We start from the raw sequence: 57,671 nt of genomic DNA on the forward strand, positions 1-57,671 counted from the left end.
CCGGGGGTGCCAGAGCTCTCAGTAAACCCCCCCCCCCCCCCCCCCCCCCCCCGGCAGCGGGGGAACGACCCCCCCCCCCCTTCGCCTCGACCCGTAACCTGTGGCAGTATCTTCCTCCCCCATTTATGGGGGAGGACCGAGGAGGGGGACAGCCAGAACCTACTTAACCGCGTTTCGCCAGCAACCGGGGGATCTCGCGCAAACACCAGGCTTTGGCTTCGCCCATGCTGTCACGGCGCCACGCCATAATTATGTCTACTTCACGCGTATACTCCGCGCTCACCACACGTAAACGGCCTTCCGCAATATCCTGCTCCACCATCGGATACGGCATGGTCGCGACGCCCAAACCGGCTAACAGCGCACGACGCTTATCGTCCATGCTGCTTACCGTCAGGCGCTGCTGCTTATCCAGCAGCTGCACCGTGAGCACCGGACGTTCACGTGCGGTATCTGCCACCGCGATGCCGCGGTATTTCACGCGCGTCACTTCGGAGAGCGGTTCCGCTTCCTGATGAATCGGGTGATCCGGGCTGGCAACATACACGCTCATAATGCTGTAGAGCTTGCGGGTATTGATCTCGGTCGAGGCGCGAAAATGCATATCCGGCGCAATCACGATATCCGCGCGCCCTTGCTCCAGCCGCTCCCAGGCACCCGCTAACACCTCGGTGACCAGCGAAATCTGCGTGTTGGCTTTTTCTGACAGCTTCTCAACTAAGGGAAACAGACGATCGGTGGGAACCAGCGCCTCGGCAACGATGGTGAGATGTGTCTCCCAACCGCGTGCCAACGCTTCGGCATCGGTGGTGAGTTTATCGGCGGCTTCCAGCAGGACGCGACCACGCTCCAGCAGCATGCGCCCGACGTTAGTGAACTTGGTGCGGTGACCTGAGCGGTCAAACAGCACCACATCCAGCTCTTCCTCCAGCTTCTGCATGGTGTAGCTCAAAGCGGAAGGGACGCGGCCCAGTTCATCGGCCGCAGCGGCAAAACTGCCACGACGGTCAATCGCATCCATCACACGTAAAGCTTCGAGTGTTAACGCGCGGTCTTTTGCCATGCCGATTCTCTGTCAGTAAATTTGAACATGCCAGGCAGATTAACTGGCTTACAATCCGGCGTCCAGACTTTTACCATGATCTCATCAAGCCTGCGGTCGACTCTCACCGCAGCGCGTCGGAGGATTATCATGATGACAACCCGCTGCGCGTCCGCATGTGGCCAGGCCGATTTCGGTTGGTTGCAGGCGCGCTACAGCTTCTCATTTGGCCACTATTTTGATCCAAAACTAATGGGCTACGCGTCTTTGCGCGTGCTTAACCAGGAAATTCTGGCACCGGGCGCCGCGTTTCAGCCGCGCAGCTATCCGCAGGTCGATGTGCTGAATTTGGTATTGCAGGGTGAAGCCGAGTATCGCGATAGCGAAGGCAATCATCTTATCGCGCGTGAAGGCGAGGCGATGCTGCTTTCTGCCCGTCAGAACGTGAACTATAGCGAAATCAATATCAGTAAAGATCGCCCGTTAACCCGCATGCAGCTGTGGTTAGCGGCTTGCCCGGAGCGTGAAAATCCGCTGTTGCAAAAACTCGACTTATCGCAGCAAACCAGCGTGCTGATCGCCTCACCCGATGGCGCGCATGGCAGCCTGCAACTGCGCCAGCAAGTGTGGGTGCATCAGGTGACGTTAGCGCCTGGCGAGCAGTTCACCGTGAAACTACATGGGCCGCGTGCTTATCTGCAATCGATTCACGGTTCGCTGGACGTACAGGCAAGCAGCGCCAATCAGCAGCCGCTGAGCTGCGGTGACGGGGCGTTTCTCAGTGATGAGCATCAGATCAGTTTGCAGGCCAAAACGCCGCTGCGCGCGCTGGTGATTGATCTTCCGGCATAAAAAAGGGCGACCGAAGTCGCCCTGATGTTCTGCTTCAACGCTTACTTAAGAATAGTGAAAGCGGTGGTGACATGCTTCACGCCGCTCACTCGGCTGGCGACATCCGCCGCTGCCTGCGCTTCCTGTGCTGTTACCAGACCCAGCAGGAACACTTCACCGTTTTCGGTGGTCACTTTCACGTTGGATGATTTCACCTGATCGCTACCCAGCAGCTGTGAGCGGATTTTGGTGGTGATCCAGGTATCTGACGACGAAGTGCCGAAGCTGACTTTCTGGCCGCTACGGATTTCGTTGTACACCTCGGTGGCGCCATCAACGCCCATGGCGATCTGCTTAGCGCGGCTCGCCAGGTCTGGGGTCGGTGATTGACCGGTCAGCAGCACTTTGCCCTGATAGGCCGTCACCACCACGCGCGCCTGATTTTTGATTTGTTCATCTTTTGCCAGCGCGTTGGTGACGCGCAGCTCCAGCGTACCGTCATCCACCTGCGTGCCCACGGTGCGCGGGTCGGTGGCGGTTTTCGTGGCCACGGCAGCACTGCCTGCGACCACGGCGACACAGCCTTGCAGCAGCAGGGCGGTTAAGAGAATGGCGACAGCGTTCAATGCTTTCATTTGAGCTCCTTCAGTCATTCCTGGTGTGGGAATAAAGTGTTATCAATCAAATCGCACAGGCAGTTCAGCGTCAGCATATGCATCTCCTGAATGCGGGCACTGCGATGTGATGGAATGCGAATTTCCACATCATGCGGACCGAGCAGGCCCGCCAGCTCACCGCCATCATGGCCGGTTAACGCAACGATGGTCATATCGCGGGTAACCGCAGCTTCAACCGCTTTAACGATATCGCGGGTGTTGCCACGGGTAGAAATGGCCAGCAGTACATCACCAGCCTGACCAAGCGCTCGAACCTGCTTGGCGTAAATTTCATCGTGCAGACGATCGTTACCAATCGCCGTCAGCATCACATTATCAGCGCTCAGCGCCAGCGCAGGCAGGCTGGGACGTTCCGTCTCAAAACGGTTGATCATGCTGGCCGCAAAATGCTGGGCGTTGGCCGACGACGCACCGTTACCGCAGCTAAGGATTTTGTTACCGTTCAGTAGCGACTGCACCAGCGTCATCGCGGCGCGGGAAATCGCATCGGGCAGCGCTTCGGCTGCGGCGATTTGGGTCTGAATACTCTCGGTAAAACACGCTTTAATTCTGTCCTGCACAAGACCACCTGGTTCTATCCATCGGCATTAAAGGCATCGGGCAGCCACTCCAGCTCACGCCCGGTAATGGCAATGATGTCAAAACGGCAATTCACCGTATCAAAACTACCGCCGCGCGCCAGCAACCAGAGCGCGGCGGCACGCAGCAGCTTTTGTTGTTTCTGACGCGTGACGCTAGCGGCGGCACCGCCGTAGCGGGCATCGCGCCGATAGCGCACTTCAACAAAAACCCAACAATCGGCGTCGCGCATAATCAGGTCAATTTCCCCGCTGCGACAGTGCACATTGCTGGCGAACCACTGCAGCCCGGCGCGCTCCAGATAGCGGCGCGCCAGTTGTTCCTGCTCAGCGCCAATACGCTGGCGGTTTACTGCACCGGAACGATCTGTCCCTGACGATATTGGTTCCATGCCAACTTCCTGTTGATCACGCAATCCGTGTCGGCGTTCAGCTTGCCGGTGTTGCCATCAATGGCAAAGCCTGGCACCTGACGCATCTGGTTAAAGTGATTCGCCAGCGTCCAGGCATCAATGCCCATCGCGTAGAGACGAACCAGCGAATAATCGTTGTTAAACGACTTCGCCGCCTGCTGCATCAGACCCGGATTACTGCCGGACAGCAGCGGAATATCGCTGAATTGCAAACCATCCATCTCCAGACGGAAATCGGGTCCAGCCCCGGCCTGCGCGCTGCGTGAACTGGCATACAGCGCGGTATTGTTACGGCTGCTGGTGCGCATCGCAATCATCGGCTTGATCAGCTGCAGTTCATCCTGGCTGGCAACAATGTACACCGCATCTACGCTGCCGCCGCTGGTATCGGCGGTGGGCGCCGGTGCGCTAGCTTGTGGGGCCGGAATCGTCAGGCCGGCAATCGCTACACCCTGTGATTGCTCTGGCTCAACGGTCAACGGCGTACCGCTTAGCGCGATACCTGCACCGCTATTGATACCTTGTTTCAGTTCTGCCACGCCACCAAAACGCTGCTGCAGCACGGTTGAACCACCCAGCTTTTGCCACTCCTGCGCAAACGCTTTGCTGATGCGATCGCCATAACTGCTACGTGGAACCAGCAGCAGCGGCTGACGTTTGCCCTGATCGTAGATATGGTGCGCGGCATCGCGCGCTTCGTCTTCAGGAGAAAGCGCAAAATAACAAATATTCGGATGGTTCTGGATCTGTTCTGGCTCATTCAACGCCAATACGTTCAGTGCCGTTTGGCTATTAACCACCTGTTCCACGTCGTTTTTCAACAGCGGGCCAACCACCAGTGTGGCGCCATCCTGCTGGGCCTGCTGCATGACCTGGGCTATCGGCTGGCTACTGGTGTCATACACTTTCACCTGCGCATTGCTGTCGGCCTGGGCTGCTGCGGGCTGAGCGGCAGGCTGCGGCTGTTCAGTTTGCTGCGGTGTGTTACCCGCCATGGCTGGGCTCACCACGCTGTTCGCCTCAGTATTACTGTCAGCGGAAGGTTGAGCATTGGCATCGGCTGCGGCAGGTGCTGGGGCCGCTTGTGGCGCAGGCGCATTGAGCACGCCATTACGGGCATCGGTGAAGCCTTTCTGGATCGCGTTAGCAAACACTTGCGCCTGGCCGTTGAGTGGCAGCAGCAGGGCAATGGTGTTGGTGGAGGCTTTAGTGAAATTCTGTACCTGGCTAAGCTGGGTTGGCAGGGTTTTCGCACCCGGATTCTGCGGATAACGCGTTTGCCAGTCCTGTATCGCCGCTTTCAACATCTGTGGATCCTGGCTGTTTGCGCGCCAGGTGTTCAGCAGATCCAGCCAGCCTTGCAGCGTGTTTTCATCCGCATTGATGACCAGACTGTTGATTTGATCCTGAGTCATCTGCGTCAGCGCTTGCCAGGTCGCATCAATATTGCTGAGGTGATCGGCCCCTTTCAGCAGCGGTTCCTGAGCAATATAGGCGCGCAGCAGCGCGAGCGACGGACGATTTTGTGCGGCTGCGATTTGCAGCGCGTAGTAGCGCACCTGCTGATCTGACGATAAGTCGCCGCTTTTCACCTGGCCAAGCAGCTGCTGCGCACCGCTATAATCCTGCTGGCCAATCTGCATCTGTGCGCGCAGCAGTAGCAGTTCTTGCTGTTGCACATCACTCAGTTGCTGCGGCAGTTGATTGAGCTGATTCGCCGCCTGCGGATACTTTCCTTCCTTCAACAGGGCACGGATGGCAAGTAATTGCCAGTCGGTCTTGCTATCATCGCTGCTTTGCTGCACCTGCTGCAGATAATAGTCAGATCGGCCTGTCGCAGGACCCTGAATATTGACGTTAGAGGTTTGTTGCGGTCCCTGACCACTACATGCGGCTAAAATCAGCCCAGCGAGAAGAACAGGTACTAAGCGTCCTGCTTTATGACGTACGACTTTTGAAGGAAGCATACTGTATCCAGTGATGTTTTTTTCAAGATGCTCAATATTAAATCGGCAATTCGGATGAAACAATGAAACAACTCGATCGGGCAGAGATTTCTGCCAGCACGCTCTATATCGTTCCTACCCCGATCGGTAACCTGGGTGATATCACTCAACGAGCGTTGACGGTGCTCTCAAGCGTCGATCTAGTCGCAGCGGAAGATACACGTCATACCGGGCTGTTGCTACAACATTTCGCCATCAATGCGCGACTCTTCGCACTTCACGACCACAACGAACAGCAGAAAGCCGAGGTGCTTTTAGCCAGGCTGCAAGAGGGCCAAAGCATCGCGCTGGTCTCCGATGCGGGCACGCCGTTAATCAACGATCCTGGCTATCATTTGGTGCGTCGCTGCCGTGAAGCGGGCGTGCGCGTGGTGCCGTTACCTGGCGCCTGCGCCGCGATCACAGCATTAAGCGCGGCGGGGTTACCGTCCGATCGTTTCTGTTACGAAGGATTTCTGCCGGCCAAAAGTAAAGGGCGCTGTGATGTGCTGCGTGCGCTGGGTGAAGAGCCACGAACGCTGATTTTCTACGAATCAACACATCGGCTTATCGATAGCCTGCAGGATATGGTCAGCGTTTGGGGCGGCGAGCGCTATGTGGTGCTGGCGCGTGAGTTGACCAAAACCTGGGAGTCGCTGCATGGGGCGCCGGTGGGCGAGTTGCTGGCGTGGGTGCTGGAAGATGAGAACCGCCGTAAAGGCGAGATAGTGCTGATTGTCGAAGGCCATAAAGCCGATGAAGAGGCGCTGCCTGCCGAAGCGCTGCGTACCCTGGCGCTGTTGCAAAAAGAACTGCCATTGAAGAAAGCGGCCGCGCTGACGGCGGAAATTCATGGCGTTAAGAAGAACGCACTCTATAAGTACGCGCTGGAGCAGCAAGAGGCGTGACAAACGGCGGCGGATCGCCTATTATCCCGCGCCGAAGCTGACTAGACAGTCGCCGCTTTGTCGTCGTCCTCTTTCGGGGGGAGACGGGCAAAGGGGAGGAAAGTCCGGGCTCCATAGGGCAGGGTGCCAGGTAACGCCTGGGGGGCGCAAGCCTACGACCAGTGCAACAGAGAGCAAACCGCCGATGGCCCAGTAATGGGATCAGGTAAGGGTGAAAGGGTGCGGTAAGAGCGCACCGCGCGGCTGGCAACAGTTCGTGGCACGGTAAACTCCACCCGGAGCAAGGCCAAATAGGGGTTCACAAGGTACGGCCCGTACTGAACCCGGGTAGGCTGCTTGAGCCAGTGAGCGATTGCTGGCCTAGATGAATGACTGTCCACGACAGAACCCGGCTTATCGGTCAGTTTCGACTTTTTTAAACACAAAACCCGCTTCGGCGGGTTTTGTGTTTTATGGGAGTTGGGTGCGTGCTGCCCCTCATCCTAACCTTCTCCCACAGGCGGGAGAACCGGGAGAAGGTACCTATCGCGCGAGCTGTCAGACTGCAACCATCGGTTTCCTCTCCCTTGGGTGAGGGCACAAACTCGCATAGGATTAATTAAGTCCTCTCACGTAAAGAAATGAAAATCCCGGAAAATATACTTGAGGCTATGCCAGAATAGGCGCGTGTATAACTACTGAGGACAAATTTAATCCACACTGACGAGAAGCAACAACGTGGATAAGTTGTAATTTTATGGACAAAATGTTTGCGCCAAATAAAGCCTGTATCTCTTCTTCTCTCTTTGATTCCAATTGCCCAATCTGCGATCAGCACTGGCGCTTCGCGCTTTAGATCCACTCTCTCCTTTTCTACATTTTTAATTTAACGTTGCTAACACGCATATTTTCGCGTGGATGGCGTTTATTTCTCGTTCAGGAGAGAAATCATGCTGTATTGGATTTTATTAGCGCTAGCGATCGCGGCGGAGATTATTGGCACGGTTTCCATGAAATGGGCCAGTGTTAACGGTGGCAACGCCGGTTATATTTTTATGCTGGTGATGATTGCACTATCTTATATTTGTTTATCTTTTGCGATTAAGCGTATTGCGCTTGGCGTGGCTTATGCCATGTGGGAAGGCGTTGGTATTCTATTTATTACGCTGTTTAGCGTGTTGCTATTCGATGAGGTTTTATCTGCTGTTAAAGTCGCCGGTCTGATGACATTAATTGCTGGCATCGTGCTGATCAAAACGGGCACGCTGAGCCGTAAGGAGCTGCGTCATGGCAACCTTTAACTGGATACATATTGCGTGGCTGGTGCTGGCCATTGGCCTGGAGATCGTCGCCAATATATTTCTGAAATACTCGAATGGTTTCCGTCGTCCGCTATTTGGCGTGTTATCGCTGGTTGCGGTGTTGGCAGCATTCAGCGCGTTGGCTCAGGCAGTGAAAGGCATCGATTTGACGGTCGCCTACGCGTTATGGGGCGGGTTGGGTTTAGTGGCCACGGTAGCGGCGGGCTGGATACTGTTTGGGCAAAGGTTATCTCGCATTGGTTGGTTAGGTGTCGGGCTACTGTTAGTGGGGATGATCCTAATAAAATTTGCCTGAGATCTTTGAAACCAAGTGATAATCCCACTTTCAAGACCGCTCTTGAAGTCATGACCAGAGAAGTTTGGTTGCATTAAGCCCCCATTTTGGCTTAAGGCTCAGCAAACATCATGAAGATCATCACCAGCGGAGAAGGATATCCGGAGAAACGGAATATCCTGGTGAACGCGGATTATCACTATATTAATGGTAAAAAAAGAAACCTCTATTTTTACCTCAACGCGATCAGACAAAGATTATTAAAGAAAAATAAAATATTCCGTTTCCAGGGCATACCGGGTTGTATGCCATCCGACGTTGAGGTAATCCATCTTTTTAATGAAGTGGCAATTAGCCCAACTAAATGGGTCGCCACCTTTAAACGGAGATTCCACGCGTACTGCCGGTTGCTGGCATAAGCAAAGTCGATAATCCTGAACTGCATGCCCAAATGAAATGGGTGGCCGCACCAGCATGCATCGGCCTCATTGCTATTTCAGAGGCGACACGCAATATTCAGCTTAAGTTGCTGAGCAGTTTTCCTGCTTATCAGGACACCATTGCCAGTAAAATTCGCGTGTTGCACCCGCCTCAGCCTTTATTAGCATCACAGCCTCGCGCGGTCTCAGCAGATAAACTGCAGTTCACCTTTGTAGGTAATGAGTTTTACCGCAAAGGAGGGGCCGAAGTGGTGCTGGCATTTACGGAATTATTCGAGGCTGGAGCGATCGATCAAGATAGCGTGCAGGTTACGCTGATCGGTGATGTATCTCGTCGACACAATATTGCGCATCGTCAGTTTCAGGATTCAGCCGTCTTCTACAGCCAAATTGAAAATTCACTGCAGAAGCTGCCCATTTTCCAGCACAAAACCTGTCTGACACCTGCTGAAGTGATAGCGCAGTTGCAGCAGACCGATGTGGGGCTGCTGCCCACCTGGCAAGATACCTACGGGTTCTCTGTTCTGGAAATGCAGGCGTGCGGTTGCCCGGTGATCAGTACCAATATTCGCGCGCTACCTGAGATCAATCCCGCCACTGCGGGTTGGTTAATCGAGTATCCGACTAACGAGATGTATGAATATTCGGTTGATTCACTGCAGGCGAAGGACGCGATCAGGAAGGCACTGGTGGAACAGCTAAAAGTGCACATTATGGATGCAGTTGAGAATCGACAAGCGATCAGTCTGCGCTCAGCCCAGGCGATGGAGCGCATTCGCATTCAGCACGATCCGCTTATTTTCCAGCAGCGCCTGAGTGAGATTTATGCGTCTGTGCCACTCGAAACCAGCCATCTTCTTCCGATGGCTGGCTAAGTACATCAGCCCCGGCCGTGTGGCTCATCCCAGTCAAAGGCTGGGCCGAGTGAAATAACGCCGCTTGGGTTGATGGTTTTGTGGCTGCAATAGTAGTGATGGCGGATATGCGGCAGGTTAACCGTATCGGCGATACCGGGCATTTGGTAGATGTCGCGCAGGAAGCCGCTGAGATTGCGGTAATCGCTGATACGGTGACGGTCGCACTTAAAGTGGGTGACGTAGACCGGATCAAAGCGCACCAGAGTCGTCCAAAGTCGCAGATCGGCCTCAGTAAGCTTATCGCCAGTGAGATAGCGATGCTGACCCAGTATCTGTTCCAGACGCGCCAGTGAATGGAACAACGCCGTCACCGATTCATCGTAAGCCGCCTGCGAAGTGGCAAAACCGCTCTTATAGACGCCGTTGTTCACCGTGTCGTAAATCCAGCCATTCACGTCGTCAATCTTGTCGCGCAGTTCAGCTGGATAATAGTCGCCCGCGCGAGCGCCCTGCGCATCAAACGCGCTGTTCAGCATGCGCATGATATCGGCAGATTCATTGCTAACGATGGTTTGCTGGGTTTTATCCCACAGCACCGGGACGGTAACGCGCCCGCTATAGTGCGCATCGGCATGCAGATAGATCTGATAGAGAAACTCTTTTTGATACAGTGCGTCGCCGGTGGCATCGGGGAAGTTGTCGTCGAAGGTCCAGCCGTTCTCCAGCATCAGCGGATGTACCACCGAAACCGAAATCATCTCTTCTAATCCTTTGAGTTGGCGCATCAACAGCGTGCGATGTGCCCACGGACAAGCGAGAGAGACATACAGATGATAACGGCCCCGTTCGGCGGCGAAGCCCGCGTTGCCGGTGGGTCCTGCGCTGCCATCAGCGGTAATCCAGTTGCGCCAGACGGCTTCTGTGCGTTTGAAGCGGCCACCGGTTGACTTCGTATCGTACCAGGTGTCGTGCCAGACACCGTCAATCAGCTGTCCCATAAGCCCTCCATAATAAAAAGGGGCGAGGAAAATCCCCGCCCCTGTCATTCAGTATATGTGTTCTCTAACGCTTGTGCTGCTTAGCGTGCTGTCGCTGGCTGAGCGCGCTGACGAATCAGGCGGTCAATGCTGTAAGCACCTGGACCAACCAAGCCCAGCACCAGGAAACCACCGGCGATGGAGAGGTTTTTCATGAACATCAGCTGGTTAACGCCTTCAGCGAAGTTGCTGTGGAACAGGAACGCCGTCAGCAGGGTGAAGCCAGCGGTGAACAGTGCAGTAAAGCGCGTCAGGAAACCGAACAGAATCGCCAGACCGCCGCCAAACTCCAGCAGAATAACCAGCGGCAGCAGGAAGCCAGGGACGCCCATCGCCTGCATATATTGTGCGGTACCGGCATAACCGGTGATTTTGCCCCAACCTGCAGTAATAAACAGAATGGTCATTAATACGCGTGCTACCAGCAGGCCTGAGTCTTCGAATTTTTTCATCATCTACTCCAACAAGGTTTTTGTGGCAGGTTGTTGGCCTGCGGGTTTTTAATCCCTTTGAACCGGTTGTTTCAGTTCACTGGGCTGATGGAGGGAGATAATAATCGCAGGATGAAAGAGTTGTAAGCGAGATAAACTGTCAATGTTGTTCAGTAAATTTGAGGGGAACAAAACCGGACCATTACGATCCGGTTTTAAGTAGAGGGATTAGCGCTTTTCTAGCGTCGATTTGATCATGCGCCAGGTGCTCCAGGCGCCGAAACTGCGCTTAGCCCAGCGCAGCAGACGATTGGGGCTGCGAATCGACCAAATGGCCAGTGCGCTGCTACCAATCGCCAGATAACGACGCATACCGATAATGGTTAACCAACCACGATCGTATTGCGCGGTGCCAGCCAGCCAGTCACGACCATCGGCGCTCAGATCGAGCCGCTGCTGCTGCACCTGATTCAGCAGTTCGTGAATGCGGGCTTCACGTTCGCGGCGGCTCATGAGCGATGCTCCTCCAACAGCGTGCGGTCGGTATCCAGCTCTTTACGCGTATGACGCAGCAGCGTTGACTGGCGCGATTTGTAAAGGGTCCATAAACCGAAGATCAATGCCAGCGCAAACAGCACGCCAGTGGTGATCGCGATGGCCATCAGACGATATTGTGCATCGACCGCCCAGATGATAAGCACCATCAGGCTCATTAGACCGAAAGCGGTGAACAGCATGGTCAGGCCAACCATCATCAGCATCTGAATCAGGTTTGCCTTCTCCTCTTCCAGTTCCACGATCGCCAGTCGGACACGCGTCTCGACCATGCTAACCAAAGTGGTAACTATCCGCTGACCGATGTTAAAGACCCCTTTGCCGGGGCCGTGGCTTTGCTGACTATCACTCATCATTAACGCCGTGAGATTAAAATGCCGATTAGAATACCTACCGCTGCCCCGATGCCTACGCCGTGCCATGGATTGTCGCGCACGTATTCATCTGCCTTTTCCGCCGCTTCACGCGTGGTTTGTGCGATACGTTCGCCAGAATCACCCAGGCGTTCACGGGAGCTTTCAATAGCACCACGCGCTTTATGACGCAGTTTATCCAGCTCGCCTTTGGATTTATCTGCTGAGCTACTCAGCACTTCTTCCAGGGTATCAGCCAGATTTTTCAATTCAGCGCGCAGATGTTCAGATGTTGTTTCTTTAGCCATGGAAATCTCCTTTTACAGCATGTAGTTAAGTCCGATTAATAAGGTTCAGCTTCAAGCTTTTTCAGTTCGTGCTGTGCCTCTTCTAGCTTACGTTCGCGCTTCTCAATTTTGTCTTTATCGCCGTCCTGACGCTCTTCCTTCAGCTCGCGCTCGCGCTCGGCGATTTTATGCTTCTGCTCTGCGATGCGTTCGCTGTGTGCCGATTTCAGTTTCTCATCGGTGCAGCCTGCGCGGACTTCGGTCAACGCACGCTCCAGCCCGGTTACGCGGCGCTGGTTGTCATGCTGCTTCGCCATATCGATCTCGCGCTGAATATCTTGCTCTTTTTGTTGGCAGAGCGATTCAGCCGCCAGCAGCGAACCCGAGAGTGAGAAAAGAATAGCACCTAGCAGTAATTGATGTTTCATCAGGTAGTGACCTTCCATTGTTGATGACCTGCCATAGACCGGACAGGAGAGGCATCCCAGCATGTCTTAGGCTTACGCTACCTCTAAGGATAGACAGCAGACGAAAAAATTCAAAGAAGACGCGGGGATAGCGAGGATTAGCTTACCGCCCGACTTAGCGTCAGGCGGTAACATTTAACTGTATGTTGGGCGAGTGGCGTCAGGGTATTGCTGCGAAGCCTGTGGGCCGGCAGCCACAACGAAGCCTTGTGGTAACAGGCGTTTCAGAACTTTCTGTGCCGCCAGACTCTGTTCTTCATTCTCAAAATGAATCACCAGCGCGTCGCCAGAGGGCGTAATACTTTTGATACGCACGCCCTGCGCGGAAAGTTGCTGATACAGGTAAAAACCATCGGGCAGATTGGTGCCGCTATTCGCCACGCGGATTTGCACCACGGTTTCATGCTGCATCAAGTTCGGAATGAAACAGACGGCCAGCAACGCGAAGGCGCCACCCAGCGCCCAAGGCAGTAAACGCCTTGGGAATCCACGGAGTTTGATCATGGCTGTGAATTCCCGTTGCGAGTTGACTGACGCTTACGCCAAAGCACGACTAAAGAACCGACCAGGCCGATCACCAGCAGCACTAGCGGCAGCAGCATCAGACACAACATCAACTCATCTTCGTAACGACGGAAAATCGGCGTTTTGCCCAGCGCGAAGCCCAGCACGGTGAGAATCAGTACCCACAGGAAGCCACTTACCCAGTTAAAGAACTGGAAGCGCGCGTTACTCAGGCCAGAAAGACCCGCGATGGTAGGCAGCAAAGTACGCACAAAGGCAATAAAGCGACCAATCAGCAGGGCAGATAAGCCGTGGCGATGGAACAGGGCGTGCGCGCGCTGGTGATATTGCGCGGGCAAATGCGAAAGCCAGTTTTGCACGGTGGGCGTGTTACCCAGCCATCGCCCCTGGATGTAACTCACCCAGCAACCCAGGCTGGCGCCGGTGGTCAAAATCAGCAGAGTAAGTGGGAAACCCATGGTGCCTTTAGCAATCAGAACGCCGACCAGAATCAGTAAACTGTCACCAGGCAGAAAAGCAGCGGGAAGCAGTCCATTTTCTAAAAACAGAATCATGAACAACACACCATAAATGGCCCAAACCAGCGTGGGGTCGGAGAGCATTTCGTAATCCTGCTGCCATAAGGCATGCAGCAATGCTTGCAAAATATCCATCAATCATTCCTGAACATCATTGTTAAACGTGCCCGTGAGGGGCTGAGGCGCAGACTGGCGTTGGTTATACATTTTAGATAAGCAGCCTGAGCAGGAGTTTCCGGATCCTTCCAGAATTGATTGTTAAATCAGCGACTTTTAAAAGCCCTGTCGCAAAGGGTAATAAAAGGGCGATAACTGTAACAAAAATAACGTTATCCAGACAGGGGAAAGTGCCTGCCGCACAGGAGTTTTACCTTTAGACGCAGGTGGTCAAAAGGAGCTTTACATGAGCTGACACTATTGCAGACTAACTGACTTTTTCGGCAACAAAATGCCTGAAAAATAAGCAGGATCAGCGTGGTTTTTCGCTAGCTTCCGGCAGGATGACCGGATTTTCCGCAAACATGTAACGATCAACGTTAAATTCGAAATCGTCAGTCGTCGCGTTGAACAGCATCTGTTTAGTATTTTCCAGATGTTGCCACATTGCCAGCTTACTGGCGGCGGGATCTTTGCGTATGAGTGCTTTGAGGATCTGGTCGTGATCGTCACACCAGCTGGTGATATTTTTGGCATCAATATGCTCATGCAATTTGAGCCAGTAGGGATTGTGCAGACGATGCAGCCACATTTTTTCGACAATCGCCGCTAAGGCACTGTTTTGCGTGGATTGCGCGATGCGTACGTGAAACTCCATATCCCAGGCGGAGTCGCGCGAGTGATCTTCCTGACGTGCTTTTTCCTGAATCGCCATCAGTGCCACAATGTCCTGCCGCGTCACCTGCGTGGCGGCAAATTCGGCAACGTTACTCTCAATCAACTGACGTGCCTGTAACAACTCGAAGGGACCGAAATTAGCGAACTCCAGCTGGCTGGATGTCACCACCCGATTCTGCTGCTGATTACTCATCACGTGGATGCCGGAGCCTTTACGCACCTCCACGTAACCTTCCACTTCCAGCATGATAATCGCTTCGCGCACCACGGTGCGGCTCACCTGCATCTCTTCCGCGATCAGACGTTCGGCGGGCAGTTTGTCGCCGATGCTGTAATCGCCTGCTTCAATACGGCGTTTAAGTTCGCTGGCGAGCTGTTGATACAAGCGTCGTGATTCGGTCAGGTCCATTGCGCGGTCCGCTGTGGAATAAAGTTGAGTTGTTATACCACTTCAGCCGCACAGAGGAAATGGGCTGGCCAGCGCCAGCCCGAAGAGGATTAATAACTTTCTTAACGGATTACCTTATGGCTTAAACGTTGCATTCGAAAGCGGCTGCTTTTCTCACTCATGACGTTCCTGGCCTCTGCCATAAATGCGTAGCAATTGAGTCAAGAGCCAACTTGTTATACACCTTTGAAATTTCAATGCTATCGCGTAACTTCTCCCCTCGAAGTTTATTATCTTTAATTTAATTAAAAACAAATACTTATTTGTTGTTATCTGCGGGCTCATCTCTATACCCACAGTGAAACTGTCATTATTGTGAGTCGGATCGCAAACAATTATCCCGATCGCCTAAATTGGTATGATAACTTTGAGTTAAAGCCACTTGGCCACAAAGAGGAAGCAGGTATGTCGCGTTTTATGAGTGAGGATTTTCTACTCGACACCGAGTTCGCCCGTCGTCTGTACCATGACTACGCTAAAGATCAGCCGATTTTCGACTATCACTGTCACTTGCCGCCGCAGCAGATTGCCGACAACTACCGCTTCACCAACCTCTATGACATCTGGCTGAAAGGCGATCACTACAAATGGCGAGCAATGCGCGCCAACGGCGTGCCGGAGACGTTGTGCACCGGTGATGCCAGCGATCGTGAGAAATTCAATGCCTGGGCGCGCACCGTGCCGCATACCATCGGCAATCCGCTTTATCACTGGACGCACCTTGAACTCCGTCGACCTTTCGGCATCACTGATGTGCTGCTGAATGAACAGAGCGCCGATGGCATTTGGCAGCAGTGTAACGAACTGCTGGCGCAGGATGCATTTAGCGCACGCGGCATCATGCAGCAGATGAATGTGAAGATGGTCGGCACCACCGACGATCCGCTCGATGACCTGCAGCACCACCGCAAGCTGGCGCAGGACAGCAGTTTTGGCGTCAAAGTGCTGCCGAGCTGGCGTCCGGACAAAGCCTTTAATATTGAGCTGGAGAGTTTCCTGCCGTGGATTCAGCGCCTGGAGCAGGTGGCGGATGTCAGCGTGCAGCGTTTCGACGATCTGCGCCGTGCCTTGAGCCAGCGACTCGATCACTTCGCCGCGCACGGCTGCAAAATCTCCGATCACGCGCTGGATGTGGTGGTGTTTGCTGAAGCTGATGAAGCCACGTTGGATGCCATTTTGGCGCGTCGTCTGCAAGGCGCGGCACCTTCCACAGAAGAGACGGCACAATTTAAAAGCGCGGTGCTGGTGTGGCTGGGTAGCGAATATGCGCGCCGCGGCTGGGCGCAGCAGTATCACATTGGCGCGCTGCGTAACGCCAATCGCCGCCAGTTCGACATCCTCGGCCCGGATGTGGGCTTCGATTCGATCAACGATGCGCCGCTGGCGATTCCGCTGGCGCGCTTGCTGGATGCGCAGAACCGCAATAATGCGCTGCCAAAAACCATCCTCTACTGCGTCAACCCGCGCGATAACGAAGTGCTGGCCACCATGGCGGGCAATTTCCAGGGTGAAGGCGAACCGGGCAAGATGCAGTTTGGTTCGGCGTGGTGGTTCAACGATCAGCTCGACGGCATGCAGCGCCAAATGACCCAGCTAGCGCAAATCGGCCTGCTGAGCCGCTTTGTCGGCATGCTCACCGATAGCCGCAGTTTCCTCTCCTACACGCGCCACGAATATTTCCGTCGCCTGCTATGCCAGATGATCGGCAACTGGGTAGAACGTGGCGAAGCGCCGGCCGATGAGGCGTTGTTAGGGCAGATGGTGCAGAACATCAGTTTTAACAATGCGCGCGATTACTTCGGCATTGAGCTGGGAGCCTGATGATGCAGCGACTCAACCGCCAGAATTTCCCCGGAGCGCACTATAGCGAGCGCGTCATCCAGTTCGGTGAAGGCAACTTCCTGCGTGCCTTTATCGATTGGCAACTCGACTGGCTTAATCAGCATCAACACACCGACGCGGGCGTAGTCGTGGTGCGGCCGCGCAACCGCGTAGTGGAAGAGACGCTAAATCAGCAAGAGGGTCTATACACCACGCTGATTCGCGGACTAAACGCCGCGGGTGAGCAGGTGAGTGAAACCCGGCTGATTCGTAGCGTGAATCGTGAAATTCAGCCGTATCAACAATTTGAAGATTTTCTTGCGTTGGCGCGTGCGCCGCAGATGCGCTTTGTATTCTCCAATACCACCGAAGCCGGCATTGTTTTTGTCGCAGAGGATCGGCTGGACGATGCGCCAGCGTCCTCGTTTCCCGGCAAGCTGACGCAGTTGCTGTGGGCGCGCTTTAACCACTTTGCTGCGGCCAGCGATAAAGGTTGGCTCATCGTACCTTGCGAACTGATCGATTATAACGGCGACACGCTGCGCGAGTTGGTAATGCGCTACATCAAGCATTGGCAGCTGCCGCCGGAGTTTGCGCGCTGGCTGCAGGATCACTGTGCTTTCTACAACACGCTGGTGGATCGCATTGTCACCGGCTATCCGGCCGACAGCGCGGCAATTGAGGCGCAGTTGGGCTATCAGGATCGCTATCTGGTGGCGGGCGAAGTCTATTACCAGTTTGTGATTCAGGGGCCGGATGCATTGGCTCAGGAGCTGAAGCTCGACACGCTGGCGCCGGAAGTGAAGCTGGTGGATGACATCACGCCGTACAAAGCGCAGAAAGTGGCGATTCTTAACGGTGCACACACCGCGCTGGTGCCGGTAGCGTTTCAGGCGGGTGTGGAGAGCGTCGGAGAAGCGATGGACGACGCGCAAATTGCCGGCTTTGTTGATGCCCTGCTGCGCGAGGAGGTGATCCCGACGCTGGATCTGCCGCGCGATGAGCTGCACGCCTTCGCCGACGCGGTGCAGCGCCGTTTCCGCAATCCCTTTATTCGCCATGCGCTGCTTTCGATTGCCCTAAACGGCATGACCAAATTCCGTACCCGTTTACTGCCACAGCTACTGCTGGCGCAGCAGCAAAACGGGCAATGGCCTGCACGTCTGACCTTCGCCTTTGCCGCACTGCTGGCGTTTTATCGCGGTGAAGAGGATGAGCGTCGCTGGCCGCTGCAGGACGACGAACACTGGCTGCAGCGTTTTGCTGAGCTATGGCCAGCGGTACATAACGATAAACAGACCCCGGAACAGTTGGTGCGCGCGGTACTCAGCGATGCCAACCACTGGGGCGAAGATCTCACTCAGCGGCCAGGATTAGTGGCTGCGGTAAGCCAACACCTGCAAAACATCATCGTCCACGGGATGCGGACGGCGCTGACCCAACTGAGATAACGCTATGCAAGATGCCATTAGAATTCATTCACGCGATAACGTTGCTGTAGCGTTGCGCGATTTGCCCGCCAATACCCAGGTCGAGATTAATCAACAAGCGATTACCTTGCAGCAGGAGGTCGGACGCGGTCACAAGTTTGCCCTGCAGCCTTTAGCCGCCGGTGAACTGGTGATCAAGTACGGCTTGCCGATCGCCCATGCTACTCAGCCGATCGCTGCGGGTGAAATCATTCACTCCAGCAATGCACGCACCAATCTGAGCGACGTGGACGAGTATGACTATCAGCCCGATTTTCTCGCACTGCCGCCACAGGCCGGTGACCGCGACGTGCAGATCTATCGTCGTGCCAGCGGTGAAGTGGGCATCCGCAATGAGCTGTGGATTCTGCCCACCGTGGGATGCGTAAACGGTATTGCACGGCAGATCCTGACACGCTTTATGAAAGAAACCCATGACGCTGAAGGTATTGATGGCGTACACCTGTTTAGTCATCCGTTTGGCTGCTCGCAGCTCGGACAGGATCACGAGAACACCCGGACCATGCTGCAAAATATGGTGCGGCACCCCAATGCTGGCGCCGTACTGGTGATTGGCCTGGGCTGCGAGAATAATCAGGTCGATGTGTTCCGCGAAACGCTCGGTGGCTTTGATAGCGATCGCGTGCAGTTTATGGAGTGTCAGAAGCAGGATGATGAAGTCGAAGCGGGGCTGGAACGCCTGCATGCGCTTTATCAGGCGATGCGCGCGGACAAGCGTCAGCCGGGCAAACTTAGTGAGCTGAAGTTTGGTCTGGAATGCGGCGGCTCAGACGGCTTTTCCGGTATCACCGCCAACCCGATGCTGGGCTGTTTCTCTGACCAGATGATCGCTAACGGTGGTACCACGGTGCTGACCGAAGTGCCGGAGATGTTTGGTGCCGAGCGTATTTTGATGAGCCGCTGCCGCGATGAAGCCACCTTTGAAAAGACCGTGGCGATGATCAACGACTTCAAACGCTACTTTATCGATCATCAGCAGCCCATCTACGAGAACCCGTCGCCGGGCAACAAAGCAGGCGGCATCACCACGCTGGAAGAGAAGTCGCTTGGCTGTACGCAAAAGGCCGGACAAAGCCAGGTGGTGGATGTGCTGAAGTACGGTGAGCGCTTACACACGCCGGGACTCAATCTGTTGAGCGCGCCGGGTAATGATGCGGTAGCCACCAGCGCGCTGGCAGGCGCGGGCTGTCATATGGTGCTGTTTACCACCGGCCGCGGCACGCCGTACGGCGGTTTTGTACCAACGGTGAAGATCGCTACCAATACGCAGTTGGCCGAGAAAAAACCGCACTGGATCGATTTTAATGCCGGGCGCTTGATTGAAGGCATGAGTATGGAGGCGATGCTGGCGGATTTCGTCGATATGATTGTAGCGATTGCCAATGGCCAACCGGCGCGCAATGAAACCAACGATTTCCGCGAGTTAGCCATCTTCAAAAGCGGTGTGACTTTGTGAGGTCGCCATTGATGGCGTAATGCCGATCAGTTAAGCGCTGAGCGACTTTCGTTCGCCATCGGCTGAGGCAGTTTCATCTACGCCGTGCGGCGACCGAGAAGAGGGCGTCTAGGCCACGCCCTCTTCACTCCCCGGCCCTGCGCCAGCCCACCCCGCCGCTACGCGGTGCCTTCACTCAATCGCGATTCCTGACGGACCGGCGGCGATTCGCTCCTGCTCAGCGCCGCCTCTCGCCGCATCCCTGCGGCTCGCCCTGGAATCCCTCACTCGCTCAGCGGGATGGGATGTCGCCTCAACACCTGCGCTGTAGCATCAATGCCTATCCCTGAATCATCATCGCTGTAACGCCTGTAGGGTCGCCATTCATGGCGACCACGTGCCCCATAATCTTCAGCCTGCAAAATTTCAAACCAGATACGGTAATGACAGGCGATGGTGTTGGGCGCTATCCGCAGCGCCGAGCGCAGAGTGACGGCCAGGATGAGCCGACAGGACGTCGGCGAAAGCGCGGCATGAGCCAGGGATGGCGAATCCGCGCGGTCCGTCAGGCCGGAGCGATAAGCGAGGGAACAGCGAGGACGGCGCAGGCGCGGATTGCTAAGGTCCGCGCCTTCGGACCTTAGCCCGGCCGCTGGCTTCACACATTCTGAAACTGCCATATGCATAGCGGGCGGAACCCCCGCAGAGCCAGTACGCTGCTTAACTAACGTGCATTACGCCATTTATGGCGATCCATCACACACTATTCCGATTCTGAAACCGTACGACGCGGCGCGCGCTCGGCTTCTGCCTGGCAAACCGCCGCGGTAAACAGAATATCCGTCGAGGAGTTGAGTGCGGTCTCGGCGGAATCCTGCAGCACGCCAATAATGAAGCCCACTGCCACCACCTGCATCGCCAAATCGTTCGGAATGCCAAACATATTGCAGGCCACCGGAATCAGCAGCAGTGAGCCGCCGGCCACACCGGATGCGCCACAGGCACACAGCGACGCCACCAGACTCAACAGAATCGCGGTTGGTACATCCACCGAGATGCCCAGCGTGTGTACCGCGGCCAGCGTCAACACAGTTATGGTGATCGATGCGCCCGCCATGCTGATGGTGGCACCGAGCGGAATCGACACGGAATAGGTGTCTTCATCCAGATTAAGACGCTTAGCCAGCGCCATATTCACCGGAATATTGGCCGCCGAGCTGCGAGTGAAGAAGGCGGTCACGCCGCTTTCACGCAGGCAGGTAAACACCAGCGGATAGGGATTACGACGAATCTTCTGGAACACCAGCATCGGGTTGATCACCAGCGCCATAATCAGCATGCAGCCGAGCAGCAGCGCCAGCAGATTGGCGTATTCCCAGATGGCGTCAAAACCGGTCGAGGCGAGGATGGAGGCTACCAGGCCAAAAATCCCCAGCGGCGCACAGCGAATCACACAGCGCACCACCCAGGTGGCGGCATTGGACGCATCGTTGAGGAACGCTTTGCTGCTGGGGCTGGCATGACGAAACGCCAGACCTAAGCCCAGCGCCCAGACCAGAATGCCGATGTAGTTGGCGTTCATCAGTGCGTCAATCGGATTGGAAACCATGCTGATCAGCAGGCCGTGCAGCACTTCGCTAATGCCCGACGGTGGGGTGATTTGCGTGGCACCGACGTTCATCGACAGCGTCTGCGGGAACAGATGACTGAAGATCACCGCCACCACGGCAGCAAAGAAGGTGCTGAGCAGATACAGCATGATAATCGGGCGGATATTGGTTTTCTGTCCCTGCTGATGGTTGGCGATGGAAGAGATCACCAGCACCAGTACCAGCAGCGGCGCGACGGCTTTCAGCGCGCGCACGAACAGCTCACCCAGCAAGCCAACGGCTAATGCGGCGTCGCGCGAGAACCACGCCAGCGCCACGCCAGCCACCAGGCCGATCATGATTTGTTTTACCAGGCTTCCTGCGAACAGCGCGCCCAGACGTCCAATAAAGTTGTTTTGCATATCACAGTCTTTTTATTCGCGGTCATGAGTGTTGTGCGCGGTTCTCCCGCGCGCAACGGTTTGCCCGGCGGAGTATAAGGAAAAGAGTTAGCGAGGAAAGAGATAATTCTGTGCATGCGCAGCAGATCGGTTTTTTGATCTGCTGATGATGGGAAGTGTGATAGATATATAAAAGGCGAAGGTTGCTACTGGCGAAACAAAGCAGGGGCGATTAGCGCCCCTGCAGAAGATTATGGTGAGATCTTCTTCTGGTCGTTTCTGTGGTTCACCCAGGCGTTGATCAGCAGCGTACCGCCGAGAATCACGCCCACCACCGTCAGCGAGATGCCGACTGGAATGTGGTAGAACTCGACGATCAGCATCTTGATTCCGATAAACACCAACACAATCGCCAAACCGTATTTCAGCATGGAGAAACGTTCCGCCACGTTAGCCAGTAGGAAATACATGGCACGTAGACCGAGAATCGCGAACAGGTTTGAGGTCAGCACAATGAATGGATCGGTGGTCACCGCGAAGATAGCGGGGATACTGTCCACGGCGAAAATCACATCGCTCAGTTCGACCGTGATCAGCACCAACAGCAGCGGCGTCGCGAACAGCACGCCGTTTTTGCGGGTGAAGAACTTCTCACCATCCAGGCTATCGGTCATACGCAGATGCTTACGCAGCCAGCGCACCACTGGCTTGTCGCCGACCGCGTTGTCATCTTCCTCTTTCGCCAGCGCCATTTTGAGGCCAGTGAACAGCAGGAAGGCGCCGAATACGTAAAGAATCCAGCTGAACTGGGTAACCAAATAGCTACCGGCGAAGATCATGATGGTACGCAGTACAATCGCGCCTAATACGCCATAAATCAGTACACGACGTTGCAAATTGGCTGGTACAGCGAAGTAGCTAAACAGCATTAGCCAGACAAAAACGTTATCGACCGCCAGCGCTTTTTCTAACACGTAGCCGGTGAGGAAAGCGAGGGTTTGCGCGGTAGCGACTTCGCGTCCGGCGGTACCGTCGAGATACCACCAGAACGCAGCGCTAAACAGCAGCGAAACGGAGACCCAAACCAGTGACCATATCGCTGCTTGTTTAAATGACATAGTTTGTGCGCCGCGTCGGCCCTGTAACAGCAGGTCGATCGCTAGCATGATGAGCACTACAACAGCAAAGCTGCCCCAAAGTAACGGTGTGCCTACAGAGTGCATAGTCATATCCTTTTCTGAACATAAAAAAAGCGGCTGAAGTCAGAAGACGTCAGCCGCTTTGATGGTGCTGCAAGCAAACCTCGCCTTCCGGCAAGGTCTCACTTACAACTCAGAATAGATTCCGGGTTGCCTGACGACCGGATGCGTGTTGCGCATCGTAATGACGATCAATCAGCGTTGAAGTTACTCCCCTTTGCAGCGCTCAACATACGGAGTTCAATAATCGCTTTCAAGAGGGCGCCAGAAATGTTTTGCAATATTTACACTTCAGCCCGATCGGCCGGGAAAACCACGCCCGTCTGGCGGCGAATTTCCGTGAGCAGTTGCGCCGTAATGCGCGAGGTTTCTAACGCGGCATGCTCAACTTCACCGGCTTCAACCAGTTTGGCAAAGGTTTCTGCTTCATACAGCATGGTATTAATGTGCTGCGGCTGAGTCAGGTTTTGGCTCTCGCCGCCGCGCGGGATAAAGCGCAGCTGCTGGCATTCGGAGATCTTTTCGATCACCAGCGATCCCGCTTCCCCTTGAATCTCACTGGGGATCAGTGAATCGCTAACTTTGGAGTGCAGCAAGGTGACATCAAAATCGCCGTAGCCCAGTACCACCACGCCATGCGCATCCACGCCGCTTTCCAGCAAAGAGGCTTGCGCTTTGACCTGCTGCGGCGCGCCCCACAGCGTGACGGCGGCGGCGAGGCAGTAGAAACCAATATCCATTATGGAACCGTTCGACCAGCGTGGATTAAAGGTATTCGGGTTTTCACCATCCAGATAGCGCTGATAGCGCGACGAATACTGGCAATAGTTGATCAAGGCTTTGCGCAGTTTGCCCAGCTGCGGCAAGGTTTTTTGTAGCTGCAGGAACGTCGGCAGGCTGGCGGTTTTGAAGGCTTCGAACAACACCACCTGATGCTCACGGGCACAGGCAATCATCGCCTCCGCTTCGCGCAGGTTCGAGGCCATTGGCTTCTCGCAAATCACATGCTTACCGTGTGACATAAACAGCATCGCTTGCTCGCTGTGCAATGCATTTGGGCTGGCGATATACACCGCATCGATTTCGCTGCTGGTGGCGAGTTCATCCAGCGAGGTGAACGTCAACTTGCAGGGATAATCCACCACAAAAGCGTCGGCTTGCTGCTGATTACGAGAATAAACGCCGCTCAGCTTCATCTTGCCGGTTTCATGTGCGGCGTCGATAAACTGGCGGGTGATCCAGTTGGTTCCCACGATGGCGAAACGAATCACGTGCTGCTCTCCTGCTAAAGTAAAACGGCAGAGTAGCATGTTGATTGCAGCGGAAGTCAGGTGAAATTTGATCCTGGGATCCGCATTCCAATATGATGATGCCGCACAACTTTTTAACCGACTAAGCGGGGACGCGCGGGTGAGTGGAAGTAAACATGCTCTGAACTGGACCACATTACTGATCGCTATTCCCGTAGGATTGGTGGCCTCGCTGGTCACGCTGGCGTTTCGCGGTGTCATTGAGTTGATCAACCACCTGCTGTTCAACAGTGATAATGAAATCACCGTGGCGATGCATGTCTGGCCGTGGATCTTCTGGCCGCTGCTGGTGGGTGCCGGTGGCGTAGTGGCTGGCTGGTTCCTGCGTTACGCGGTGGCAATTGAAAAACAGGAAACGGTGCAAACCGATTATCTGGAAGTGATCAACGCGCGGCTCGATGCGGTACCAACCAAAACCTCCTTGTTCCGCGCGCTGTCATCGATTGCCAGTATCGGCAGCGGCGCGTCGATTGGTAAAGAGGGGCCGATGGTGCAGCTTTCGGCGCTGAGCGGCAGTTTGATCGGGCGCTGGTTGCCTGCGTCGTTGAATCTGCGTAACAGCGATATCGTGGCGATGGCTGCCGCAGCGGGGCTCTCTTCGGTGTATCACGCCCCGCTGGCGTCAGCGATTTTTGTCGCGGAAATCGCTTTTGGCATCTCAGCGCTGCAACGGCTGATCCCGCTGATCGTTGCGTCGGCGGTGGCGGTGATGACCATGTGGTCGCTGGGCTTTCGCAGCGCGCTTTATCCGCTATCTGAAGCACTGTTCCAGATGGATATCAGCAGTTTAGTGATGACGATGCTGATTGGTTTTGTCGCCGGTATTGCCGGCTGGTTGCTGATCAAACTGATTGCGCGCAGTAAGGCGATGTTCGGTCGCGTGCGTTCGCTGCCGCTGCGCCTGGGCGCCGGTGGTTTAATGGTCGGCTTTTTGGCGCTGATCTCCACCGATATTCTGGGGAACGGTTATGAAGTGATCGTCAAAATCATTGATGGGCAGTATGTCTTGCTGGGGCTGTTAGGATTGCTGGTTTTGAAGACGCTGGCCACCACGTTGTCGGTGGGCTCCAATGCGGTCGGTGGGCTGTTTACCCCTTCATTACTCATCGGCGCGCTGCTGGGCGTGGCGCTTGCTCAAATCGGCGTGATGCTGCATCTACCGGTGGGCGATACCTTACTGTATGCGGCCATCGGCATGGCGGCGGTGCTGGCGGCGGTTAGCCAGGCGCCGTTAATGGCGATGCTGATGGTGCTAGAGATGACGCTAAACAGTAGCCTGCTGTTCCCGATCATGATCGCGTCAGTGCTGGCATCAATGGTGGTATATCGCCTGCAGTCCTCCAGCACTTATCCGGTGGTGAGCGCGCATTTCAGCCGCTCAGAAGCTAAGTATGATTTCGATAATATGCGCGTCGACCAGCTGATCATTCCTGGTGCGGCGCTGCAGCCGGAAGAGTCGGTTGGACAGGCGCTGGCGGTCAGTTCACTCAAGCGCGAACGTTATGTTTATGTGATTAACAGCGAAGGGCAGTTTCTCGGCGTGGTGTCGATTCACGATATTTCACGCAAGGTGCTGTCGCAGGAGATCACCCTGCATTCGCCAGTGAGTAACGTGATGGACAATAACTTCCCCTGCATTTATCAAAATCAAAGCATGCGTGAAGGTTGGGAAGCCTTTGCGCGCGTAACGCTGGAGCGTTTACCGGTGCTAAATAATCCGCAAGAACGCCGCTTTATGGGCGCATTGACGAAAACCAGTCTGATTCAAAAAGCGCAGGAGTTTCTCTAAGCCGCGTTGCCGCGCATCGCCTGGTCGGTCATCCATAAGCGGGCGTCGAATTCGAGCTGGTGATAGTCCGGTTCCATGTGGCAACAGAGTTGATAGAAGGCTTTGTCATGCTCTTTTTCTTTAAGATGCGCCAGCTCGTGCACCACGATCATGCGTAAAAACGCTTCCGGTGCCAGGCGGAAGAAAGTGGAAATGCGGATCTCCGCTTTGGCTTTCAAATTGCCGCCCTGTACGCGCGAAATGGTAGTATGTAACCCCAGCGCGTGCTTCATCACCTTGATCTTATTGTCCCAAATCACCTTGCTCACCGGCGGCGCGCTGCGCATATAGCGGTTTTTCAGCGCCTGCGTGTAATCATAAAGCGCCCGGTCGCTGACGATATTATGCGTATCGGGATAGCGTTGCTGGAGAAAGGAGCCTAAACGCTCATGTTCAATGAGTGTCTGCACCTGTTCAAGGATGTTTTCAGGGTAACCCTGCAGATAGATTAATGACATTGGGATTCCCGACGAAAGACAGTATACTGCGCCCCCTTTTTAGGGCGAAAATCGCGCAAAGTGTACCACGCCGGAGATTCCATGAGCCAACTTGAACTGACCAATCGCACGCTGACGCTGCACCGCTTCCCGCCTATGCGCGAGGAGAGCCCGCTACAGGCGTGGGATTCCGCTGATGAGTACCTGTTGCAGCAAGAGCTGCCCGAGGGACCGGTGTTGGTGTTCAACGACAGCTTTGGTGCCCTGACCTGCGGATTAGGCGCGCGCCCGGTGTGGCACGTGAGTGACTCTTTACTGAGTGAACAAGCGGCGAAACAGAACCTGCGCCTCAACGAGATGGATGAGGATCAGGTGCACTTTATCGATAGCCTGGCGCCGCTGCCCGCTGCGCCAGCCGTGGTGATGATCAAAATCCCTAAAGCGCTGGCGCTGCTTGAGCATCAGCTGCGCGCGCTGCGCGAGGTGGTGACGCCGGACACGCTGATTTTGGCGGCGGCGAAAGCCAAAGATATTCACAACTCCACGCTGCAACTGTTTGAGCGCATTCTGGGTGAGAGCAAAACCTCGCTGGCATGGAAAAAAGCCCGTCTGATTTATAGCCGCTATAGCGCACCAACGTTAGCCGATCAGCCTGCGACCACCGTGTGGCCGCTCGACGATTCTGCGTATCAGATCCATAACCACGCCAACGTCTTCTCCCGCGCCTCGCTGGATGTCGGCGCACGTTTCTTTATGCAGCATCTGCCTTTTGACATTGAAGGTGAGATCCTCGATTTGGGCTGTGGCAATGGCGTGATTGGCTTGCTGGCGCTGGAACAGAACCCGGCTGCAGATGTGCTGTTTTATGACGAATCTTACATGGCGGTGGCATCAAGCAAGCTGAACGTGGAAGTGAACCGCCCGCAGGATATGGCGCGCTGCCAGTTCCGCGTTAACAACGTGTTGAGCGGCTTCCCGTCGGATCGCCTGCATGCGGTACTGTGTAATCCACCGTTCCATCAGCAGCACGCGGTGACCGATCATCTGGCGTGGCAAATGCTGCGTGATGCGAAACGCTGCCTGCAGTATGGCGGCGAGTTGCGCATCGTTGGCAACCGCCACCTCGGTTATCACGTCAAAATGAAAAAGCTGTTTGGCAACTGCGAGCTGGTGGCGTCCAATGCCAAGTTTGTCGTGTTGCGCTCGGTCAAACTGCGTTAATCAGACACTTAGCGCCAGTTCGGTCGCCTGAGCAATGGCGCGGCGAGCATCCAGCTCCTGCGCCACGTCTGCACCACCAATCACCCGCACCGCTTTACCCCGTGCGCTGAGCTCGTCCGCCAGCTGACGCAGCGGCTCCTGACCGGCACAAATCACCACATTATCTACCACCAACGTCATATCTTCGCCCTGATGACGCAGATGTAGCCCAGCATCATCAATCTTCAAATATTCGACATCACCCCACATCTGCACGCCGTGTGCCTGCAAACTGGCGCGATGAATCCAGCCGGTGGTTTTCGCCAGCCCAGCGCCCGGCTTACCTGATTTGCGCTGCAGCAGCCAGATTTGTCGATCGGCCGGCTGCGGTTGTGGGGTAATCAAACCACCACGTGCCTGTAAGCTTCGATCAATGCCCCAGCTTTGGTAGAAATCTTCATGACTGGTTTGATGCAGCAGGAACTCGGCAGTATCAAAACCAATGCCGCCCGCACCGATGATGGCCACACGTTTTCCCACCGGTTTTTTATCGCGTATGACGTCGAGATAACTCAGTACGCTAGGGTGGTCGATGCCGGGAATCGCCAGCTGGCGCGGGATGATGCCGGTAGCGATGATCACTTCATCCGAGGCTTCCAGCTCGCCAGCGGTCACCCGGTGTTGTGTGTTGATCGTTACGCCCGCGGCGGCGAGTTGATGGCGGAAATAACGCAGCGTTTCACTGAACTCTTCTTTACCGGGGATTTGCCGGGCGATGTTAAATTGCCCGCCAATCTGTGCATCAGCTTCATACAGCGTAACCTGATGGCCACGCTGTGCTGCCTGCAGGGCGAAGGCCATGCCGGCAGGACCGGCGCCTACCACCGCCAGTTTTTTCGGTAGTTCAGTGTTGATCACCGGCATTAGCGTTTCGTGGCAGGCGCGCGGATTGACCAGGCATGAGGTCACTTTGCCGACAAAAATCTGATCCAGGCAGGCCTGATTACAGGCAATGCAGGTGTTGATGGCGTCCGGCTGACCGTTTTTTGCCTTGCTGACGAAAGCGGCATCGGCGAGAAATGGACGCGCCATCGACACCATATCGGCAATCCCGTCGCGTAACAGTTGTTCGGCAATATCAGGATGGTTGATGCGATTGGTGGCGATGACCGGCACCGAAACGCGCTCGCGTAAATGTTGCGTAACCCAGGCAAAACCGGCGCGAGGCACGCAGGTTGCGATGGTCGGAATGCGCGCTTCATGCCAGCCAATGCCGCTATTAAACAGCGTCACGCCACACTGTTCCAGCGCGTGTGCCAGCGCCAGCGTCTCTTCCAGCGAGCTGCCGTTATTCACCAGATCCAGCATCGATAAGCGGAAAATAATGATGAAGTCGCGGCCAACGGCATCGCGTACCGCCTGCGTGACGGCTAGTGCAAACCGCTGCCGGCGCACCACGTCGCCACCCCAATCATCATCACGTTGATTGGTATGCGCCACCAGAAATTGGTTAATCAGATAACCTTCCGAGCCCATAATCTCAACGCCATCATAACCCGCCTGTTGTGCCAGCCTGGCGCAGCGAGCAAAGTCCTGAATGGTTTTCTGAATGTCAGCATCGCTGAGCGCTTGCGGTGTAAGGGGATTGATCGGTGCCTGCAACGCCGAAGGCGCAACCAGATCGCGCTGATAGCTGTAGCGCCCAGCATGCAGAATTTGCAGCGCGATTTTTCCGCCTGCCGCATGCACGGCACCCGTGATCTCACGGTGCCAGTCGCACTGATGCTCCTGGTTGAGTATCGCACCACCTTGCGCCACCACACCTTGCGGATTGGGGGCAATGCCACCCGTGACAATCAGCGCCACGCCTTCGCGTGCGCGCTCAGCGTAGAATGCCGCCAGACGCTCAGCGCCTGCTGCATGTTCCTCTAATCCAGTATGCATCGAGCCCATCAGGAAACGGTTTTTGAGTTGGGTAAATCCCAAATCCAGCGGGGCAAACAGGTGGGCATAATGCTCAGACATGATCACATACTCAGAAAGTGGTCGGATGAGTGAACTCTAGCGGGATTTTAGCGGGAAGGAAATGTGAGGCGTTCAGCCTGTGAGAAACATCAAAAAAAGCAGGGCGGTAAGTCGCAGACGAAAGTTTCGGACGCTTTCGCCAGGCACGGGAAGAAACCTACTCGCCCTGTAATAGCATGAAGATGGGGCTAATAAATTAGCTCTGTGGTTATGGATTTCAGTAGTACTCAATCTATTACACACTGTCCGGGGTAAGGACGAGGGATATCATGCCATGCCATCGTTCTTTAATTCCGCAAGACTGGTCTTGATTTTCTTTCAACATGCACCGTTGCGGCGTGCAAGCTCAATAATATCGAATAAATTTTTTGATTCGAGTTTTTGGAATATTTTTGTTTTATAGGTGCTGATAGTTTTATTATTCAACCCAAGTTCATAAGCGATGGTTTTATTTGATTTTCCTTGAGCGAGTTGGCGCAGGATTAAATTCTCACGATCTGTTAAGCGAGAAAGCATATCTTGCTCATTTACATAGCGCTGGCGTTTATCCAGAATGTCACCGGGCAGGTAATTTACATTATTCGAGACGCAGCCGATCGCAGCGATCAGGGTTTGAATGGGATCATAGGTTGAAACAAACCCATTTGCGCCCTGGCTAAGCGATTGTATTGAAATGTGGTTGTTCCCACCCTGGCTTATCAATATGACTTTCATCCAACTCTTCGATTTAACAATATCGCGTAAAAATGCGATGCCATTTTTTTCTTTGAATTCAGGATCTAATATCAATATGTCGATGTGCTGATGAATGATGTCATCAATGCCATCGTTAATTGTGTGCGCAGTAGTGACACAATTAAAGCCATTCATTAATAATAAAGCCTGCACGCCGGCGGCAACCAAACGATGCTCATCAATGATGAGGATTTTTGCATTAAACATATCTCTCCCTTTGACGCCATCGTAGTGATGACGCTGAAGGTATTATGTCCGCCGACGTAATGGTGCGAACCGAGAAATGTCTCGTTAAAATTATGAAGCTAAAAAAATTACTGATTTTTCAGATGAGTTACTGCGAATTCAAATAATGTCTGATTCACCCGGCCGATTTCTAATGTTATTTGCTGAATTAACGCTTGCGCGTCATACGCTTCTTCACGGTGCACTTCCAGCTGCCGACCTAATTTCATCAAGGCATGAGCATTCAGAATCGCGGCCCCCCCTTTAAGTTTATGGCCTAGCTGGGATAGCGTGCTTGCTTCCTGTGTCTGCTGCAACTCACGGAGCAATTCATCGTGGCTGGTACGGATGCTGGTGAGCAATGCCCGGCAGCTTTCCGCATCCCGCTCAGCAAGTTGGATTAAAAACGGTGGGAACAGTGCGCTATCAGATCCAACAGCTTCAGTAACGGCGACTTCATTGATCCGCTCTCTTTCATCCGCTGCTGCATAATTTTGCCGTGCGTCATCCGGGCCACGATGAATACACTGCGCGATCTTCGCCAGCAATCTATCGAGGTTCAAAGGCTTAAACAGACAGTCATTCATGCCCGCCTGTAAGCAGCGCTGCATAATATGCTGCTCGGCAGATGCGGTCAGACCAAACAGCATAATCGGTGGTAGTTGATATTGCTGCTCATATTGGCGCAACGCTTCAGCGAATTGAAAGCCATTCATCGACGGCATATTGCAATCGGTAATAATCAAATCAAAACGCAGCGGTTCCTGCTGCCAAAGCGCCAATGCTTCAGCAGCACTTTCACTCACTACCACCTGATGGCCTGACATTTCGAGTTGCTTACCGAGCAGTAAACGGTTCGGTGCATGATCATCAATCACCAGGACCGAAAGCTTGTCAGATAACGGCGGTTGTGACAGGTGAGGTTGCGTTTGATCGCGTGGTTCGCCTTGCGCTGCGCGGAAGTAGAAGGAGAAAACGGCGCCTTCACCTGGTGCACTTTCGACAATTAATTCGCCATCCAGCAAATGTGCCAGATTACGGCAGATACTTAATCCTAATCCGGTGCCCAGTTGCTGCTGATGACGATCTCCGACCTGCACGAAGGGTTCGAATATGGCATGTTGCTGATCTTCCGTCATGCCGCAGCCGTTATCGCTCACTTCAATGACGAATTCGCTGCCTTCCTCTTCCTGCGCGATGCCCTGCATAAGCACCACGGTAACCGTACCTTCTTCGGTAAACTTAATCGCGTTGCTTAACAGATTAGACAGGATCTGATTAATCATCAGCGGATCGGTTTTCACCCAGTAAGCGGCAATATCCATCTCCACACGCAGATCGAGCCCCTTGCTCTCGGCCTTATTACGGAACAGGGCGACGGCTTGCTCGATCACATCCGGCAAATAGACGGTTTCCAGCGTGGGCTGATACAGACCCGATTCAATTTTCGACAGATCGAGCACATCGCCAATTAAAGAGAGCAATGCGTGAGCTGAACTGTAGGCGACACGAATATTTTCTGAGAGCGAGTCCGCGGCATGCGATCGGGTTTCCAGCTCGAGCAGGCCAATAATGGCATGCAGCGGCGTACGGATCTCATGGCTCATGCTGGCGAGAAATTCACTTTTGGATCGATTCGCTTTGTCGGCGGCATCTTTTGCCAGCTGAAGCTCCTGCAGCAGCGCATTACGTTCGGTCACGTCCAGCCAGCCGCCGATGACGCCCGCCACATCGCCTAGTCGATCGCGAAACGGTAGCGTCCAGTGATAGAGCTGATAAGCCTGATGATCAAGCGCCATATGGATATCGCGTATCACAGCTTCGCCATCCAGCAGGGTTTGCTGGTAGCCATCTTCAATACTGTGAATGCTTTCATTGTTGCCGGTTAGCACGTCAGAAAGGCGTTTGCCAATGACCTCATCGCGGCGAAAATTCATAAAGCGTAAATAGGCTTGATTACAGTCAACCAGGCGGGTTTTTTTGTCGCGAATATACATCGCGACCGGGGATTCATTAAATAACGTATGCGTAAAATTAAGCTGATTTTTCAAGGCATTTTCGGCTTGAATACGCTGCTGAATGACTTTGCGTAAGTGATGATTCCAGAACAGGATCAACAGGATTAATCCGGCTGACACTGACACAATAATCAAAACCGCCTGTTTGTAGTTTTGCCATGAGGCGCTGAGGAACGGGGTTTCTGCCTGACGCCACTGTGCCAGCAGTTTAAACAGCGTTTCCGGTGGAATTGCCAGTAACGCTTTATTCAGAATACTGATTAACAGTTCATTACCGGGCGTAGCACGCATGACAAAACGTGCAGGTTCTGCACCCAGCGTGCTTTCGACATTTAACCTGTCGCCGAAATGATTGCGTAGCAGGTAATCCGCAAAGATTTTGGGGAGCACCACAGCGTCAACCTTGTGATCTTGCAGCTGGCGTAAGGCGTCAACCGGATCGTCTACAGGCGTAAGGTTCAGATTTGGATAGTGCTGCAGCATCCACTCTTTCATCACCTGATTGCTCAGCATCAATGCCGAACCAAATGGGAAGGTATCCTGGCCGATGATACTGCGGGGTTTCTGATTGCGGATGATAACCCAATGCGAAACTAACCACGGACGCGTGGTCAGTTGGGGATGCTTCTCGTCTTCCCGCTCAAGGATCTCCAGCGGAAACAGACTGGGCAACATATCACTGCTGCTGGTTGGTGGATCATCTTCCTGGCCATGCGCGATAAAACTCATTCCCGTGAGGTTGGTAATAAGCTCCAGCACGTCGACGGTCATGCCGCGGAATGGCATGTTTCCGGTTCGGCTGCTTAAGGGAGCCAGCACCGTTGAGAGCGAGGTATCAATGCGTGGGTGTTCCTTCAACCACTGCTCCTCTTCCTGAGTTAACGCGAGGGGATTGCTCTGCAAGACATGATGGGCATCAAGCTGCCAGCGTTTGGCTATCTGCATACGAATCGACAGCGGGATCTGCTGCAGTGCCTGATTGATCGCATCAGCCAGTTTGGGCAACTGTGGACTGATGCCAAAGCTAACATCCATGGGAATGCTCTGCTCATCGGGCGCCACTTTTAAGGCATGCGCGAACAGGTAACGATTGAGATGGTTCAGCGTGGCGGCATTGCCCCAAACCTGACCGGTTTGATCAAACACCACTGCTGCTACCGCATCGTAATAACCGGGAAAACGCACCAAATGGTCATCTTGATAGATATTCTCAAGGTATTCGCGTTGTGGGGGAGGGCCGGACCAGGCGACGCGCTGCGCAAGCGTGTGATTCAGGTTAATAGCATGATCGGGTTTATGACCTACCACACTGTAATCCAGCATCCAGGGGACGCTGGCGAGTAAAGGCTGCGGTTGTGACGATGGCAGCACGACATTGATCGCTAGCATCTGCATTTCGCCGTTAATCACCGCATTTTGCGCGGCGCTATGGCTGGGATAGTGATAGAGCTCAATCGTGGTATCGAGCATGCTTTGAATCAGAGAGAGGTAATCAGCACTGAGTCCTTCAAAGCGTCGTTTATCGGTGTCCATATATAAAGGCGGTTGTGGCTGACCTGCTACGGCAACCTTGAGCACTTTATTACGAAATCCAGAAGGAATGGGTTCCGCTAATTGCAGGGCTGGCTGCGTCGTATCATAGCGTGCAAGTAGTTGCAGTGTTTTTTCCGCCGCAACCGATGAGCAGGAAAATAAAATTAGCAGCAATAACGTTGCCAGACGAAAAATTGCAGGCTGAATGAACACGATACCATCTCAAGACAAAGTAATTACATTAATTGCAGTAAGGACAAGGGAGTATAGAGACATTTAAATAATTCTCTTCTCCTATCATCTTTGTACCTGTGTTTTGCGACCATTCTTGAAATAGTGACATATTGATAAAGAAAGCACCTGCTCGAGGAAAAATGGCTTTTTATTAATTGGTGTTTTTATTCAATGTGTTAACTAGCTCGGGACCTTTCAAGACAATTCTTATGTGGTCTGGTTGAGGAGTTAAGTCAGAATTTTCGCAGTTTTGTGTGGCCGGAAAAGTTAAAAGCCAGCGCAATAAATAAGACAGCCTGAAGAAACGAATGACAGATTCATTTTACGGGTTAAATTATTTTGATAATGATAGCGCTGCGACCGATTGATTATTTTAAGTGTCGCTTTTTAATATCATTGATTCACTTCATCTGGTGTGGTTATCACAATTGGACAAAGTTAAAACTGTAATAAAGGAATAAATAAATGGTATATGCACACAATAAGCAAGTGCGTGTTGCTGTCCTTGATGATCACCCCATGGTCCGTACCGTTTTCGAGTTGTGTTTAAAACATGAGCCCGATATTCATTTGGTGGGCACCTGGGCTTCAAGCAATGAGTTATTTAATCAGCTAAGAAGTACCACCGTTGATGTACTGGTACTGGATTTTCTTCTTGGTGAACGTGAGCTGGACGGTCTTGCGTTGGTTAAGCAATTACGTAATCACTATCCACAGCAGAAAATTCTGATCTCCTCCTCAATGGAAAGCCCGGCAATCGTCAAAATGGTGCTGAGCGCGGGCGTAAAAGGGTTTATCGGCAAAAGTCACAATATGCAGGATATTACGCACGCCATCCGTCAGGTGGCGCAAGGGCGTTTATTCTTGTCTAAAGAAGTGGCCTATGAAGTGGAAAATCTCTATGTGATGAGCGAAGAGTCGCTGGATGAGAACCACGATTTCAACAGCAAAGGCAATATGTATGAGAAGGTGAAAACCCTAAGCCCACGCGAAGTAGAAGTGGTGCGGTGTTTCCTTGATGGTTTGAGCGTGTCGCAGATTGCAGTGAAATTTAAACGCAGCCGTAAAACTGTGAGCGGACAAAAACAATCTGCGTTGAAAAAACTGGGTTTGCGCTCAGATTCAGAGCTGTTCAAATACAGTCACGACCTGATGTCGGGCTACTGATTCTCTTCACAGGCGGCAATTCATGACCGCCTTTTTCCTGTTCTGCATTGCGTACATCACGTTCCCAGTAACACCTGTTCCGTAACATGTTTTTGAGTGATCTTTGTCACAGTTTAACGCTGCGTAACCCGGTCTGATGGCCCCATTGTTTAGCACTCAGGGGGATAGGATGAATATCGACACGCAATCCGGTGTGATCACTGGAAAAAAACAAGTCAGCGTTGCACAGCAGCAGGTGAAATGGGAGGGAAAAGGCACGTTAGTTCGCATTACGCGCGGCGGCATCTGTGGCTCCGATCTGCATTACTATCAGGAAGGTAAGGTCGGCAGTTTTGAGATCAAAATGCCGATGATCCTCGGACATGAAGTGATTGGCTACGTGGTGGAAAGCGATAATCAACAACTAAAGCCGGATCAAAAAGTCGCGGTCAATCCATCTAAACCCTGCGGCGAATGCAAATATTGCCAGCGCGATCAGGAAAACCAGTGCACCTCAATGCGCTTCTTTGGTAGCGCCATGTATGTCCCGCACGTTGACGGCGGCTTTACCCAATACAAAGTGGTAGATAGCGCGCAATGTGTGCCTTTTCCGCAGGATGCCGATGAAACGGTGATGGTCTTCGCCGAGCCGCTGGCAGTGTGCATTCACGCAACGCATCAGGCGGGCGATCTCACCGGCAAACAGGTATTTATTTCGGGTGTTGGGCCTATAGGTTGTCTGATTGCGGCGGCGGCAAAAGCACGCGGAGCAGCATCGATTGTCTGTAGCGACATCAGCGAACGTTCACTGAAGATGGCGCAGCAAATGGGTGCAACCGACGTCATCCATGCAGCTGATGGCGATTTCGCGCCTTATCTTGCCGACAAAGGCTATTTCGATGTGGCGTTTGAAGCCTCTGGGCATCCCTCTTCGCTGCAGCGTTGCCTCGATGTGGTCTGTGCTAAAGGTACGCTGGTGCAGGTTGGCATGGGCGGTACCATTCCGAACTTCCCGATTATGGCGCTGATTGCTAAAGAGATTAATCTGGTCGGTTCCTTCCGCTTTACCCATGAATTTAATACCGCCGTCGAGTGGCTGGCTAACGGTGTGGTTGATCCCTTGCCGCTGTTCAGCGGCGAATACGCCTTGCAGGATATTGATGCCGCGCTGCAGTTTGCTGGCGATAAAACCCGCGCCGCTAAAGTTCAGTTAACCTTTTAAGGAGCAGTGATGAGTCAGTTATTTTCCCTCGAAGGTAAGCGTGTACTGCTCACCGGTTCAGCGCGTGGCATTGGCTTCCTGCTGGCGCGCGGTCTGGCTGAGGCTGGCGCCGAAGTGATCGTCAATGCCACCACCGATGCAGGCGCACAGAAAGGTGCCGCCCAGCTGCGTGAGTTGGGGCTGCGTGCGCACGCCAAAGCCTTTGACGTCACCCAATCGGCGCAGGTCAGGCAGGCGGTTGATGAGATTGAAGCGGAGTGGGGCGCCATTGATGTGCTGGTGAACAATGCCGGCATTCAGCGCCGTCGTCCGTTCCTCGAATTCCCTGAACAGGACTGGAATGACGTGATTGCCGTCAACCAGACGGCGGTATTTCTGGTGTCGCAAACCGTGGCGAAAAAAATGGTGGCGCGTCAGCAGGGTAAAATTATCAACATTGGTTCGATGCAGAGTGAATTGGGCCGCGACACCATCACGCCGTATGCCGCCTCAAAAGGTGCTGTCACCATGCTGACGCGCGGCATGTGCGTGGAGCTCGCGCGTCACAACATTCAGGTGAATGCGATTGCGCCGGGCTATTTCGTCACGGAGATGACGCAGGCGCTGGCCGACGATCCCGCCTTTACGGGTTGGCTAACCAAACGTACACCCGCCGCACGCTGGGGCAAGCCAGAAGAGTTGATTGGCGCGGCAGTGTTCCTCGCGTCGGGCGCATCGAACTTCGTTAACGGCCATCTGCTGTTCGTTGACGGTGGCATGCGTGTCGCGGTGTGATGCCGAGGTGCGGCTGGCATTATCGCCGGGCCGCGCCTAAACCTTAATCACCCCTCTGTATTCCTAAGGATAATAAAAAATGCCAATAACCATCATTGTGCTGGGTGTGATACTGCTGCTGGTGTTGATGATTGTATTTAAGGTCAACGGCTTCATTGCGTTGGTGTTTGTGTCGGCGGTAGTGGGTATTGCCGAAGGTATGACGCCGCTGAATGTGATGGCCTCGATTCAGAAAGGGATCGGCTCGACGCTGGGCGGGTTAGCGATGATCCTCGGCTTTGGTGCTATGCTCGGGCGGCTGGTTTCGGATACCGGTGCGGCGCAACGCGTGGCAACGACGCTCATCGCCGCCTTCGGTAAAGAGCGGCTGCAATGGGCGCTGGTAGTTACTGGGCTGATCGTCGGTCTGGCGATGTTCTATGAAGTTGGCTTCGTGCTGCTGTTACCGCTGGTGTTCACTATCGTGGCCGCTGCGGGCTTACCCTTGCTGTATGTCGGTGTACCCATGGTTGCCGCGCTGTCGGTGACTCACTGCTTCCTGCCACCGCATCCCGGTCCAACGGCGATTGCCACTATCTTTGGGGCGAATCTCGGCACCACTTTGCTGTACGGCATGATCATCACCATCCCGACGGTGATTATTGCCGGGCCGATTTTCTCAAAATTCCTCAAAGGTTTTGAGAAGTCGCCGCCAGAAGGGCTTTATAACCCGAAAATTTTCACCGAAGAAGAGATGCCAGGCTTCGGTATCAGTATCTTTGCCGCGGTTATTCCCGTGGTGCTGATGGCGATCGCCGCCGTGTTTGAGTTAACCACGCCAAAAGAGAACGCGTTACGTCAGTTCTTTGAATTCATCGGCAACCCGGCGGTGGCGCTATTTATTGCGGTGGTGATTGCAGTGCTGACGCTAGGCCTGCGCAACGGTCGCAAGATGGAAGAAGTCATGGATATGTGTGGCGAGTCGATTGCCGCTATCGCCATGATCCTTTTCATCATCGCCGGTGGTGGTGCGTTCAAACAGGTGCTGGTGGACAGCGGTGTCGGTAATTATATCGCCGACATGATGAAAGGCTCGTCACTGTCGCCACTGCTGATGTGCTGGACGGTGGCGGCGATGCTGCGTATCGCACTGGGTTCGGCGACGGTCGCCGCCATCACCACCGCAGGTATTGTGACGCCGATTATCGCTGCAACCCATGCCGATCCGGCCTTAATGGTGCTGGCAGTTGGCGCTGGCAGCGTGATCGCCTCACACGTTAACGATCCTGGCTTCTGGCTGTTTAAGGGCTACTTCAACCTGAGCGTAGTGGAGACGTTGAAAACCTGGACGGTAATGGAAACGCTGATCTCTATTCTGGGTTTAGCGGGCGTTCTCGCTCTTAATGCTGTGATTCACTGACCGTCGAGGCTTCACAGGGAGGTGAAGCCTTAAGCGCGGGTGCGAATCCACGAAAAGCGCGATTGGTAGCCGCTGTCAAAGTGGGTGTTGTAGCGATAGCTGGATCCCGACTCCGCCATGCAATAAGTGCAAACCTTCAGCACCTCAATATGCTCAGCCTGAATACCGCGCTGTAACAATAATTCCCACGCCAGATGTGGCAAATCAAACCAAATTCCTTGCTGCTGTGCTTGCGCCTGCGGGCGAATGGCCTGTGCATTGTGTGGCTGCTGAGCTGACCACTTTAGGGGCGGAAGATCGGGACGATCCTGCATTTGCGTGACAAGATCCTGGCCCAGTTCATAGCAGCATGGACCGATGGCGGGACCGATGGCCACATGCAGCGTTTCGAGCCTGGCGCCCCGTGCTAACAGACGATCGACGGCATTATGTAACACACCGCCCAGCGTGCCTTTTAATCCGGCGTGAACCGCCGCCACCTGATGCTGCTGCGTATCAGCAAATAAAACCGGCAAACAATCGGCGGTATACACCGCTACCGGCAGATGATCTTCGCCAATCACGCCATCGGATTCACAACTTTTTGGCGGCAGATTTTGCTTAGCCAGCACCACGTTAGCGCTATGACGCTGCTGGCCATAAGCCGCATCGCTTGGAACCGGCTGACCAGCGGGTTGAAATGCGTATTCCAGCCAGGAAAATCCATCCAGCAGCGTTGATCGTGGACCGCTGTGTTGGTGCTGTGTCATAAGTCTCTCCTCTTATAAAACGGCGTTATTCTGGTGCCCACAGCTTACGTTAACTGCTACATTTTTAAAGCTTTACAAAAACTGACCCTAATCACTTAAGGATGAAATGATGAAAAAAACCACCTTGCTGGCGGCGTCCGGCTTAATGGCGTTAGCGCTGTCAGGCTGTGCGCAAACCTCAAACCAGCAGGCGCAGCAACAGCTCGGTCAGCAGTCGGTACTGGCAGTAAACTGGTTCCAGCAATCCGGCGAGTATCAGGCATTGAGCTGGCAGGCCTTTAACTCAGCGCGCATGGCGTTTGATCAGGCGCCATCGCTGGCGGGAAAACCCAAAGCGGTGATTGTCGATCTGGATGAAACGATGATTGATAACAGCGCTTACAGCGCGTGGCAGGCGAAGAACGGTCAGCCATTCTCCGGCAAAACCTGGTCGGCATGGACCCAAGCGCGACAGGCAACGGCAGTTCCGGGCGCAGTGGAGTTCGCCAATTACGTCAACAGCCACGGCGGCACCATGTTCTATATCTCCAATCGCGATCAAAAGGATTACACCGCGACCGTTGAGAACCTGAATAAGTTGGGCTTCACCGGCGTTAGCGATAAAACCGTGCGTCTTAGCACCGGCAATTCGAATAAGCAGGAGCGCTTCGATGCGGTGAAAAATGCCGGTTATAACGTGGTGCTGTACGTCGGCGATAATCTGAATGATTTTGGTGGTGCGACCTGGCATCAGGGGAATGCTCAGCGGCAGCAGTTTGTCAGTCTCAACCATCAACGTTTTGGCACTCAATTCATTGTATTGCCGAATCCGCTGTATGGTGACTGGGAAAGTGGTATGGCAGAAAACTATAACAAGCTGACACCTCAACAGCAGTTGCAGGTGCGTGATGCGCGCATGAAAGCGTGGAACGGTAAATAGTTCGTCAAGCGAAATAGCGCCTGTCCTTGCAGGCGCATTTGTGCCCTCTTCAGGTCCAGTCATATTTACTTTTTCATGTAACTATTATTCCCCTCATTATTTTCCTGATCTCTTGCTTAATATATGCGCTGTGAATGGTGAAATATATTGCCTAATGGGCGGTAAGGTAGTGAATCACGCTAATCATAAATTTTTTAATTAAGATTTCTCTCAACACAAAATGTTTAAATTAACGAATAAATAGGAAGGCACAGTGTTGATGTGTGTATATTTTTGTAATGGTATAAAGAATATAACATTAATTTCTTACCCTATTTATTTGTTATCAATGCATATTATTTGAATTATGCATAATGCGCTCACTTGCATAACATTACTTAAATTATACATTTGTTGAATCTATTTTTACAAAATAGCCATGTATGGCGACCGTATAAATATTCCTGATGCAACTCTATCCATAAGCGTCTATAAACAATTTTTGTGAGGAAGTTCTGCTTTCATCCTCAATTGTTCTCAATAGCCGCGTTTAATGACGACGCTATTCCCTGAAAGCGATATTTTTAAACGTTGAGAGAAGATTATTGTGATGACCCTAAAACCTTTATTAGCGAAAAATCGCAGGTGGGCTTTGCCGCTCTGCAAGCGGTTAATTACCCTTTGTGCAGAGGAAGATACGCCATGAATTTAAACACGCTTCGTCAGGATATTCCGGCTGGTTTGGTGGTGTTTCTGGTGGCGCTGCCGCTGTGTCTTGGTATCGCTCAGGCTAGCGGACTGCCACCCTTTGCTGGTCTGCTTACCGGCGTGATTGGCGGTTTGCTGGTCACTGCGCTGAGCCCTTCGCGCTTTGCGGTCAGCGGTCCGGCGGCGGGATTAGTCACTATTGTGGTCGCGTCGATCGCGACGCTAGGCAGTTTTTCTGCCTTTCTCACCGCGCTTATTCTGGCGGGTGGATTGCAGTGCCTATTTGGCTTATTACGTGCCGGACGTTTTATCACGCTGGTACCGAGTAGCGTCATTAAAGGCATGCTGGCGGCAATTGGTATTTTGCTGATTATGCAGCAAATTCCGGTGGCACTGGGTGCCGCGGGAGACGTCGAATTAATTTCGCTGGTGAACGGTGAGTTTCAGTTCTCAAGCAGTGCAATGTTGGTTGCCGGCACTGGCCTGATCATCCTCTGGTTGTGGACCACGCCGCTGATCAAATCGGTGAAGGCCCTGAACTGGATGCCCGGTCCGCTGGTGGCGGTACTGGTGGGTTGTGCTGCGACGGTGTTTGGCGAGCGCATGTTTCCTTCACTGGCAGAAAGCTTGCCGCGTATCGCACTGCCGGCCTTCGATAGCATGTCAGCGTTGGTGGCAGAACTGGAAACGCCAGATTGGCAAGCATGGCGGAATCCTTCGGTGTGGATGGTGGCGATAACCCTGGCGCTGGTGGCGAGTCTTGAAACACTGCTGAGTCAGGAAGCGCTAAAAAAACTGCGTCCGCAGCATCCTGCGCCATCGCCCAACAGAGAGATGTTTGCTCAGGGAATGGGTAATTTGGCCGCCGGTTTCCTCGGCGCAATGCCCATTACCGCGGTGATTGTGCGCAGCTCGGTTAACGTCAGTGCGGGGGCGCAAACTAAGCTCTCCATCCTGATTCATGGTGGGCTGCTGCTGATCTGCGGCTTGTGGTTTAGCCATCTGCTGAATGCTATCCCGCTTGCCAGTCTGGCGGCCGTGCTGCTTTATACCGGCTATAAGCTGGCTACGCCACGCCTGTTCATTGAGCAGATGCGCATGGGGCCACAGCAATATGTGCCATTCCTTGCCACTATCGGCGGCATTATCGTATTTGGCATGCTGGCCGGCATCGGAATTGGCATCGCGACGCAAATTCTTTGCAGTATCTATAAAAGCCATCGCAATGCATTGCAGCTCACGCGTTATGACGATCATTACGTATTACGCTTCCAGCAAAATCTGACCTTTATGCATAATCCGAAACTGCAGGGATTACTGGCAGAGATTCCGGAAAACAGCGTGGTGGTTGCCGAGCACGATAACGCTAAATATATGGATCCGGATGTGAAGGCTGTGCTGCAAGACTTTGGCGAAAACGCGCGCCAACGTGGCATTCGCCTCAGTCAGTGGCCTGTGGCGTTGAAATAACCCTTAATCCTGGCATTAACGGTAGTTTTGAAAGTAAAAATCGGATATCTCGGATAGCCGATTTTTTTATTTACAGGGCATAATTGCCGCCGGCTTGATCTTTTGTCTCTGGCGTTCCCACCCTGCCATTTGGTTTCCATGCTGTTTTCATGGCAGATTGAGCGCCGTCCAGCCGCAGAGTAGGATGACGAACACTTGCTTAATTACCGAATCATCGCGCGGTTATTTCAGGTTTAATGCTTGCTGATGCCCATGGCTGATGGCAGCAATTTCTACGTTACAGGGTTCAGACGTATGCGCGTTATGCTGTTTGAAGAGAATAATTTAAAAAAGAATACTCTCACGCTGTTCTTCATTACGCTTTTTTTCTGCTTTATTGGCAGCCATTTGCGCATCCCGCAAGAGTTTTCACTGTTCTGGCCGGTGAATGCATTGGTCGCCGGTTTAATGGTGCGTAATCCGTTTTTGCACACCACTTCCAGCTATCTGGTGTGCTTCAGTGCGATGATTTTTAACGACACGGTATTTTCCGGCTGGGCGCTGCCTGCGTTTACCGTGAATTTTGCCAATATTCTTTTTATCCTCGTCTCGGTCAGTATGCTGATCAAACATCTGCAACGTCCTTCTGCTAACAGCCAGGTGGTCAATGCCATGCGCATTTTCCCAGCCTGTTTTCTCGGCGCGGCGGCTTGCGCAACCTGGGGGGCATGGGCGCAGGATATCGACTTCAATGCGCGTTTTATCGTGGCGTGGGGCGACTGGTTTAGCGAGCAATTCTCAACGTCGCTGATGTTGCTACCGGTCATGCTGGCGCGTCCGCTGCGCACCGTAGCGCCGCGTACCTTGCTGCATCCGGGCAAACTGTTGCCACTGGCAGCGGTGATCCTGTCGCTGACCGTGGGCGCATTGATTGGCGGCGCAGGCAGCCTGACATTCCCGGTGCCAGCGCTGATCTGGTGTGCAATTGTGTTGCCCATTCCGCTGACCAGCCTGGTGATCCTCATCACCGGCATCACCGAGATTGTATTAGTGTCGCATGGCGTGATGAACATTCAGGGCGACGACGCGCTACTACCGATTAGCCACCTCACTTCAGCCCGCCTTGGCGTGGCCACTGTCGCGCTGAGTCCATTGTTGGTGGCGGTGAGCATGGACGCGATTCGGCAGTTGAATCATCGTCTCGCATTACGAGCAAATTTTGATTTTCTCACTCAGCTACTCTCGCGTTCTGGCCTGTATGAGAGCCTGAGAAATGAGCCATTTTCACTGCAGCGTGAAGCGGGCGTGGTGATGCTGGATGTCGACTATTTCAAAGCCATTAATGACAATTTTGGTCATGATGCCGGAGATTGCGTGCTGGAAGAGATTGCGCGTCGTATTCAGCGGGTAGTGGGCAATCGCGGTATGGTTTGTCGCTTTGGCGGGGAGGAGTTTGTGATAGTGGTTTTCGACTGCAATCACAGCCAGCTGTACCAACTGGCCGAAACGGTGCGTCAGGCGATGGTGAAAGAGAAGTTCTGGATTCAGGGCAACACGGTGACGGTGACAGCCAGCTTAGGTCTGGCGCGCGGCAGTGCGCAGAGCGAACGTGAGTGGCCCGGCGTAATTAACCGTTTAGTGTCAGCGGCGGATAAAAACCTCTACCTCGCCAAGCGCAATGGCCGTAATCAAACCTCACCGGCGATGGAGCCGCGCAGCATGATGCATGACGTGGCCTGAGCCACGTCACACTTGACTACACGCTGCTTTTCAACTGGCTGCTCTGCTGATGGCGCTGCTGCGCCAGCTCAATCAGGCGAGTTATCAAATCGCTGTAGCTCAAACCCGCAGCCTGCCATAACTTTGGATACATACTGATGTTGGTGAAGCCAGGTAAGGTATTCACTTCGTTGACAATAATCTCGCCATCATCCTGCAGGAACACATCCACGCGCGCCATGCCAAAACACTCCAGCGCCTGGAATGCGGTGATCGCCACGGCGCGAATCGCCTCGCTGGCTTCGTCACTGATGGCGGCGGGAACCACCACCTGCGCACCGCTTTCGCTGATGTATTTAGTGTCGTAGGAGTAGAAAGCATCGTGCACCACGACCTCACCACAGGGACTGGCTTGCGGGGACTCATTACCCAACACGGCGCATTCGATTTCGCGTCCTTTGATACCTTGCTCAATCAGGACCTTACGATCGAAAGTAAAGGCGAGGTCCAGCGCGACATCAAACGCTTCCAGGCTATCGACTTTACTCACCCCGACCGAAGAACCCTGGTTCGCGGGTTTGATAAACAGCGGCAAGCCAAAGCGGGCAATCACCGCTTGGGCATCGACATGGGCACGTTGTGTCTGGATCACACTCAGCCACGGTGCCACCTTGAGTCCCGCATCGCGTAGCAGACGTTTGGTGAAATCCTTATCCATGCTGACCGCAGAACCGAGCACGTCAGAACCGACAAACGGCAGATTGGCCATGCGCAATAAACCCTGCAGCGATCCATCTTCGCCCAGCGTACCGTGCACGATCGGGAAAATCACATCCAGCTGTGAGAGCGGTTGCGCTTGCTGACGGGTAATCAGCTGCTGAGAAGAGCTGCCAGGTACCAGCGCGACATGTTCACCTGAACGATTGAGGGCAATCAGCGCCGGATTCTCGGCGTTGAGCAAGAACCCTGACGCATCATTCAGATGCCACTCCCCCTGCTTATCAATCCCCAGTAAAACCACCTCATATTTACTCTTATCGATGGCTTCGAGGATATTTTTGGCTGACTGTAATGACACTTCGTGCTCGGCCGACTTGCCACCAAACACAACTCCTATCCGCTGTTTTGCCATTGCTAATTGTCCGATTGCTATCAAGCGAGCCAGTAAGATAACACGCCTAGGACAGCCATCAACAGCCCTGCGATTATCGTTATAAAAGAGCGGCATAAAGCCCACCGCAGCGCCCCCAGTCATGAGTTTAAACAAATATTCATAACCGTTTGAGACAAGTCTTGGACGGCTTAAAACCTGCCTTCTGTCAGAATTTTCCCAATTCAAACAGGTACAACGGTGGGCAATCTGCTCACCGTTTTTTGTCAGGTTTACAGGAGTCGGGAAATGGTCGACCAGAAGCAGGATGCTGTGGAGCAGGATGCGCGTTCTGTTGCTCGTATTGAAACCACGGTAGATGACACGTTGTTAAAAAGCGTGGCTTGGATCTGCAAACACTACAAACGCGAGAAAAGTGAAGAAGCGCTGGTGGCCGGTTTGCCAAAAGCGACATTGCTCTCACCCTCACAGGCCATGACTGCGCTAGAGAATGCGGGTATCACCGGCGGCATGGTGGAGCGGCGTCTGCAAGATTTACCGGAACAACTGATGCCGATGATTCTGCTGCGCAAAGAGGGCGGCGGGTGCATTGTGCTGTCGCGCCGCATTCATACCAATGAGGAGAATCAGCGCGAACTGCGTTTCCAGTTGGTGATGCCAGAAGTCAGTGCCTCTGCTGTCGAGATGAGCATGGCGGAACTTTATGAGATCTACGCTGGCTTTGCCGTGATGGCAAAACCGACAGCGGTGGTGGATGAACGCGCCAGCGAAATGTTGCCGGAAGTGAAAGGCCACTGGCTGTTTTCCACACTGTGGCGCTATCGACGCTACTACCGCAGTGCGGCAATTGCGGCTGTGTTGATTAACGTTTTAGCGCTCTCCAGCATCTTCTTCACCATGAACGTTTATGACCGCGTGGTGCCAAATCAGGCGTTTGTGACGCTGTGGTCGCTGGCGATTGGCGTCACCATCGCCATGGTGTTTGAAGCGGTAACGCGCTTTGTACGTGCTCATCTGCTGGATATGGCCGGTAAAAAAGCCGATCTGGTGCTGGGTAGCATGCTGTTCCGCCAGGCACTCTCAATCCAGATGGAACATAAACCGGCTTCTTCCGGTACGTTTGCCAACCAAATCCGTGAGTACGAATCCGTGCGCGACTTTGTGGCCTCGGCGACGCTGGCAGCCATTTCCGATCTGCCCTTCATTCTGATGTTTGTCGGCGTCATTTTCTTCATTAGCGGTCCGCTGGCCATCATCCCTCTGATGATGATCCCCATGATCATCATCGTCAGTGCCGCGATCCAGTGGCCGCTGGCGCGCATCATGAAAGAGAACTTGCGAGATGCTTCGCTTAAACAAGGCGTGCTGATTGAGTCGGTTGAAGGCATGGAAACGCTGAAAGCCGTTGGTGGTGAAGCGCATATGCAGCGTCGTTGGGAAAACTTCAGCGCGCTGCAATCAGCTAACTCGATGAAATCAAAACGTTACTCGACGCTGGCAACCGGTGTGGTGACGTTCCTACAGCAATTCCAGACGGTAATGTTGGTCGTAGCCGGTGTTTATCTGATTAACGAAGGCACTTTTACCATGGGTGCAATGATCGCGACCGTCATGCTCGCCAGCCGTGCCACCGGTCCACTCGGTCAGGTAATTGGCCTGGCAGTTCGCTATCAGCAGGCAAAGGCGGCATTAACCTCGTTAAACAAGCTGATGGAAATGCCCGTCGATCGCGACAGCAGTAAAACCTACCTCACGGATCCTCCGCTGAGTGGTGAGATCACGCTGAGCAACGTCAACTTCTCCTATCCGGCTCCGCCGATGAAGCCCAATCCGGAGATCCTCAAAGATATCTCGTTAAGCATCAAAGCCGGAGAGCGTGTGGCGATTCTGGGTCGTATCGGCAGCGGCAAGTCCACCTTGCTACGTGTAATGGCGCGTTTGTACCAACCCGTGCAAGGACAGATATCCGCCGATGGTCTGGATGTGAACCAGATTGATCCGGCGGACTGGCGTAAAGCGGTGGGTTTTGTCGGCCAGGATGCACGTCTTTTCTACGGCACGCTGCGCGAAAACGTCATGATTGGGCGTCCAGATGCGACGGCCAATGAGCTGCTGCGCGTGCTTAATCTCACCGGTTTGGATCATGTCGCCGCACGTCACCCGAGTGGGATCAATCTGACGGTAGGAGAGGGCGGTGAAGGTTTGTCCGGCGGTCAGCGTCAGCTGGTTTCCCTGGCAAGAACGCTGTTAACGCGCCCTAAAGTGCTACTGATGGATGAGCCGACCAGCGCAATGGACAGCATGACTGAAAACCAATTCCTGGCGCATTTACGTCGTGCCAGTGAAGGACACACGCTGATTGTGGTGACGCACCGTCCGTCCATTCTGGCGCTGGTTGATCGCATCATCGTGGTGGAAGAGGGAAAAGTGGTCGCAGACGGCCCGAAAGATCAGGTTCTGGCCGCGCTGGAAGGAAAAAATAAAGTTCGTCGGCCGCGTCAGGCAGTTGAACAGGTAGTGGATGCCCCAGCCCCCGCAAACGATGCTTCGGCAGTGTCAGCGCCGGTGGAAGCAGCAGCAGAGGAGGCTGCAGTATGAGCAAATTAATGCCATGGCGTAAGAGCGCGAAAGGTCTTTCCGCTGCTGATGCCGAATTCATGAATGACGTCCAGGCTTCACTGCTGTCACAAACCACACCCGGTTCCAAGCTGGTGATGTGGATCATCATTGCGGTATTAGGTGTCGGCATTACCTGGGCCAACTACGCGCGAGTGGAAGAGATCACCAAAGGAGATGGCAAAGTCATTTCTCGTAGCCGTGAACAGGTCATACAGAGCCTGGAAGGCGGCATTCTGGCTGAGATGAACGTGCGGGAAGGTACGGTGGTGGATCGCGGTGATGTGCTGCTGAAGATTGATCCGACGCGCGCGCAATCAAGCTACCGCGAAGTACTGAGCAAAGTAGTGGGTTTGAAAGGCAGCATTGCACGCTTGCGTGCAGAGGCTTATGAGCAGCCGTTGATGTTTGATGAGCAGGTAAAAAGCGATCCGGCCGTTGTCTCACAGGAAACCAAAGCCTATGAGTCACGTAAAAGGGCTTTGAATGACAGTGTTAACTCGCTGCAACGTAGTTATGCACTGTCGATGCGCGAGATTCGTCTGGCAGAGCCGCTCGCTGCTAAAGGTCTTTTGTCAGAAGTCGAATTGCTGCGAATGCAGCGTCAGGCGAACGACATTCAGGCGCAAATCGTTGAACGTCGTAACCGCTATCAGTCTGACGCTCATGCAGAGCTGGCGCGTATGGAGCTTGAGCTGGGCCAGGTCAGTGAAAACCTTATTGGTCGTGCCGATATCGTTGAGCGTACCACCATTAACGCGCCGGTTCGCGGCACGGTGAAAAACGTGCGTGTTAATACCATCGGCGGGGTGATTCAGCCGGGCGAACATATTCTGGAAATCGTTCCTCTGGAAGAACAGCTGCTGGTAGAGGGAAAAATTCGTCCTTCGGATGTGGCATTCCTGCGCCCTGGTTTACCGGCCAAGGTAAAGATCACTGCCTACGACTTTGCAATCTACGGCGGGCTTGATGGACACGTGGAGTACATCAGTCCGGATACGTTGAAAGACGATCAGAAAGCCGCCAGTGGACGTCCGGATGATACCTACTATCGCGTATTAATTTTGACGGATAAAAGCACCTTACATGCGGGCAATAAAGATCTGCCGATTATTCCCGGCATGATCGCTACCGTCGAGGTGCGCACGGGTGAGAAAACCATTCTCGATTACCTGCTGAAGCCGGTCCTGAAAGCCAAAGAAGCATTCCGCGAGCGTTAATAATCATGAAAAATAATAACAAGATGCGCCATACACAGGCGCGTCATCTCTCTTTGCTTGCCGTATGTGTCGCGGTTGTGATGGCACCCGCGGTTAATGTAATGGCTGATTCCACCAGTGAGCTGATGATGTTTGCGGAGATGAGCGGCCATCGCCCGATTGCGCCACCTCCGAAAGCGGTGCGAGCGCTACCTGCGCCGGTTGCAGTTGCGCCAGCACCCGTGCCATCGGTATCTGCGCCAACCTTCGCGCGGCCAATAATATCTCAGCCCAAACAGCAGCCAATCGTTGCTGAAAGGCAGATTCCTGCGCCCGTTCATATTCAGCAGGTTCAGCCGCCAGCTGCGCCAACGTTGCCGCCTGCGGTAGCAGAGATTCCTCAACAACGTGCAATTGTTGAGCCACCGACATCAGCCAGGGCCATGTCTACTTATGCTGCGGAGATACAGGGCGGCGGCTTCCTGACCGAGGAGCAACGCCGTCCCGAAGCACAGCCGTTTAATCCGATGCAATCGGTGCGTAGTGTTAAGCAAGAGCCGCAACCTGCGCAGACTACGTCTTATGCGCCAGCAGCTAGCTCCCCGGCTAATTTCAGTTATGTCAGCCCGTCTGTTGCAAGCGATCCGGTAGGGAAAAGCTCGCCGGTGATGCTCAGTGGCACGTCGAATGAAACGGTCGCAGAAAGTGAAATTCGCCAAAAGTTTCTCTCAGCTGCACGCATTACCTGGCGAATCAGCCCGGCGTTGAGGTCCTATATCGCGCAGGGCGATGCGGCTGAGGCCAGCGTTGATGAAGCCAAAGGTCAGCGTTGGCCGCAGGTTGATGTCAGCGCTGCTTCAGCCACGAAAGAGTTTGGTAGCGGCACTAAAAATTACGAATACCAGGGCAATACGCCATCCTTAGGAGTTTCGGTGGCGACCAACCTTATCGACTTTGGCCAAACGAGCCGTACCATCGAAAGTCGCGAGGAGCGCGTGACGTCGGCAAGGCAGTCGGTTCAGGCTCAACGCGAAGATCTGGCAATGCAGGTGACTAATGCGCTGATTGAATGGAATAAACAACAGCACGTTATCAGCATCAGTAAGCAATATCTCGCACGTATGGCAGACCTAACCAAGATGTTGAGTGGAATTGTTCAGTCTGATGCGGGACGTCGTAGTGAATTGACGCAGGCGAAAGGGCGCTTACTTCAGGCGCAAAGCTACCTGGAAAATGCCGAATCACGCGCGCGTGATGTAGAAATCACCCTGAATCGCCTGATGGGCAATAGCCGTGTGACTTTGCCAGCCAGCGACAATTGGGCTCTATCGTTTGGTGACTTAAATCGCCAGTTGGCCAGCCTGGATGTCCATCCTCTGATCTTACGCGCCAGTGCTGAAGAGCGTGCAGCGTTCAAAGAAGCCGAGGCGATTAAAGCCTCTGGTTTACCCAAGCTCAACTGGACGGTAAGCAAAAACACGCGCGAAGATCAGTTGGGACGACAACAGGCGTGGCAAACCGGTTTGAACGTAAGCTGGGGCTTGTTCCGCGGTGGTTCCACTAACGCCCAGGAAATTGCTGCGATTAAGCGCGCCGAGGCGAGCCGTCAGCAAGTGCAGGAGCAGCGTCGCGATCTGGAAAACCGCGTGCGTGCTGCTAACCAAAATGCGCATTCAACGGCTGAGCGCGCCACATTATACAAAAACCTGATCGTGGAATCTGACCGTATCCGCAAAGACTTTTATGATCAGTGGTATCACTTAGGTCGTCGCACATTGCTGGACGTACTGAGTGCTGAAAGCGATCTGTATAACAACCAGGTGAGTGAGGTCAGCAACCGCTTTGATAGTTATGCCGCCATTATCAGTGGTTACGCTAACTCAGGCACACTGAGCCGTTGGCTGACGACGGGACGATAAGCATGCACATTTAACCCGCTTCGGCGGGTTTTTCGTCATAAACCCAAATTAAACGAAGTGGATTTTGCGGTTGGCAATGCAGCGCAAGGCGCTCTAAAATCGCGGCGAATTTTTACTCAAGAGGATAACGACATTGGACACAAGTCCCGAACGATTACAACAGGCTCTTGCGGTAAGATAGCTCTTGTAACGCTGTCTTAACCGCGCGTTAAGACGGTAGATATCCTTTCTGAATCTCTCCTTTCATTAGCGTAATGCTGCTGATTCACGGCGGTATTGGCACTGTCTGTAATCCATTTTTAACCTGTGTTTTTCCGCACTCTTAAATGCTGCGGAGTGAGGTCTATTATGGATTGGAAAATCTTTTTACTGCGCGTCACCGTCGCGTTGGTGTTGGGTGCGTTAATTGGCTGCGAGCGTCAGTTACGTCAACGTATGACTGGACTGCGCACCAATGCGCTCGTTAGCACCGGCGCATGTCTCTTTGTTTTGATGACGCAAAGCGTACCCGGCATCGCAACTGATGCATCGCGGGTTGCGGCTTATGTCGTCTCAGGGATCGGCTTTCTCGGCGGTGGCGTGATCATGCGTGATGGCCTGAACATCCGCGGATTAAATACCGCCGCAACCTTATGGTGCACGGCTGCTGTTGGCGTGCTGTGCAGCATGGGACTGCTGTTGGAGGCAACCATTGGCTGCATGGTGATCCTGTGCGCCAATATCCTGTTGCGCGAGTTGGCGCTTGGCATTAACCGCCAAACCATCGTCTCAGCCGCCGAAGCGATACAGCACTATAAAGTGCAAATCATCTGTCTGGCACAAGACGAAGTTCAGGTACGCAGCCTGATGCTGCATACGCTGGGTGGCAGCGGCTTACGTCTGCAATCACTACATAGTGAAGACATGGATCCACCACATCGTATGGAGGTTAATGCGGAGGTGATGGGAAATCCGACATTAACCGATCAGCTTGAGAGCCTGGTGAGCCGTATTAGCCTGGAGAAAGGTGTGAGCTCGGTAAGATGGCAGGTGAGTGAGTTGGAGCGGGATTGATACTCAGATACGCTTTAGAGAACGGGTCGCCATTTAATCGCCACTTTGGGTTACATACAAAAAAGCCACCTTTAAAGAGGTGGCTTAAATGAATGATTTACATCACTAAATTTGGTGGCCCCTGCTGGGTTTGAACCAGCGACCAAGCGATTATGAGTCCCAATTTGAAGCGAGTGAAATCAGTAACTTACTGTTTTTTATGTTTTCTTTAGGCCGAATAGTGATGAAAAGTGGCACATAGCGTTGCGCTCTGCTGCCACTTTGCTGCCAAACTAACGAACGTAGTACAAACTCAACATATTACGATTATTTTTTAATATAGAGGCATTTGTAATTTGCTAGGTAATATTAATTCATTAGCTTCAAAATGCCTATCGCAATACCACTAGGTAAAAGAGTTATGTTACCATTCGATTTAAATGATTTTGAATCCACAAGATTTTCATTTTCAATTTGTAGTTTTTTAAATTGTTGCTTTTGATATTTAGTTAATATATTGAAAGTTATTTCTTTGTTATTTGATGCAAGTTCAGATCTATATTTAAGCAAAGAGTCCACGTTTTGTAAAACAATATCATTAATGATTGAATTTTTCATTCCGATAAATAAAATATAATTTTTTTTAAAGAAAAACCAGTCGCCTGATATTTCACTTTCACCTAAAGTAATGGTTTTTTTGTGCAAAAAGAAACTTCTGTCAAAATTTCCATTTTCACTATGTCTAGCGTAGTAAGGAAGTTCATTTGCCGTATTAACACTTACTCTGTTTTCATGTAAATCAATGATTCTATCACGTAATAAGCCAAGTAGTTTTGACTCAGGAGATAGGAAGTTCATTACTTTATAATAAAATCCTAACCTTTTTGATAGTTTCTCTTCTTCTAAATTAATATTAGATGAACCTGACGGAGGATCAAGCAGGTAGCACTTCAATTTCTGGTCTCTTCCTTGAGGACAATAAGCTATTGTTCCATAATTAAAATCACCTAGATAAGGATGATTGCGATTGGAAGACATTGCTTTCTTTTTTTTACCTATATCACTAGCGTGATTATATATGCTACTACTTTTGGAGCTAATATCATTTGAACTAGATCCTTTGGCCTCAATCTGAACTACTCCCTTGGCTGTTATAGCGTATCTAAAATCAAAGGCCTTGATATCTAATTCGGGAATTACTGCCCAGTCTGCTTCATTAACTCCAATTATCCTAGAGATTACAGATATGCCAATTGATTCACCAACTCTTTTCATTACAATTGCGGACTCGGGGGTAGAATCTTCTTGCACACGTAGTGAATTATTCGATATTTCTAAATCGTCTATAAAATATTGAGTCGCACATTCTATGGCATTAATCAAATCATCTCTTTGAGTGTATTTTTGAGATTTGGTAATTTTTTTAGAGAATAATGAATTGATTAAATATTCTGCTCCCGTAATTTCAATTCCCTCAGATACTATTTTTTTCATGTTATCAATGAAAGATTTATCATATCTACTGGTATCATTGAGAAGACGCTTGTGTTTATCATCATAATATTCCACTGAAATATTAATTTTTGACGATGTTAATTTTTCAATATCCAAAATAAGTTCCTTTTATAAGGTTATCTTTTTATATGATTTTCATTGCAAATATTAGTTAAATGTCGCCAGTCTTTTTACATATATATTAAAAATATTAGATTTAGTGAAATTTATTACAAAGGGTTCATGTTTTTAAGTGATTGAATTTAGTGGGTTAAGCGACATCGCTTCAGATAAATGGTCTGGTGCGAAATGTGCATACCTCATTGTTACCTTAATATCTGTATGCCCAAGTATCCGCTGAAGCACAAGAATATTGCCGCCGTTCATCATGAAATGAGACGCAAACGTATGGCGCAAAACGTGTGTTAGCTGCCCAGCAGGAGTTTCGATACCGGCGCGTTGCATAGCCTTTCTAAAGGCTGAATAGCATGGTTTAAAGAGCACCTGCGCTTTCCTGCTGGATGGCAGATCAGCCTGTAATTTTTCAGTTATCGGCACCGCTCGGTTTTTCTTGCCTTTAGTTTTCACGTAGATGATTTGACCGGTGCGGATTTGGTTTCCCTTTAAGCCTTCGGCCTCACTCCATCGTGCGCCAGTTGCCAGGCAGATTTTCACAATGGTCGTCAGGTCTTTGGAGCGGCTGTTCTCACATTCGGCTAGGAGGGTTTTAATTTCCTCAATGGTGAGATAAGCCATCTCGGATTCACTGATTTTAAACTCGCGCACGTTCTCAAGCGGATTAGGCGCGGTCCATTCATCCAACCGGCGCAGCTCGTTAAACATCGCCCTGAAATAAGCCAGCTCTAGATTTACCGTGCGCGGCGTGACCGTTTTAACTCGAGTGGAGCGTGTGATCTTTCCGCTTAACCGCTGCTCGCGATAAGACGCAAAAATTTTCGCGTTGAACTCGGTTGCGAATGGGTTTCCCATAGCTTCGCAAGCGAACGCCATTGTGGTTCGCCGCTTCTCACCATCCGCCAACGTAATGCCATGCGTGTTGAACCACAATTCAACCAGCTCAATTACCCGCCGCTTATCTGCTTTCTCTCCCAGCCAAGGCTTATCTTGAACCTGCTCTTTTACGAACTTCTCATAAGATTGTGCTTCGCCCTTTGTCGCAAATTGTCGGCGAATCCTTTTGCCATCACGGCCGTTTGGGAAAACCTGTGCCTGCCATTTCCCGTTGGGTAATTTGTTTATTGCCATGCTTTGCCTTTAGAGGTACTCAGTGCGGGCAACGACTTTGCCCAAAACCTTGATGTCGTCTGCCTTGCATTCAAATGAGGCTTTTCCATTCTCAACGCGGATGCGCCCGCCGGGAAAACGGTACAGCTCTTTAACGCTAATGAGCTTATCAATCTCAATGAGCCACAGCCCATCGGTGATCTCTGCGGCGGTCATATCAACCAGGTAATTCTGTTTCTCGAAATGTATTAATAGAGGGGCTTTAATATCACTTGGTAAGAGCTGAGCGTCATATTCAACCCAATCAGATGATAAAAAGTTCCCATTTGTGATTTTTCTAAGTTCGATTTTGGATGATGGCTGATCTTGGTTTGTGATGTTCGAATCACCGCGTCCATATGTCAGCCACTCAAGAGAAGTGCCGGTTTCCATCGAGCAAATCAGAACCCAATCAGCAGGAAAGTTCCCACGCATTATGCGGTTAGCCATAGTGCTTTGAGACACATCTAAGTGCCGACACAGCGCCTGTCGAGATGCAAAACCGTATGCCTGAACGATGCGCTCAATGGGATCTTTACCACCCTCTGGTAAAGTTGGAGCTTTACGACTCGTAAAATCTTTCGTTGACCTTTCCAATTTGTGATCCTAATATTCACTCGTCGTATCAAGACGTGTTTAATAGTGATGAATAGAGTTGGCTAGAACTCAACAGAGGATAGTGCATCATGACCCGTAAACTTTCAATGCGCCCATCAATCAATCTCGTGATTTCGGAACCGTATATTACTGTCGAAGAGTTCTGCCGTCGCACAGGTTACAAGGAAGGCACCGTTCGCCAGATGTACCGCGAGAACCGTTTGCCCATAAGGAAGAAAGAGGGCTTAAACGGACTTATCGAAATCAACATGGTTGCTCTCACTATCGAAGCCGCTGCTGGCTGCGAAATCACAATGCAGGCTTGATGCATCCATATTGGGATAACGTGAGGTATTAAGCATGTTTGATTTCAGTGTCTCCACACACAGTCATTTTGATGAAGCGTGTCGCGCGTTTTCTGCGAAACACAACATCATACAGCTGGCTAAAAAGGCGGGGCTTAATCCGCAAACTATCCGTAACAAGCTCAACCCGGAGCAGGTCCATCAGCTTACCGTTCGTGAAATGCTGATCCTGACCGACCTTACGGAAGACTCAACGCTGGTTGATGGTGCATTGGCTCAACTGCAATGCCTGCCATGCGTACCAGTCAATGAGGTATCACAGGAGAATTTACCGGCTTATGTTCTCAAAGCTACCGCCGAAGTAGGACAGTTAGCCGCTGGCATTGTGAGCCAGAAGAAATTTACCTCGGCCTCCCGGCGCGGATTTGTGCAGAACGTTAACGCCGGCATTCGCTGCCTGACTTTAGCTGCGATAGCCGTTCAAACGCGTGTGCATTCAAACCCTGCAATGGCTGGCACTGCAGATGTGTTAAGCGGTATCGGCGCATCAATAGGGGTTGTGTAGTTATGGCGTTTTCAGTTGCGCCGTTTCTAAAACGGCAAAGCCCTTCACACGCATTCGGCCACGGCTGGATCGCAGCTGAAAATGGCAGGCGCTGGCATCCGGCAAACTCTCAAGCCGAACTGCTGGCAGGTTTAACTGGCTACAGGAAAAAAGTGACATGGCTTACAAAGCTGAAAGCATCACTGTTCAAATGAGCGCCGGGCAACGAGTGAGTGCGCTTAATCATATCGCGGCACTACGTACCATGATGTACGGCGATTGTGGAAATGAGCTAAAGCGGTTCATCAGTGATATGCGTAATACTCGTGATCCACAGTACGAACAAAATAACCGAGCAATGAGCGCCATTTTCTTTTTGGCAAACATCAATAAAGAACGTCACAACGTTGAATACAGTGAATTGACGAGTGACGAAATTACCGCGCTGATAGGTGCAATGAATCACTTTCGCGCAGTCGTGAGTTTATTTCCCAAGAAGCTAACGCTTCCAAATTAATTAACCTGAAAAATAAATGGCGTAAACCCGCCGGGCTTTTTTTTGCCCAAATTCTGGAGAAAGTTAAATGCGAAATATTGAAACCCGAAATTTTGAAGCCGATGCAGAAGTGCTAAACGCGATGCTGAGTAAGGCCAAAAGTGAGCAGCGATCAGATGATGCGCTGGCCGTATCTGTTCGCCTGGCTGCATTAGCAATTCATGCAAGAAACAAAGAAATGTCAGCTGCTGAAATTATCGAACTGTTGGACAAAGAATCTGCTCGCTTCGAGAACCAATCACGGGAGCTGCACTAATGGCCGACTCAATGGATCTGGTACAGCAGCGCGTCCAGGAAGAACTGGCGCGCAATCTAGCAACGGCTATTCACCGTCCTGCAGGTGCGAGTGAGTTTTTCTGCCTGTCATGTGATGCAGCTATCCCAGAAGCGCGTCGCCGCCTATTGCCGGGTGTCGAGCTATGCGTTACATGCAAAGAGATCAGCGAATTGAAAAGCGTGCATTACAAAGGGGCCGCGCTTTGAGAGTCCAGATTGATGACCTTTATGCAGTGCGCGCGTTGAAATCCAGTGAGCCGGGCAAGCCGCAACAGTTGGTGTTAGAGAAATTCAGCTGGCTTGAGATTGATGGCGTCCGTCAGCGCGTGCCGCAAACCATGGCCGTGTATGAGTCGAAAGTGCTCTTGATGCGCGATCTGGCTGCTGATGTAATTGGTCGCCGTGTTTTGCGTGGCCAGATGAATACAACTGC

Annotated in this window: 53 protein-coding genes, 1 other RNA gene and 1 pseudogene (1 of these 55 running past the window's edge); 29 read left to right on the forward strand and 26 right to left on the reverse strand. The window is 52.7% G+C overall.

Features of this window, described 5'->3' with window-relative positions:
• Positions 1-163: 163 nt before the first annotated feature.
• A complete protein-coding gene (locus tag AC790_RS00110; RefSeq protein ID WP_007890349.1) occupies positions 164-1,063 on the reverse strand; it encodes a LysR family transcriptional regulator in 900 nt (299 codons plus the stop codon).
• 129 nt (positions 1,064-1,192) lie between these two features.
• On the opposite strand from AC790_RS00110, the gene AC790_RS00115 reads away from it, so the two are divergent.
• Entirely contained in the window at positions 1,193-1,894 is a 702-nt protein-coding gene (locus tag AC790_RS00115; protein WP_049850543.1) for a pirin family protein, read from the forward strand.
• Positions 1,895-1,935: 41 nt separating this feature from the next.
• Here AC790_RS00115 and dolP read toward each other — a convergent pair whose 3' ends face one another.
• The 4 genes from dolP to AC790_RS00135 are packed head-to-tail and all read right to left on the reverse strand — an operon-like array spanning position 1,936 to position 5,508.
• Complete coding sequence (gene dolP, locus AC790_RS00120; RefSeq protein ID WP_007890351.1) at positions 1,936-2,508, reverse strand: division/outer membrane stress-associated lipid-binding lipoprotein; 573 nt, start codon at positions 2,506-2,508, stop codon at positions 1,936-1,938.
• Between the two features lie 14 nt (positions 2,509-2,522).
• Positions 2,523-3,110 (reverse strand): DnaA initiator-associating protein DiaA, encoded by a 588-nt coding sequence (diaA, locus tag AC790_RS00125; protein ID WP_007890352.1) that lies wholly within the window; start codon positions 3,108-3,110, stop codon positions 2,523-2,525.
• A gap of 14 nt (positions 3,111-3,124) precedes the next feature.
• Positions 3,125-3,520 (reverse strand): YraN family protein, encoded by a 396-nt coding sequence (locus tag AC790_RS00130; protein WP_007890353.1) that lies wholly within the window; start codon positions 3,518-3,520, stop codon positions 3,125-3,127.
• Complete coding sequence (locus AC790_RS00135; RefSeq protein ID WP_049850544.1) at positions 3,478-5,508, reverse strand: penicillin-binding protein activator; 2,031 nt, start codon at positions 5,506-5,508, stop codon at positions 3,478-3,480. The genes AC790_RS00130 and AC790_RS00135 overlap by 43 nt, the downstream gene beginning before the upstream one ends.
• 62 nt (positions 5,509-5,570) lie before the next feature.
• Between AC790_RS00135 and rsmI the strand changes: the two genes are divergently transcribed.
• The 5 genes and pseudogenes from rsmI to AC790_RS00155 all read left to right on the forward strand — a co-directional run bounded on the left by rsmI (position 5,571) and on the right by AC790_RS00155 (position 9,324).
• Positions 5,571-6,434, forward strand: coding sequence for a 16S rRNA (cytidine(1402)-2'-O)-methyltransferase (gene rsmI, locus AC790_RS00140; RefSeq protein WP_049850545.1), 864 nt, complete (start codon positions 5,571-5,573; stop codon positions 6,432-6,434).
• Positions 6,435-6,467: 33 nt separating this feature from the next.
• Positions 6,468-6,846: RNase P RNA component class A (rnpB, locus tag AC790_RS01430), an RNA gene on the forward strand.
• A 517-nt stretch (positions 6,847-7,363) separates the two neighbouring features.
• Positions 7,364-7,714, forward strand: a complete 351-nt coding sequence (gene mdtJ, locus AC790_RS00145; protein ID WP_049850546.1) for a multidrug/spermidine efflux SMR transporter subunit MdtJ — start codon at positions 7,364-7,366, stop codon at positions 7,712-7,714.
• The gene (mdtI, locus tag AC790_RS00150; RefSeq protein WP_007890357.1) at positions 7,701-8,030 is read left to right on the forward strand and encodes a multidrug/spermidine efflux SMR transporter subunit MdtI; all 330 of its coding nucleotides are present in this window, start codon (positions 7,701-7,703) and stop codon (positions 8,028-8,030) included. Before mdtJ ends, mdtI begins: the two co-directional genes overlap by 14 nt.
• A 110-nt stretch (positions 8,031-8,140) precedes the next feature.
• Positions 8,141-9,324 (forward strand): annotated as a pseudogene (locus AC790_RS00155) (glycosyltransferase).
• Positions 9,325-9,329: 5 nt separating this feature from the next.
• On the opposite strand, the gene AC790_RS00160 reads toward AC790_RS00155, so the two are convergent.
• From AC790_RS00160 to exuR, 9 genes are all read right to left on the reverse strand, one after another.
• Positions 9,330-10,304 carry a glutathione S-transferase family protein gene (locus tag AC790_RS00160; RefSeq protein ID WP_049850547.1) on the reverse strand — a complete coding sequence of 325 codons (975 nt, stop codon included), beginning with the start codon at positions 10,302-10,304 and terminating at the stop codon, positions 9,330-9,332.
• A gap of 80 nt (positions 10,305-10,384) precedes the next feature.
• Positions 10,385-10,795 (reverse strand): DoxX family protein, encoded by a 411-nt coding sequence (locus tag AC790_RS00165; RefSeq protein WP_007890360.1) that lies wholly within the window; start codon positions 10,793-10,795, stop codon positions 10,385-10,387.
• A 207-nt stretch (positions 10,796-11,002) separates the two neighbouring features.
• A complete protein-coding gene (locus tag AC790_RS00170) occupies positions 11,003-11,287 on the reverse strand; it encodes a YqjK-like family protein (RefSeq protein ID WP_049850548.1) in 285 nt (94 codons plus the stop codon).
• Positions 11,284-11,682: a phage holin family protein gene (locus tag AC790_RS00175; protein ID WP_180822553.1), complete on the reverse strand. Its 399-nt coding sequence runs from the start codon at positions 11,680-11,682 to the stop codon at positions 11,284-11,286. The genes AC790_RS00170 and AC790_RS00175 overlap by 4 nt, the downstream gene beginning before the upstream one ends.
• Before the next feature lie 2 nt (positions 11,683-11,684).
• Complete coding sequence (locus AC790_RS00180; RefSeq protein WP_007890363.1) at positions 11,685-11,990, reverse strand: YqjD family protein; 306 nt, start codon at positions 11,988-11,990, stop codon at positions 11,685-11,687.
• Between the two features lie 35 nt (positions 11,991-12,025).
• Positions 12,026-12,397, reverse strand: coding sequence for a DUF1090 domain-containing protein (locus AC790_RS00185; RefSeq protein ID WP_152929102.1), 372 nt, complete (start codon positions 12,395-12,397; stop codon positions 12,026-12,028).
• Positions 12,398-12,571: 174 nt separating this feature from the next.
• Complete coding sequence (mzrA, locus tag AC790_RS00190) at positions 12,572-12,940, reverse strand: EnvZ/OmpR regulon moderator MzrA (RefSeq protein WP_007890365.1); 369 nt, start codon at positions 12,938-12,940, stop codon at positions 12,572-12,574.
• The gene (locus tag AC790_RS00195) at positions 12,937-13,614 is read right to left on the reverse strand and encodes a DedA family protein (protein WP_007890366.1); all 678 of its coding nucleotides are present in this window, start codon (positions 13,612-13,614) and stop codon (positions 12,937-12,939) included. The genes mzrA and AC790_RS00195 overlap by 4 nt, the downstream gene beginning before the upstream one ends.
• Before the next feature lie 334 nt (positions 13,615-13,948).
• A complete protein-coding gene (gene exuR, locus AC790_RS00200; RefSeq protein ID WP_049850550.1) occupies positions 13,949-14,722 on the reverse strand; it encodes a transcriptional regulator ExuR in 774 nt (257 codons plus the stop codon).
• A gap of 444 nt (positions 14,723-15,166) precedes the next feature.
• Between exuR and uxaC the strand changes: the two genes are divergently transcribed.
• From uxaC to AC790_RS00215, 3 genes are read left to right on the forward strand one after another with little or no spacing between them, the layout of a single operon-like run.
• Positions 15,167-16,582 (forward strand): glucuronate isomerase, encoded by a 1,416-nt coding sequence (gene uxaC, locus AC790_RS00205; RefSeq protein ID WP_049850551.1) that lies wholly within the window; start codon positions 15,167-15,169, stop codon positions 16,580-16,582.
• A 2-nt stretch (positions 16,583-16,584) separates the two neighbouring features.
• Positions 16,585-18,033 (forward strand): tagaturonate reductase, encoded by a 1,449-nt coding sequence (locus tag AC790_RS00210; RefSeq protein WP_049850716.1) that lies wholly within the window; start codon positions 16,585-16,587, stop codon positions 18,031-18,033.
• A gap of 4 nt (positions 18,034-18,037) precedes the next feature.
• Positions 18,038-19,528 carry a UxaA family hydrolase gene (locus AC790_RS00215; RefSeq protein WP_049850552.1) on the forward strand — a complete coding sequence of 497 codons (1,491 nt, stop codon included), beginning with the start codon at positions 18,038-18,040 and terminating at the stop codon, positions 19,526-19,528.
• Between the two features lie 742 nt (positions 19,529-20,270).
• Here AC790_RS00215 and sstT read toward each other — a convergent pair.
• From sstT to AC790_RS00230, 3 genes are all read right to left on the reverse strand, one after another.
• A complete protein-coding gene (gene sstT, locus AC790_RS00220) occupies positions 20,271-21,518 on the reverse strand; it encodes a serine/threonine transporter SstT (RefSeq protein ID WP_009127511.1) in 1,248 nt (415 codons plus the stop codon).
• A 230-nt stretch (positions 21,519-21,748) separates the two neighbouring features.
• On the reverse strand, positions 21,749-22,720 hold the full coding sequence (locus AC790_RS00225; RefSeq protein WP_049850553.1) for a TerC family protein: 972 nt from the start codon (positions 22,718-22,720) through the stop codon (positions 21,749-21,751).
• Positions 22,721-22,980: 260 nt separating this feature from the next.
• Positions 22,981-23,967, reverse strand: coding sequence for a Gfo/Idh/MocA family protein (locus AC790_RS00230; RefSeq protein WP_049850554.1), 987 nt, complete (start codon positions 23,965-23,967; stop codon positions 22,981-22,983).
• Between the two features lie 139 nt (positions 23,968-24,106).
• Between AC790_RS00230 and AC790_RS00235 the strand changes: the two genes are divergently transcribed.
• Entirely contained in the window at positions 24,107-25,795 is a 1,689-nt protein-coding gene (locus AC790_RS00235) for a chloride channel protein (RefSeq protein ID WP_049850555.1), read from the forward strand.
• Here the strand turns inward: AC790_RS00235 and AC790_RS00240 are convergent.
• Positions 25,792-26,292: a M48 family metallopeptidase gene (locus tag AC790_RS00240; RefSeq protein WP_049850556.1), complete on the reverse strand. Its 501-nt coding sequence runs from the start codon at positions 26,290-26,292 to the stop codon at positions 25,792-25,794. The two genes, AC790_RS00235 and AC790_RS00240, sit on opposite strands and share 4 nt — an antisense overlap.
• 81 nt (positions 26,293-26,373) lie before the next feature.
• Here AC790_RS00240 and rlmG point away from each other — a divergent pair, with 81 nt between their 5' ends.
• A complete protein-coding gene (gene rlmG / locus AC790_RS00245) occupies positions 26,374-27,492 on the forward strand; it encodes a 23S rRNA (guanine(1835)-N(2))-methyltransferase RlmG (protein WP_009127519.1) in 1,119 nt (372 codons plus the stop codon).
• On the opposite strand, the gene AC790_RS00250 is transcribed toward rlmG, so the two are convergent.
• The 3 genes from AC790_RS00250 to AC790_RS00260 form a co-directional block, all read right to left on the reverse strand.
• Positions 27,493-29,496 (reverse strand): NADPH-dependent 2,4-dienoyl-CoA reductase, encoded by a 2,004-nt coding sequence (locus tag AC790_RS00250; protein WP_152929103.1) that lies wholly within the window; start codon positions 29,494-29,496, stop codon positions 27,493-27,495.
• A gap of 318 nt (positions 29,497-29,814) precedes the next feature.
• Positions 29,815-30,438: a response regulator transcription factor gene (locus AC790_RS00255; protein ID WP_009127522.1), complete on the reverse strand. Its 624-nt coding sequence runs from the start codon at positions 30,436-30,438 to the stop codon at positions 29,815-29,817.
• 107 nt (positions 30,439-30,545) lie between these two features.
• A complete protein-coding gene (locus AC790_RS00260) occupies positions 30,546-34,220 on the reverse strand; it encodes an ATP-binding protein (protein ID WP_049850558.1) in 3,675 nt (1,224 codons plus the stop codon).
• Between the two features lie 486 nt (positions 34,221-34,706).
• Here AC790_RS00260 and AC790_RS00265 point away from each other — a divergent pair, with 486 nt between their 5' ends.
• From AC790_RS00265 to AC790_RS00280, 4 genes are all read left to right on the forward strand, one after another.
• A complete protein-coding gene (locus tag AC790_RS00265) occupies positions 34,707-35,408 on the forward strand; it encodes a response regulator transcription factor (RefSeq protein ID WP_009127526.1) in 702 nt (233 codons plus the stop codon).
• Positions 35,409-35,577: 169 nt separating this feature from the next.
• Positions 35,578-36,609 (forward strand): L-idonate 5-dehydrogenase, encoded by a 1,032-nt coding sequence (gene idnD, locus AC790_RS00270; RefSeq protein ID WP_049850559.1) that lies wholly within the window; start codon positions 35,578-35,580, stop codon positions 36,607-36,609.
• A gap of 9 nt (positions 36,610-36,618) precedes the next feature.
• Positions 36,619-37,383 carry a gluconate 5-dehydrogenase gene (idnO, locus tag AC790_RS00275; protein WP_049850560.1) on the forward strand — a complete coding sequence of 255 codons (765 nt, stop codon included), beginning with the start codon at positions 36,619-36,621 and terminating at the stop codon, positions 37,381-37,383.
• Positions 37,384-37,462: 79 nt separating this feature from the next.
• Positions 37,463-38,782: a gluconate:H+ symporter gene (locus tag AC790_RS00280; RefSeq protein WP_009127531.1), complete on the forward strand. Its 1,320-nt coding sequence runs from the start codon at positions 37,463-37,465 to the stop codon at positions 38,780-38,782.
• 29 nt (positions 38,783-38,811) lie between these two features.
• Here the strand turns inward: AC790_RS00280 and AC790_RS00285 are convergent, their stop codons facing one another.
• Entirely contained in the window at positions 38,812-39,531 is a 720-nt protein-coding gene (locus AC790_RS00285; protein WP_049850561.1) for a polyphenol oxidase family protein, read from the reverse strand.
• Positions 39,532-39,640: 109 nt separating this feature from the next.
• Between AC790_RS00285 and AC790_RS00290 the strand changes: the two genes are divergently transcribed.
• From AC790_RS00290 to AC790_RS00300, 3 genes are all read left to right on the forward strand, one after another.
• Positions 39,641-40,450 (forward strand): 5'-nucleotidase, lipoprotein e(P4) family, encoded by an 810-nt coding sequence (locus AC790_RS00290; protein ID WP_049850562.1) that lies wholly within the window; start codon positions 39,641-39,643, stop codon positions 40,448-40,450.
• Between the two features lie 681 nt (positions 40,451-41,131).
• The gene (locus tag AC790_RS00295) at positions 41,132-42,607 is read left to right on the forward strand and encodes a SulP family inorganic anion transporter (protein ID WP_049850563.1); all 1,476 of its coding nucleotides are present in this window, start codon (positions 41,132-41,134) and stop codon (positions 42,605-42,607) included.
• 294 nt (positions 42,608-42,901) lie between these two features.
• Positions 42,902-44,326 (forward strand): GGDEF domain-containing protein, encoded by a 1,425-nt coding sequence (locus AC790_RS00300; protein ID WP_009127538.1) that lies wholly within the window; start codon positions 42,902-42,904, stop codon positions 44,324-44,326.
• A gap of 16 nt (positions 44,327-44,342) precedes the next feature.
• Here AC790_RS00300 and ddlA read toward each other — a convergent pair whose 3' ends face one another.
• Positions 44,343-45,437, reverse strand: a complete 1,095-nt coding sequence (ddlA, locus tag AC790_RS00305; protein WP_049850564.1) for a D-alanine--D-alanine ligase — start codon at positions 45,435-45,437, stop codon at positions 44,343-44,345.
• A gap of 267 nt (positions 45,438-45,704) precedes the next feature.
• On the opposite strand from ddlA, the gene AC790_RS00310 reads away from it, so the two are divergent.
• The 4 genes from AC790_RS00310 to AC790_RS00325 all read left to right on the forward strand — a co-directional run bounded on the left by AC790_RS00310 (position 45,705) and on the right by AC790_RS00325 (position 52,203).
• On the forward strand, positions 45,705-48,014 hold the full coding sequence (locus AC790_RS00310) for a type I secretion system permease/ATPase (protein WP_049850565.1): 2,310 nt from the start codon (positions 45,705-45,707) through the stop codon (positions 48,012-48,014).
• The gene (locus tag AC790_RS00315; protein ID WP_049850566.1) at positions 48,011-49,252 is read left to right on the forward strand and encodes an HlyD family type I secretion periplasmic adaptor subunit; all 1,242 of its coding nucleotides are present in this window, start codon (positions 48,011-48,013) and stop codon (positions 49,250-49,252) included. Before AC790_RS00310 ends, AC790_RS00315 begins: the two co-directional genes overlap by 4 nt.
• A gap of 5 nt (positions 49,253-49,257) precedes the next feature.
• A complete protein-coding gene (locus AC790_RS00320) occupies positions 49,258-51,150 on the forward strand; it encodes a TolC family protein (protein ID WP_072093379.1) in 1,893 nt (630 codons plus the stop codon).
• A 348-nt stretch (positions 51,151-51,498) separates the two neighbouring features.
• Positions 51,499-52,203 carry an MgtC/SapB family protein gene (locus AC790_RS00325; RefSeq protein ID WP_009127550.1) on the forward strand — a complete coding sequence of 235 codons (705 nt, stop codon included), beginning with the start codon at positions 51,499-51,501 and terminating at the stop codon, positions 52,201-52,203.
• A 348-nt stretch (positions 52,204-52,551) separates the two neighbouring features.
• On the opposite strand, the gene AC790_RS00330 is transcribed toward AC790_RS00325, so the two are convergent.
• The 3 genes from AC790_RS00330 to AC790_RS00340 all read right to left on the reverse strand — a co-directional run bounded on the left by AC790_RS00330 (position 52,552) and on the right by AC790_RS00340 (position 55,557).
• Entirely contained in the window at positions 52,552-53,793 is a 1,242-nt protein-coding gene (locus tag AC790_RS00330) for a hypothetical protein (protein ID WP_049850567.1), read from the reverse strand.
• A gap of 132 nt (positions 53,794-53,925) precedes the next feature.
• Positions 53,926-54,942, reverse strand: a complete 1,017-nt coding sequence (locus AC790_RS00335; RefSeq protein WP_049850568.1) for a tyrosine-type recombinase/integrase — start codon at positions 54,940-54,942, stop codon at positions 53,926-53,928.
• Positions 54,943-54,951: 9 nt separating this feature from the next.
• A complete protein-coding gene (locus AC790_RS00340) occupies positions 54,952-55,557 on the reverse strand; it encodes a phage repressor protein CI (protein ID WP_049850569.1) in 606 nt (201 codons plus the stop codon).
• Between the two features lie 89 nt (positions 55,558-55,646).
• Here AC790_RS00340 and AC790_RS00345 point away from each other — a divergent pair, with 89 nt between their 5' ends.
• The 7 genes from AC790_RS00345 to AC790_RS00370 form a co-directional block, all read left to right on the forward strand.
• Positions 55,647-55,883 carry a hypothetical protein gene (locus tag AC790_RS00345; protein WP_034911927.1) on the forward strand — a complete coding sequence of 79 codons (237 nt, stop codon included), beginning with the start codon at positions 55,647-55,649 and terminating at the stop codon, positions 55,881-55,883.
• 34 nt (positions 55,884-55,917) lie between these two features.
• The gene (locus AC790_RS00350; RefSeq protein WP_049850570.1) at positions 55,918-56,427 is read left to right on the forward strand and encodes a phage regulatory CII family protein; all 510 of its coding nucleotides are present in this window, start codon (positions 55,918-55,920) and stop codon (positions 56,425-56,427) included.
• A gap of 2 nt (positions 56,428-56,429) precedes the next feature.
• A complete protein-coding gene (locus AC790_RS24000; protein ID WP_072093380.1) occupies positions 56,430-56,621 on the forward strand; it encodes a phage filamentation protein Fil family protein in 192 nt (63 codons plus the stop codon).
• Entirely contained in the window at positions 56,585-56,923 is a 339-nt protein-coding gene (locus AC790_RS00355) for a DUF5347 domain-containing protein (protein WP_009127565.1), read from the forward strand. Before AC790_RS24000 ends, AC790_RS00355 begins: the two co-directional genes overlap by 37 nt.
• A gap of 67 nt (positions 56,924-56,990) precedes the next feature.
• Positions 56,991-57,218 (forward strand): DUF2732 family protein, encoded by a 228-nt coding sequence (locus AC790_RS00360; protein WP_009127567.1) that lies wholly within the window; start codon positions 56,991-56,993, stop codon positions 57,216-57,218.
• Positions 57,218-57,445 (forward strand): TraR/DksA family transcriptional regulator, encoded by a 228-nt coding sequence (locus AC790_RS00365; protein ID WP_049850571.1) that lies wholly within the window; start codon positions 57,218-57,220, stop codon positions 57,443-57,445. The genes AC790_RS00360 and AC790_RS00365 overlap by 1 nt, the downstream gene beginning before the upstream one ends.
• Positions 57,382-57,671, forward strand: partial view of a DUF5405 family protein gene (locus AC790_RS00370; RefSeq protein WP_235440708.1) — the 5' portion only. The gene runs 88 nt beyond the window's last position; 290 of the gene's 378 nt are visible here — the first part of the coding sequence; it begins with the start codon at positions 57,382-57,384; the stop codon falls past the right edge of the window. Before AC790_RS00365 ends, AC790_RS00370 begins: the two co-directional genes overlap by 64 nt.

The sequence above is a fragment of the Pantoea sp. RIT-PI-b genome (genome assembly GCF_001187905.1).
GTDB lineage: Bacteria > Pseudomonadota > Gammaproteobacteria > Enterobacterales > Enterobacteriaceae > Pantoea > Pantoea nemavictus.

Bases quoted from the DNA above. Each gene is read 5' to 3' on its own strand.
- AC790_RS00185 (WP_152929102.1), bottom strand. From the start codon at position 12,397: ATGAAACATCAATTACTGCTAGGTGCTATTCTTTTCTCACTCTCGGGT.
- AC790_RS00250 (WP_152929103.1), bottom strand. From the start codon at position 29,496: ATGTCTGAGCATTATGCCCACCTGTTTGCCCCGCTGGATTTGGGATTT.
- mzrA (WP_007890365.1), bottom strand. From the start codon at position 12,940: ATGATCAAACTCCGTGGATTCCCAAGGCGTTTACTGCCTTGGGCGCTG.
- AC790_RS00265 (WP_009127526.1), top strand. From the start codon at position 34,707: ATGGTATATGCACACAATAAGCAAGTGCGTGTTGCTGTCCTTGATGAT.
- AC790_RS00160 (WP_049850547.1), bottom strand. From the start codon at position 10,304: ATGGGACAGCTGATTGACGGTGTCTGGCACGACACCTGGTACGATACG.
- AC790_RS00295 (WP_049850563.1), top strand. From the start codon at position 41,132: ATGAATTTAAACACGCTTCGTCAGGATATTCCGGCTGGTTTGGTGGTG.
- AC790_RS00310 (WP_049850565.1), top strand. From the start codon at position 45,705: ATGGTCGACCAGAAGCAGGATGCTGTGGAGCAGGATGCGCGTTCTGTT.
- AC790_RS00355 (WP_009127565.1), top strand. From the start codon at position 56,585: ATGGCTTACAAAGCTGAAAGCATCACTGTTCAAATGAGCGCCGGGCAA.
- AC790_RS00175 (WP_180822553.1), bottom strand. From the start codon at position 11,682: ATGAGTGATAGTCAGCAAAGCCACGGCCCCGGCAAAGGGGTCTTTAAC.
- AC790_RS00195 (WP_007890366.1), bottom strand. From the start codon at position 13,614: ATGGATATTTTGCAAGCATTGCTGCATGCCTTATGGCAGCAGGATTAC.
- AC790_RS00365 (WP_049850571.1), top strand. From the start codon at position 57,218: ATGGCCGACTCAATGGATCTGGTACAGCAGCGCGTCCAGGAAGAACTG.
- AC790_RS24000 (WP_072093380.1), top strand. From the start codon at position 56,430: ATGGCGTTTTCAGTTGCGCCGTTTCTAAAACGGCAAAGCCCTTCACAC.
- AC790_RS00130 (WP_007890353.1), bottom strand. From the start codon at position 3,520: ATGGAACCAATATCGTCAGGGACAGATCGTTCCGGTGCAGTAAACCGC.
- AC790_RS00165 (WP_007890360.1), bottom strand. From the start codon at position 10,795: ATGAAAAAATTCGAAGACTCAGGCCTGCTGGTAGCACGCGTATTAATG.
- AC790_RS00135 (WP_049850544.1), bottom strand. From the start codon at position 5,508: ATGCTTCCTTCAAAAGTCGTACGTCATAAAGCAGGACGCTTAGTACCT.
- AC790_RS00290 (WP_049850562.1), top strand. From the start codon at position 39,641: ATGAAAAAAACCACCTTGCTGGCGGCGTCCGGCTTAATGGCGTTAGCG.
- dolP (WP_007890351.1), bottom strand. From the start codon at position 2,508: ATGAAAGCATTGAACGCTGTCGCCATTCTCTTAACCGCCCTGCTGCTG.
- AC790_RS00300 (WP_009127538.1), top strand. From the start codon at position 42,902: ATGCGCGTTATGCTGTTTGAAGAGAATAATTTAAAAAAGAATACTCTC.
- idnD (WP_049850559.1), top strand. From the start codon at position 35,578: ATGAATATCGACACGCAATCCGGTGTGATCACTGGAAAAAAACAAGTC.
- ddlA (WP_049850564.1), bottom strand. From the start codon at position 45,437: ATGGCAAAACAGCGGATAGGAGTTGTGTTTGGTGGCAAGTCGGCCGAG.
- AC790_RS00280 (WP_009127531.1), top strand. From the start codon at position 37,463: ATGCCAATAACCATCATTGTGCTGGGTGTGATACTGCTGCTGGTGTTG.
- AC790_RS00350 (WP_049850570.1), top strand. From the start codon at position 55,918: ATGTTTGATTTCAGTGTCTCCACACACAGTCATTTTGATGAAGCGTGT.
- AC790_RS00170 (WP_049850548.1), bottom strand. From the start codon at position 11,287: ATGAGCCGCCGCGAACGTGAAGCCCGCATTCACGAACTGCTGAATCAG.
- idnO (WP_049850560.1), top strand. From the start codon at position 36,619: ATGAGTCAGTTATTTTCCCTCGAAGGTAAGCGTGTACTGCTCACCGGT.
- AC790_RS00210 (WP_049850716.1), top strand. From the start codon at position 16,585: ATGCAGCGACTCAACCGCCAGAATTTCCCCGGAGCGCACTATAGCGAG.
- AC790_RS00325 (WP_009127550.1), top strand. From the start codon at position 51,499: ATGGATTGGAAAATCTTTTTACTGCGCGTCACCGTCGCGTTGGTGTTG.
- AC790_RS00315 (WP_049850566.1), top strand. From the start codon at position 48,011: ATGAGCAAATTAATGCCATGGCGTAAGAGCGCGAAAGGTCTTTCCGCT.
- AC790_RS00285 (WP_049850561.1), bottom strand. From the start codon at position 39,531: ATGACACAGCACCAACACAGCGGTCCACGATCAACGCTGCTGGATGGA.
- sstT (WP_009127511.1), bottom strand. From the start codon at position 21,518: ATGCAAAACAACTTTATTGGACGTCTGGGCGCGCTGTTCGCAGGAAGC.
- rlmG (WP_009127519.1), top strand. From the start codon at position 26,374: ATGAGCCAACTTGAACTGACCAATCGCACGCTGACGCTGCACCGCTTC.
- AC790_RS00345 (WP_034911927.1), top strand. From the start codon at position 55,647: ATGACCCGTAAACTTTCAATGCGCCCATCAATCAATCTCGTGATTTCG.
- AC790_RS00255 (WP_009127522.1), bottom strand. From the start codon at position 30,438: ATGTTTAATGCAAAAATCCTCATCATTGATGAGCATCGTTTGGTTGCC.
- mdtI (WP_007890357.1), top strand. From the start codon at position 7,701: ATGGCAACCTTTAACTGGATACATATTGCGTGGCTGGTGCTGGCCATT.
- uxaC (WP_049850551.1), top strand. From the start codon at position 15,167: ATGTCGCGTTTTATGAGTGAGGATTTTCTACTCGACACCGAGTTCGCC.
- AC790_RS00320 (WP_072093379.1), top strand. From the start codon at position 49,258: ATGAAAAATAATAACAAGATGCGCCATACACAGGCGCGTCATCTCTCT.
- AC790_RS00335 (WP_049850568.1), bottom strand. From the start codon at position 54,942: ATGGCAATAAACAAATTACCCAACGGGAAATGGCAGGCACAGGTTTTC.
- AC790_RS00225 (WP_049850553.1), bottom strand. From the start codon at position 22,720: ATGCACTCTGTAGGCACACCGTTACTTTGGGGCAGCTTTGCTGTTGTA.
- rsmI (WP_049850545.1), top strand. From the start codon at position 5,571: ATGAAACAACTCGATCGGGCAGAGATTTCTGCCAGCACGCTCTATATC.
- AC790_RS00115 (WP_049850543.1), top strand. From the start codon at position 1,193: ATGATGACAACCCGCTGCGCGTCCGCATGTGGCCAGGCCGATTTCGGT.
- AC790_RS00215 (WP_049850552.1), top strand. From the start codon at position 18,038: ATGCAAGATGCCATTAGAATTCATTCACGCGATAACGTTGCTGTAGCG.
- AC790_RS00240 (WP_049850556.1), bottom strand. From the start codon at position 26,292: ATGTCATTAATCTATCTGCAGGGTTACCCTGAAAACATCCTTGAACAG.
- AC790_RS00360 (WP_009127567.1), top strand. From the start codon at position 56,991: ATGCGAAATATTGAAACCCGAAATTTTGAAGCCGATGCAGAAGTGCTA.
- AC790_RS00110 (WP_007890349.1), bottom strand. From the start codon at position 1,063: ATGGCAAAAGACCGCGCGTTAACACTCGAAGCTTTACGTGTGATGGAT.
- exuR (WP_049850550.1), bottom strand. From the start codon at position 14,722: ATGGACCTGACCGAATCACGACGCTTGTATCAACAGCTCGCCAGCGAA.
- mdtJ (WP_049850546.1), top strand. From the start codon at position 7,364: ATGCTGTATTGGATTTTATTAGCGCTAGCGATCGCGGCGGAGATTATT.
- AC790_RS00180 (WP_007890363.1), bottom strand. From the start codon at position 11,990: ATGGCTAAAGAAACAACATCTGAACATCTGCGCGCTGAATTGAAAAAT.